The organism is Ruegeria sp. K11, assembly GCF_056531905.1.
On sequence record NZ_JBQFMP010000005.1, the window covers coordinates 166,717 to 223,413 of the forward strand.

53 protein-coding genes (2 of these 53 cut by a window edge) are annotated in these 56,697 nt (G+C 59.6%); 21 read left to right on the forward strand and 32 right to left on the reverse strand.

The window, feature by feature from the left end; translation table 11 throughout:
* The 3 genes from deoD to ACR0K4_RS09825 form a co-directional block, all read right to left on the reverse strand.
* A protein-coding gene (deoD, locus tag ACR0K4_RS09815; protein ID WP_480853816.1) for a purine-nucleoside phosphorylase crosses the window boundary here: on the reverse strand, positions 1–267 show its start. It extends 447 nt beyond the left edge of the window; only the first 267 of its 714 coding nucleotides appear in the window; the start codon lies at positions 265–267; the stop codon falls past the left edge of the window.
* 17 nt (positions 268–284) lie between these two features.
* Positions 285–602, reverse strand: coding sequence for an H-NS histone family protein (locus tag ACR0K4_RS09820; RefSeq protein WP_480853818.1), 318 nt, complete (start codon positions 600–602; stop codon positions 285–287).
* A 118-nt stretch (positions 603–720) separates the two neighbouring features.
* The gene (locus tag ACR0K4_RS09825) at positions 721–2,688 is read right to left on the reverse strand and encodes a methylmalonyl-CoA mutase family protein (RefSeq protein ID WP_480853819.1); all 1,968 of its coding nucleotides are present in this window, start codon (positions 2,686–2,688) and stop codon (positions 721–723) included.
* Positions 2,689–2,831: 143 nt separating this feature from the next.
* Here ACR0K4_RS09825 and ACR0K4_RS09830 point away from each other — a divergent pair, with 143 nt between their 5' ends.
* The 5 genes from ACR0K4_RS09830 to ACR0K4_RS09850 all read left to right on the forward strand — a co-directional run bounded on the left by ACR0K4_RS09830 (position 2,832) and on the right by ACR0K4_RS09850 (position 9,017).
* On the forward strand, positions 2,832–4,196 hold the full coding sequence (locus ACR0K4_RS09830) for a 1-acyl-sn-glycerol-3-phosphate acyltransferase (protein WP_480853820.1): 1,365 nt from the start codon (positions 2,832–2,834) through the stop codon (positions 4,194–4,196).
* 136 nt (positions 4,197–4,332) lie between these two features.
* Complete coding sequence (gene ccrA / locus ACR0K4_RS09835) at positions 4,333–5,619, forward strand: crotonyl-CoA carboxylase/reductase (RefSeq protein ID WP_480518317.1); 1,287 nt, start codon at positions 4,333–4,335, stop codon at positions 5,617–5,619.
* Positions 5,620–5,982: 363 nt separating this feature from the next.
* Positions 5,983–6,702, forward strand: a complete 720-nt coding sequence (locus ACR0K4_RS09840) for a helix-turn-helix transcriptional regulator (RefSeq protein WP_480853821.1) — start codon at positions 5,983–5,985, stop codon at positions 6,700–6,702.
* 83 nt (positions 6,703–6,785) lie between these two features.
* The gene (locus tag ACR0K4_RS09845) at positions 6,786–7,424 is read left to right on the forward strand and encodes an acyl-homoserine-lactone synthase (protein WP_480518321.1); all 639 of its coding nucleotides are present in this window, start codon (positions 6,786–6,788) and stop codon (positions 7,422–7,424) included.
* 60 nt (positions 7,425–7,484) lie between these two features.
* The gene (locus ACR0K4_RS09850) at positions 7,485–9,017 is read left to right on the forward strand and encodes an ATP-dependent DNA helicase (RefSeq protein WP_480518323.1); all 1,533 of its coding nucleotides are present in this window, start codon (positions 7,485–7,487) and stop codon (positions 9,015–9,017) included.
* 48 nt (positions 9,018–9,065) lie between these two features.
* Here the strand turns inward: ACR0K4_RS09850 and ACR0K4_RS09855 are convergent, their stop codons facing one another.
* The 13 genes from ACR0K4_RS09855 to trpS form a co-directional block, all read right to left on the reverse strand.
* Entirely contained in the window at positions 9,066–9,830 is a 765-nt protein-coding gene (locus ACR0K4_RS09855) for a TIGR02186 family protein (RefSeq protein WP_480518325.1), read from the reverse strand.
* A 1-nt stretch (position 9,831) separates the two neighbouring features.
* Positions 9,832–10,749 carry a sulfite exporter TauE/SafE family protein gene (locus tag ACR0K4_RS09860; RefSeq protein ID WP_480853823.1) on the reverse strand — a complete coding sequence of 306 codons (918 nt, stop codon included), beginning with the start codon at positions 10,747–10,749 and terminating at the stop codon, positions 9,832–9,834.
* 245 nt (positions 10,750–10,994) lie between these two features.
* Positions 10,995–12,005: an ABC transporter permease gene (locus tag ACR0K4_RS09865; protein ID WP_480518329.1), complete on the reverse strand. Its 1,011-nt coding sequence runs from the start codon at positions 12,003–12,005 to the stop codon at positions 10,995–10,997.
* On the reverse strand, positions 12,005–13,099 hold the full coding sequence (locus ACR0K4_RS09870; RefSeq protein WP_480518331.1) for an ABC transporter permease: 1,095 nt from the start codon (positions 13,097–13,099) through the stop codon (positions 12,005–12,007). The genes ACR0K4_RS09865 and ACR0K4_RS09870 overlap by 1 nt, the downstream gene beginning before the upstream one ends.
* Before the next feature lie 3 nt (positions 13,100–13,102).
* Positions 13,103–14,632, reverse strand: a complete 1,530-nt coding sequence (locus ACR0K4_RS09875; protein ID WP_480853824.1) for an ABC transporter ATP-binding protein — start codon at positions 14,630–14,632, stop codon at positions 13,103–13,105.
* Between the two features lie 81 nt (positions 14,633–14,713).
* Positions 14,714–15,712, reverse strand: a complete 999-nt coding sequence (locus ACR0K4_RS09880; protein ID WP_480853825.1) for a BMP family lipoprotein — start codon at positions 15,710–15,712, stop codon at positions 14,714–14,716.
* Between the two features lie 155 nt (positions 15,713–15,867).
* A complete protein-coding gene (locus tag ACR0K4_RS09885; RefSeq protein ID WP_480853826.1) occupies positions 15,868–16,266 on the reverse strand; it encodes a GNAT family N-acetyltransferase in 399 nt (132 codons plus the stop codon).
* Between the two features lie 11 nt (positions 16,267–16,277).
* On the reverse strand, positions 16,278–16,868 hold the full coding sequence (tsaB, locus tag ACR0K4_RS09890) for a tRNA (adenosine(37)-N6)-threonylcarbamoyltransferase complex dimerization subunit type 1 TsaB (protein WP_480853827.1): 591 nt from the start codon (positions 16,866–16,868) through the stop codon (positions 16,278–16,280).
* Positions 16,858–17,421, reverse strand: coding sequence for a NifU family protein (locus ACR0K4_RS09895; RefSeq protein ID WP_480518341.1), 564 nt, complete (start codon positions 17,419–17,421; stop codon positions 16,858–16,860). Before ACR0K4_RS09895 ends, tsaB begins: the two co-directional genes overlap by 11 nt.
* Before the next feature lie 70 nt (positions 17,422–17,491).
* Positions 17,492–18,085: a DsbA family protein gene (locus ACR0K4_RS09900; RefSeq protein WP_480853828.1), complete on the reverse strand. Its 594-nt coding sequence runs from the start codon at positions 18,083–18,085 to the stop codon at positions 17,492–17,494.
* Between the two features lie 9 nt (positions 18,086–18,094).
* Positions 18,095–18,550: a universal stress protein gene (locus tag ACR0K4_RS09905; RefSeq protein WP_480518345.1), complete on the reverse strand. Its 456-nt coding sequence runs from the start codon at positions 18,548–18,550 to the stop codon at positions 18,095–18,097.
* Between the two features lie 64 nt (positions 18,551–18,614).
* Positions 18,615–19,478 carry a branched-chain amino acid aminotransferase gene (locus ACR0K4_RS09910; RefSeq protein ID WP_480853829.1) on the reverse strand — a complete coding sequence of 288 codons (864 nt, stop codon included), beginning with the start codon at positions 19,476–19,478 and terminating at the stop codon, positions 18,615–18,617.
* A gap of 59 nt (positions 19,479–19,537) precedes the next feature.
* The gene (gene trpS / locus ACR0K4_RS09915; RefSeq protein ID WP_480518349.1) at positions 19,538–20,566 is read right to left on the reverse strand and encodes a tryptophan--tRNA ligase; all 1,029 of its coding nucleotides are present in this window, start codon (positions 20,564–20,566) and stop codon (positions 19,538–19,540) included.
* An 86-nt stretch (positions 20,567–20,652) separates the two neighbouring features.
* On the opposite strand from trpS, the gene ACR0K4_RS09920 reads away from it, so the two are divergent.
* Positions 20,653–21,339 carry a rhomboid family intramembrane serine protease gene (locus tag ACR0K4_RS09920; RefSeq protein ID WP_480518351.1) on the forward strand — a complete coding sequence of 229 codons (687 nt, stop codon included), beginning with the start codon at positions 20,653–20,655 and terminating at the stop codon, positions 21,337–21,339.
* Between the two features lies 1 nt (position 21,340).
* On the opposite strand, the gene murJ is transcribed toward ACR0K4_RS09920, so the two are convergent.
* Genes murJ through ACR0K4_RS09935 form a run of 3 tightly spaced genes read right to left on the reverse strand, consistent with a single transcriptional unit; the run spans position 21,341 to position 26,830 of the window.
* Positions 21,341–22,882, reverse strand: coding sequence for a murein biosynthesis integral membrane protein MurJ (gene murJ, locus ACR0K4_RS09925; RefSeq protein ID WP_480853830.1), 1,542 nt, complete (start codon positions 22,880–22,882; stop codon positions 21,341–21,343).
* Positions 22,879–25,698: a [protein-PII] uridylyltransferase gene (locus ACR0K4_RS09930; protein ID WP_480853831.1), complete on the reverse strand. Its 2,820-nt coding sequence runs from the start codon at positions 25,696–25,698 to the stop codon at positions 22,879–22,881. The genes murJ and ACR0K4_RS09930 overlap by 4 nt, the downstream gene beginning before the upstream one ends.
* Positions 25,658–26,830 (reverse strand): penicillin-binding protein activator, encoded by a 1,173-nt coding sequence (locus ACR0K4_RS09935; protein ID WP_480853833.1) that lies wholly within the window; start codon positions 26,828–26,830, stop codon positions 25,658–25,660. Before ACR0K4_RS09935 ends, ACR0K4_RS09930 begins: the two co-directional genes overlap by 41 nt.
* 88 nt (positions 26,831–26,918) lie before the next feature.
* Here ACR0K4_RS09935 and rsmI point away from each other — a divergent pair, with 88 nt between their 5' ends.
* The 3 genes from rsmI (at position 26,919) to gshB (ending at position 29,143) form a co-directional block, all read left to right on the forward strand.
* On the forward strand, positions 26,919–27,776 hold the full coding sequence (gene rsmI / locus ACR0K4_RS09940; RefSeq protein ID WP_480853834.1) for a 16S rRNA (cytidine(1402)-2'-O)-methyltransferase: 858 nt from the start codon (positions 26,919–26,921) through the stop codon (positions 27,774–27,776).
* A gap of 1 nt (position 27,777) precedes the next feature.
* On the forward strand, positions 27,778–28,149 hold the full coding sequence (locus ACR0K4_RS09945) for a YraN family protein (protein WP_480853836.1): 372 nt from the start codon (positions 27,778–27,780) through the stop codon (positions 28,147–28,149).
* Between the two features lie 61 nt (positions 28,150–28,210).
* Entirely contained in the window at positions 28,211–29,143 is a 933-nt protein-coding gene (gshB, locus tag ACR0K4_RS09950) for a glutathione synthase (protein WP_480853837.1), read from the forward strand.
* On the opposite strand, the gene ACR0K4_RS09955 is transcribed toward gshB, so the two are convergent.
* Genes ACR0K4_RS09955 through cobU form a run of 4 tightly spaced genes read right to left on the reverse strand, consistent with a single transcriptional unit; the run spans position 29,140 to position 32,738 of the window.
* On the reverse strand, positions 29,140–30,654 hold the full coding sequence (locus ACR0K4_RS09955; RefSeq protein ID WP_480853838.1) for a YifB family Mg chelatase-like AAA ATPase: 1,515 nt from the start codon (positions 30,652–30,654) through the stop codon (positions 29,140–29,142). The two genes, gshB and ACR0K4_RS09955, sit on opposite strands and share 4 nt — an antisense overlap.
* 47 nt (positions 30,655–30,701) lie before the next feature.
* Positions 30,702–31,583, reverse strand: coding sequence for a glutathione S-transferase (locus ACR0K4_RS09960; protein ID WP_480853839.1), 882 nt, complete (start codon positions 31,581–31,583; stop codon positions 30,702–30,704).
* 58 nt (positions 31,584–31,641) lie between these two features.
* Complete coding sequence (locus ACR0K4_RS09965) at positions 31,642–32,220, reverse strand: histidine phosphatase family protein (protein ID WP_480853841.1); 579 nt, start codon at positions 32,218–32,220, stop codon at positions 31,642–31,644.
* On the reverse strand, positions 32,217–32,738 hold the full coding sequence (gene cobU / locus ACR0K4_RS09970) for a bifunctional adenosylcobinamide kinase/adenosylcobinamide-phosphate guanylyltransferase (RefSeq protein WP_480853842.1): 522 nt from the start codon (positions 32,736–32,738) through the stop codon (positions 32,217–32,219). Before cobU ends, ACR0K4_RS09965 begins: the two co-directional genes overlap by 4 nt.
* A 101-nt stretch (positions 32,739–32,839) precedes the next feature.
* Here cobU and ACR0K4_RS09975 point away from each other — a divergent pair, with 101 nt between their 5' ends.
* From ACR0K4_RS09975 to ACR0K4_RS10000, 6 genes are all read left to right on the forward strand, one after another.
* Complete coding sequence (locus ACR0K4_RS09975; protein WP_480518374.1) at positions 32,840–33,718, forward strand: RNA polymerase factor sigma-32; 879 nt, start codon at positions 32,840–32,842, stop codon at positions 33,716–33,718.
* Positions 33,715–34,536: a ChaN family lipoprotein gene (locus ACR0K4_RS09980; protein WP_480853843.1), complete on the forward strand. Its 822-nt coding sequence runs from the start codon at positions 33,715–33,717 to the stop codon at positions 34,534–34,536. The genes ACR0K4_RS09975 and ACR0K4_RS09980 overlap by 4 nt, the downstream gene beginning before the upstream one ends.
* A gap of 63 nt (positions 34,537–34,599) precedes the next feature.
* Positions 34,600–35,796 carry a bifunctional phosphopantothenoylcysteine decarboxylase/phosphopantothenate--cysteine ligase CoaBC gene (gene coaBC / locus ACR0K4_RS09985; RefSeq protein WP_480853844.1) on the forward strand — a complete coding sequence of 399 codons (1,197 nt, stop codon included), beginning with the start codon at positions 34,600–34,602 and terminating at the stop codon, positions 35,794–35,796.
* 17 nt (positions 35,797–35,813) lie between these two features.
* Positions 35,814–36,269: a dUTP diphosphatase gene (gene dut, locus ACR0K4_RS09990; RefSeq protein ID WP_480853845.1), complete on the forward strand. Its 456-nt coding sequence runs from the start codon at positions 35,814–35,816 to the stop codon at positions 36,267–36,269.
* Positions 36,270–37,313 (forward strand): HesA/MoeB/ThiF family protein, encoded by a 1,044-nt coding sequence (locus ACR0K4_RS09995; RefSeq protein WP_480853846.1) that lies wholly within the window; start codon positions 36,270–36,272, stop codon positions 37,311–37,313.
* Positions 37,314–37,371: 58 nt separating this feature from the next.
* Positions 37,372–39,387: a M3 family metallopeptidase gene (locus tag ACR0K4_RS10000; RefSeq protein WP_480853847.1), complete on the forward strand. Its 2,016-nt coding sequence runs from the start codon at positions 37,372–37,374 to the stop codon at positions 39,385–39,387.
* On the opposite strand, the gene ACR0K4_RS10005 is transcribed toward ACR0K4_RS10000, so the two are convergent.
* From ACR0K4_RS10005 to ACR0K4_RS10030, 6 genes are read right to left on the reverse strand one after another with little or no spacing between them, the layout of a single operon-like run.
* The gene (locus ACR0K4_RS10005) at positions 39,384–40,316 is read right to left on the reverse strand and encodes a 2-hydroxyacid dehydrogenase (RefSeq protein ID WP_480853849.1); all 933 of its coding nucleotides are present in this window, start codon (positions 40,314–40,316) and stop codon (positions 39,384–39,386) included. The genes ACR0K4_RS10000 and ACR0K4_RS10005 overlap by 4 nt on opposite strands.
* Before the next feature lie 15 nt (positions 40,317–40,331).
* Positions 40,332–41,471: a rod shape-determining protein RodA gene (rodA, locus tag ACR0K4_RS10010; RefSeq protein ID WP_480518388.1), complete on the reverse strand. Its 1,140-nt coding sequence runs from the start codon at positions 41,469–41,471 to the stop codon at positions 40,332–40,334.
* Positions 41,468–43,417, reverse strand: coding sequence for a penicillin-binding protein 2 (gene mrdA / locus ACR0K4_RS10015; RefSeq protein ID WP_480853850.1), 1,950 nt, complete (start codon positions 43,415–43,417; stop codon positions 41,468–41,470). Before mrdA ends, rodA begins: the two co-directional genes overlap by 4 nt.
* Complete coding sequence (locus ACR0K4_RS10020; RefSeq protein ID WP_480518392.1) at positions 43,414–43,950, reverse strand: rod shape-determining protein MreD; 537 nt, start codon at positions 43,948–43,950, stop codon at positions 43,414–43,416. The genes mrdA and ACR0K4_RS10020 overlap by 4 nt, the downstream gene beginning before the upstream one ends.
* A complete protein-coding gene (gene mreC, locus ACR0K4_RS10025) occupies positions 43,943–44,845 on the reverse strand; it encodes a rod shape-determining protein MreC (protein WP_480518394.1) in 903 nt (300 codons plus the stop codon). The genes ACR0K4_RS10020 and mreC overlap by 8 nt, the downstream gene beginning before the upstream one ends.
* A 56-nt stretch (positions 44,846–44,901) precedes the next feature.
* Positions 44,902–45,948 carry a rod shape-determining protein gene (locus ACR0K4_RS10030; protein WP_039523195.1) on the reverse strand — a complete coding sequence of 349 codons (1,047 nt, stop codon included), beginning with the start codon at positions 45,946–45,948 and terminating at the stop codon, positions 44,902–44,904.
* A gap of 155 nt (positions 45,949–46,103) precedes the next feature.
* Here ACR0K4_RS10030 and rlmJ point away from each other — a divergent pair, with 155 nt between their 5' ends.
* Complete coding sequence (gene rlmJ / locus ACR0K4_RS10035; protein ID WP_480518396.1) at positions 46,104–46,889, forward strand: 23S rRNA (adenine(2030)-N(6))-methyltransferase RlmJ; 786 nt, start codon at positions 46,104–46,106, stop codon at positions 46,887–46,889.
* A gap of 151 nt (positions 46,890–47,040) precedes the next feature.
* Here the strand turns inward: rlmJ and ACR0K4_RS10040 are convergent, their stop codons facing one another.
* Positions 47,041–48,609: a 2-isopropylmalate synthase gene (locus ACR0K4_RS10040; RefSeq protein WP_480518398.1), complete on the reverse strand. Its 1,569-nt coding sequence runs from the start codon at positions 48,607–48,609 to the stop codon at positions 47,041–47,043.
* A 278-nt stretch (positions 48,610–48,887) separates the two neighbouring features.
* On the opposite strand from ACR0K4_RS10040, the gene ACR0K4_RS10045 reads away from it, so the two are divergent.
* A complete protein-coding gene (locus tag ACR0K4_RS10045) occupies positions 48,888–49,553 on the forward strand; it encodes an SDR family NAD(P)-dependent oxidoreductase (protein ID WP_480853851.1) in 666 nt (221 codons plus the stop codon).
* A gap of 8 nt (positions 49,554–49,561) precedes the next feature.
* Here ACR0K4_RS10045 and ACR0K4_RS10050 read toward each other — a convergent pair whose 3' ends face one another.
* On the reverse strand, positions 49,562–51,016 hold the full coding sequence (locus ACR0K4_RS10050; RefSeq protein WP_480853852.1) for an MORN repeat-containing protein: 1,455 nt from the start codon (positions 51,014–51,016) through the stop codon (positions 49,562–49,564).
* Positions 51,017–51,168: 152 nt separating this feature from the next.
* On the opposite strand from ACR0K4_RS10050, the gene ACR0K4_RS10055 reads away from it, so the two are divergent.
* From ACR0K4_RS10055 to ACR0K4_RS10065, 3 genes are all read left to right on the forward strand, one after another.
* On the forward strand, positions 51,169–52,827 hold the full coding sequence (locus ACR0K4_RS10055; RefSeq protein ID WP_480518404.1) for an NAD+ synthase: 1,659 nt from the start codon (positions 51,169–51,171) through the stop codon (positions 52,825–52,827).
* Between the two features lie 310 nt (positions 52,828–53,137).
* Positions 53,138–53,404: a hypothetical protein gene (locus tag ACR0K4_RS10060; protein ID WP_480518406.1), complete on the forward strand. Its 267-nt coding sequence runs from the start codon at positions 53,138–53,140 to the stop codon at positions 53,402–53,404.
* A 159-nt stretch (positions 53,405–53,563) separates the two neighbouring features.
* The gene (locus tag ACR0K4_RS10065; protein WP_480853853.1) at positions 53,564–54,895 is read left to right on the forward strand and encodes an NAD(P)/FAD-dependent oxidoreductase; all 1,332 of its coding nucleotides are present in this window, start codon (positions 53,564–53,566) and stop codon (positions 54,893–54,895) included.
* Between the two features lie 3 nt (positions 54,896–54,898).
* Here the strand turns inward: ACR0K4_RS10065 and ACR0K4_RS10070 are convergent, their stop codons facing one another.
* Positions 54,899–55,831 (reverse strand): MBL fold metallo-hydrolase, encoded by a 933-nt coding sequence (locus tag ACR0K4_RS10070; protein WP_480518410.1) that lies wholly within the window; start codon positions 55,829–55,831, stop codon positions 54,899–54,901.
* 308 nt (positions 55,832–56,139) lie between these two features.
* Here ACR0K4_RS10070 and gltX point away from each other — a divergent pair, with 308 nt between their 5' ends.
* Positions 56,140–56,697 carry the 5' portion of a glutamate--tRNA ligase gene (gene gltX, locus ACR0K4_RS10075; protein ID WP_480518412.1) on the forward strand. 768 nt of this gene lie beyond the right edge of the window, so the window shows 558 of its 1,326 coding nt (coding positions 1–558); the start codon lies at positions 56,140–56,142; the stop codon falls past the right edge of the window.

Below are 56,697 nucleotides of genomic sequence, written 5' to 3' on the forward strand. Positions count from 1 at the left end.
CCCGATGCGGATCAGGGTCTTGGCCCCATAATCGCGGATCAGTTCGTTGACGTAAATGGACAGGGACGGCATTCCCATTCCGCTACCCTGAATAGTGACCGGATTCCCCTGCCAGTTTCCAGTGAATCCAAGCATACCGCGCACGTTATTGATTTGCCGGACGTCCTGTAAAAACGTGTCCGCAGCCCATTTCGCGCGATACGGATCACCGGGCAAAAGAACGGTTTCGGCTATTTCACCTTTTTCGGCACCAATATGGATTGTCATTTTGAGACTATTTCCATTCAGATTTCCAATTCAGAAATATCGGCGCCCGATTTCAAGGCGTCGTGAACCCACTGCGGTTTGCGCCCACGGCCTGTCCAGGTTTGGGCTTCATTCGCAGGATTGCGGTATTTTGCATTCGATTTTGGGCCTTTAACGGCGCGCGGCGCATCGCTGGCCAAATCCGAAAGGGAAAAACCGAACTCGGCCGCGGCCTTTTCGGCAGCTTTCAAGGCTTCCTGTCTTTCGCGTTTTTCAGCGCGCTTTAAGGCTTTTTCAATTTGCCCGCGCAATTCCAGCAATTCTTTGCGCGACATGTTCTCAAGATTGATCCCCATCATTCTCCTCCAAAAACGGTTACGACTGGATGTAATTTCGCACCGTAATTCTAAAAGGTGAAATGATCTATCCCCTTTCCAAAAGAGATAATTCTGAAAATCCGGAACAATGCGCCGTTTATTCGGCAGCCATGTTTTTTGGATCAACGATTGTAACGATATCGCCCATGATCGTGTTTAGTTCGAAATTCTTGGGTGTATAAACTTTCGAAACACCCATGGCCTTCAATCTTGATGCGTCATCGTCGGGAATGATGCCGCCCACAATGACCGGAACGTCATGCAACCCCGCCTCGTTCAGGCGCGTCATGACATCCTGCACCAGAGGAATGTGACTGCCAGACAGAATCGATAGCCCGATCACATGGGCCTTGTCTTCCACCGCGGCGCTGACGATTTCTTCCGGTGTCAGACGGATACCTTCATAGCTGATATCCATACCGCAATCGCGGGCCCGGAAGGCGATCTGCTCGGCACCGTTGGAGTGCCCATCGAGACCCGGCTTGCCAACAAGGAACTTCAGGCGGCGGCCCAGCTTGTCGCTGACCGCATCCACAGCGGCCCGCAAATCGTCCAGCCCTTCGGTTTTGTTTGAGACAGAGCCCGAAACGCCGGTCGGGCCGCGATATGTGCCATATACTTTGCGCATCACCTCGGCCCATTCCCCGGTGGTGACACCGGCCTTGGCGGCTGCAATCGAAGGTTCCATCACATTCGCACCGCTCTGTGCGGCGTCACGCAATGCGGCCAGTGCGGTTTCGACCGCCGCATCGTCCCGCTCAGCCCGCCAATTGTTCAGACGGTCGATTTGCTCTTGTTCAACCGCCGGATCGACGACCATGATGCCGCCATCTTCGGTCTGAAGAGGTGAAGGCTCGCCTTCTGTCCATTTGTTCACGCCGACAACAACGGTCTCGTTCCGTTCGATCCTGTTCAGTCTGTCCGCATTGGAATCGACCAGACGGGATTTCATATATTCGATCGAGGCAACCGCACCGCCCATCGACTCCAGGTTGGCCAATTCGGCCCGGGCGCCCGTCTTCAACTCTTCGACCTTGCGGTCCACGGCGGGATTGCCGTCAAACAAGTCTTCATATTCCAGCAGGTCAGTCTCGTACGCCAGAATTTGCTGCATCCGCATGGACCATTGTTGATCCCATGGGCGCGGCAGCCCCAGCGCCTCGTTCCAAGCGGGCAGTTGAACGGCACGGGCGCGGGCCTTTTTTGACAGGGTCACAGCCAGCATCTCGATCAGAATGCGGTAGACGTTGTTTTCGGGCTGCTGTTCGGTCAGCCCCAATGAATTCACCTGAACGCCATAACGGAATCGGCGGAATTTAGGGTTCTCGACATCATAGCGTTGTTGCAGGATTTCATCCCAAAGATCCACAAAGGCGCGCATTTTGCACATTTCAGTGACAAAGCGAATTCCCGCATTCACGAAGAACGAGATGCGCCCGCACAGCGCCGGAAAATCCTCGGCCGGGACGCGGGGGCGCAGTTCATCCAGAACTGCGATGGCTGTGGCCAACGCATAGGCCAGTTCCTGTTCGGGCGTCGCACCAGCCTCTTGCAGGTGATACGAACACACGTTCATCGGGTTCCATTTTGGTACGTTGGTATAGCAATACTCGGCCACATCCGCGATCATCTTGAGTGACGGTTTCGGCGGGCAGACATAAGTTCCGCGGCTCAGATATTCCTTGATCAGATCGTTCTGAACCGTGCCCTGCAACGCGGCCACATCGGCGCCTTGCTCTTCCGCGACGGCAATATAAAGGGCCAGCAACCACGGTGCCGTGGCATTGATCGTCATCGAGGTGTTCATCTGCTCCAGCGGAATCTGATCGAACAGCACCCGCATATCGCCCAGATGGCTGATCGGTACGCCGACTTTACCAACTTCTCCGCGCGCCAGCGTATGGTCGCTGTCATAGCCGGTCTGTGTTGGCAAATCGAATGCCACGGACAGACCCGTCTGCCCTTTGGCCAGATTGCCCCGATATAGTGCGTTCGATGCATGTGCCGTCGAATGACCAGCGTAGGTACGGATAAGCCAGGGGCGATCTTTCTGCGTCTGCGTCATAGCGGGCCTCATATCGAGCTTGAGTAAGAATATTTCGTCAAGAAGTTCTAAAGCGCAATTTTTGGGATATGTCAATTCGCTGCGTCGCGGCATTTAGTGTTCTTCTGATTGTAGGAGGTCGCGTTTGCTGGCAGGGTGCCGGAATGACTCAAACCGTGGAGCTTCCGCTTTGGCTGTTTTTGCTGATCCTGGTGTTTGCCGCGGTCACTCTGGCCTCGCATTTCCTGTTTCCATCGGTGCGTTGGTTCTTTCGCCGCAGACTTGAGCGTGCGGTCAAGCGGCTGAACACGCGGCTGCAGCGCCCGATCCAGCCGTTCAAACTGGCCCGGCGACACGATATGATCCAACGGTTGATCTACGACCCTCAGGTGGGGCGGGCCGTGCAGAACACGGCGCGAGAAGAGCAGGTGCCCGAAGCGGTCGCGTTCGAATCCGCCCGCCGTTATGCACGCGAGATTGTTCCGTCGTTTTCTGCGGTGGCGTATTTCAGCATTGCCATCCGTCTGGCCCGAATGCTGAGCAACGCCTTTTATGATGTGCGCCTCAGCTATCGTGATGAAGAGGCTTTGAAAAACATAGACCCTGACGCGACCGTCGTTTTCGTGATGAACCACCGCAGCAATATGGACTACGTGCTGGTGACCTATCTGGCCGCGCAGCAATCTGCGCTGTCATATGCGGTGGGAGAATGGGCGCGGGTCTGGCCGCTCAGCCGTTTGATCCGGGCCATGGGGGCCTATTTCATTCGGCGAAGATCGGGCAATGAACTGTACCGTCAGGTGCTGTCTTGCTATGTGCGGCATGCGACCGAGGCCGGGGTCACCCAGGCCATGTTCCCGGAAGGTGGCCTAAGCCTGAGCGGCGCACTGGGACGGCCCAAGCTTGGGCTTCTTAAATATATCATCGATGGTACTGAACCCGAGGGGAAGGATGTGGTGTTTGTTCCTGTCGCCCTCAATTACGACAGGGTGTTGGAAGACACGATTCTGACCAAGGCTGCACTGGGCAATGACCGGAGATTCCGGGCCAGGATCGGCGTGATCACGATATGGATACTGAAACAGATCGGGCGTCGCCTGATCGGACGGTACCAGCGTTTTGGGCTCGCTTCGGTCCGATATGGCGCGCCGATTTCGCTGAAGTCTTTTCGTGCGAGGCATAAGCGGGACGTTATGACCGATCTGGCGCGATCGTTGATGTCCCGCATCCGGGACGCAATTCCGCTAGTACCCGTTCCGGCGATTTGCTGGCTGATTCAGAACCATGGGGAATTGCTGGAAGATGAAGTCCGCAGGATGGTCGCTGAAATGATGCGGCGCGATGGGCTCGCGGCTGAACCCGATGACAAGGCTATCACCGACGCCCTGGATCAACTGGTGCAGCGGGGGATTCTCAAACAGGTCGACGGAGTAATATCTCAATCGGGTCAGAGGGTTGATCTGCTGGCCTTTTACGCGGCTTCAGCGCCATTGAGCGCTGGTCAGGCAGATGCTGCGGTGGCGAAGTAAATTTCTGCAACTGCTGGGTCATAAAATTACAAAATAGCATCAAAATATATTGCATTATTTCTTCAGGCCCAATATCTCATCCTGTAAGGCAAGCGATTCTGCATCGCGGCGAACGATTGGAGCAAAGGAGGCCAATATGGCTCTGGACACCGAAAGCGGTATCGCGTCTTACGACGCGCCGGAAAAAGACCTCTATGAGATGGGTGAAATTCCTCCGATGGGGTATGTGCCCAAGAAAATGTACGCGTGGGCGATCCGCAAAGAACGCCATGGCGAGCCGAACACTGCCATGCAGCTGGAAGTGGTCGATGTGCCCAAGCTGGACAGTCACGAGGTGCTCGTTCTGGTGATGGCCGCGGGCGTAAATTACAACGGCGTCTGGGCGTCGTTGGGCAAGCCGATCAGCCCGTTTGACGGCCATGGTCAGCCTTTCCACATTGCGGGGTCGGACGCGTCGGGCATCGTCTGGGCCGTGGGCGACAAGGTGCGCCGCTGGAAGGTTGGCGACGAGGTTGTGATCCACTGCAACCAGGACGACGGCGACGATGAGGCCTGCAATGGTGGCGACCCGATGTATTCCGACAGCCAACGGATCTGGGGCTATGAAACGCCGGATGGGTCCTTCGCGCAGTTCACCAACGTACAGGCGCAGCAGCTGATGCCACGCCCCAAGCATCTGTCCTGGGAGGAAAGCGCTTGTTACACGCTGACGCTGGCCACCGCATACCGGATGCTGTTCGGACATGAACCGCATGATTTGAAACCCGGCCAGAATGTTCTGGTCTGGGGGGCTTCGGGGGGTCTGGGCTCTTATGCGATCCAGCTGATCAACACCGCAGGCGCGAACGCGATTGGCGTGATCTCGGACGAAAGCAAGCGCGACTTTGTCATGGGGCTGGGCGCAAAGGGCGTTCTGAACCGCAAGGACTTCAACTGCTGGGGTCAATTGCCCACAGTGAACACCCCTGAATACGCCGAATGGTTCAAAGAGGCCCGTAAATTCGGCAAGGCCATCTGGGACATCACCGGCAAGGGCGTCAACGTCGATATGGTGTTTGAACATCCCGGCGAGAGCACCTTTCCGGTTTCGACCTTCGTGGTGAAAAAGGGCGGCATGGTTGTGATTTGCGCCGGGACCACCGGCTATAACCTGACCTTCGATGTGCGCTATATGTGGATGCATCAGAAACGCTTGCAGGGGTCGCATTTCGCCCATCTGAAACAGGCTTCGGCCGCGAACCAGTTGATGGTCGAGCGTCGGCTTGATCCCTGCATGTCCGAGGTCTTCACTTGGAAAGACTTGCCTGAGGCGCATATGAAAATGATGCGGAACGAGCATAAGCCCGGCAACATGTCGGTTCTGGTTCAGGCCCCGCGCACCGGTATGCGGACTTTGGAAGAAGTTCTGGACGCAGGCCAGTAACGTAAGGTTGATTTCAACAATGGCACCCGCAGACATGACATTGTCGGCGGGTGTTTTGGCATTCGCGATTCAAGTTGTTTGATTACAAGATCTTACATATTTTTGACCCGCTATTTTTGGGGAGTAGAAAGCAGCGAATATGCCACAATAGTATATACATGTTATGGTTGTGTTAACCCTTCGTTAACTATTTCGGGGACACCCTGATGGCGCAAAATGAGTGGATTTTGGACGTTTTGTCAGACCTCAAGGCGTTTGCTGCGGCGAACGGGTTGGGTGCCCTTGCCGAACAGTTGGATGATACCCGGCTGATCGCAGCGGCCGAGATCGCGTCCACGCAGAATGAGGCACGCGCGCCTGCGAATGGGACTAAAATACAACCTGGAACAAATCCTCGGGGATTTGGAAAGCACCACCACGCTTGACGAACTGACCAGGGTTGCGCTTCGTCTGCGTGACCTTCTGGACATTGACCACATCATCTATCACTGGGTGGAAAGCGCGGGCGAGCATTACGGCTTTACCACTTATCCTGATCATTGGGTCGAACGCTATCAGGAGCGTAACTACCACAGGATTGATCCGGTCATTCTGGGCTGCTTCCAGCGATATCATCCCGTTGATTGGAAACAGCTGAACTGGTCGGGGAAAGCCGTCAAAGCGTTCTTGCAGGATGCTCAGGACCACGGGGTCGGCAATCAGGGCTATTCGATCCCGTTGCGCGGCCCAAGCGGTCAGTTTGCACTTTTTACTATAAACCACACCTGTGATGATGACGCCTGGTGTCATTTTATTTCCTCTTGCAACCGCGATCTGATCCTGATTGCCCATTACACCAACCGAAAGGCCCTGGAATTTGCCCGCGACCGCCAGCCGGAAACCGGACGTGCCCTGTCCCCGCGCGAGATTGACGTGATGACGCTGTTGGCGCTGGGCTATAGCCGCGCACAGGTCGCGCACTCCCTGTCGATCTCGGAACACACGCTGCGGGCCTATATCGAAAGCGCGCGGTCCAAGCTTGGTGCGCTTAATACGACTCATGCCATCGCTACGGCACTCAGCCGAGGTTTAATAGTAGTTTAACGACCGCACGGTGGTCTCACCGATAATTAACCACGTCTTTGTACCCCCTTTGTTCCAGATATGGACGACAAGGGGACGAAGACATGTTGCGTTATCTTTACGCTGATGAGTTGCACAATTTTCCAACTCTGGCCGAGGGGATGTTTCACGACCGGGCGGATCAGTTTAAAACCCGACTTGGTTGGGATGTTCATGTGAACGCCAAGGGGGAAGAGAGAGATCAGTATGACGAACTGAACCCTCTTTATGTGATCTGGGAAGAAGCGGATGGCAGCCATGGTGGCTCGATGCGGGTTTTGCCGACGACTGGGCCGGTCATGGTGAATGATATCTTTGGTCATTTGACTGGCGGTCAGCCGATTTGCAGCCCGTTGATTTGGGAAGTGACACGCTTTTGCCTTTCTCGGACCGCGAGCCCGCACACCGCTGGCGCAATCATGTTGAGCGCCGGTGAGATGATGGAGGGATTTGGTCTGACCCACATCGCGGGTGTGTTTGATGCGCGTATGATCCGGATCTACCGTCTGATCGGGTCTTCTCCGGTTGTCCTGGGTTCGGAAGGCACTGGGCGGGATCAGATCTCGGTTGGGTTGTGGCCCTATTCTGCCGACGATTGCACCCGAGTGGCAGAGCGCGCTGGTATTCCGCGCCACCTGTCCCGTTTGTGGTTTACCACCGCTTTCGGGGCAACCCGACAACATCGGTTCGCATTGTCCGCCTGAGAGCCGGGAAAACGAATTCGGCATCTGGTGGCCGCTGGCGCGTCCCTGTAGGGTCGCGCCATGTCGTTGCCCCAAATTACTTTCTCGGAAGATCAGGCCGCCGCTTTCGACAGTATCGCCGAGATGCTGCGCAGCGCCGGTGTTGACCTTGAAGACGATGCCCTGCTGAAATTGCCCGGCAATGGGCAATCGGGTGTCATGGCCGTGATCGGCAAGGCGGGGTCGGGCAAAACGCTTTTGTTGGCCGAGCTTTACAAGGCCCTGGCCGAGACCGGCGTGAACCTGATTTCTGGTGATTTCGAAAGCCGAAAGTCGCGAGACAAACGCAGTCTTGCCATCCTGGCACCAACGAACAAGGCGGCAAGCGTCCTGCGTCTGCGCGGCGTACCGGCGACGACGATCCACCGCATCCTTTATACCCCGGTCTACGATCCGGAGTATGAGCGGATCGCGGAGTGGCTTGCGGGTAATGATGAGCGCCCCGAGATTGAGGGGCTGACGGATGAGGCGCTGGATCGCGCCGCCGCGTTTTATGCCAACAACAAATCAATTCCGGGTGCTTTGGCTGCTGCGGGCCTGCGTGGCTCGGATTTCATCACGGGCTGGAAGCGGCGGGAAGAGCCATTGGATATTGGCTTTGTCGATGAAGCCTCGATGCTGGATGATCGCCAATATGAAGACCTTAAAGAGATTTTCCCGACTCTGCTGCTGTTTGGCGACCCGGCTCAGTTGGCGCCGGTCAACCAGTCCGGGTCGATGGTATTTGACAGCCTGCCCGAACCGCGCAAGCTGATCCTGCATCGCGTCCATCGTCAGACAGCAGACAATCCCATTCTGGATCTGGCCCATGCGTTGTCCGACCCGGCCATGGGCTTTGAGGATTTTGAACGGCTGGTCGAAGACACAGCGCGTCGCGATGACCGTGTTGTCTGGGGTCAGCGGGTCGAGGTCGACCTGATGGCCCGTAGCCCCGTTCTGGTTTGGCGCAATGCCACGCGCATTCGCCTGATTCAGGCCTTTCGGAATGTCCACAACGCCCCCGATACCGAGTTGCTGGAAGGCGAGCCGTTGATTTGCGACGGGATCGAACTGCCGCTCAAACACCGCAAAAAACGTCTGGACCTTGAGGCGCGCGGGCTGATCAAAGGCGCGCAGGTGGTCTATCTTGGGCCGGGTCGCAAGCCGGGGTTCTCAAGACTGCATGTCATGGGGGCCGAGGACCCCCAGGTCAGTGCGGCCTCTATCGTTCAGATCGAAAAGCCCGACGAAGAAGAACCGTTTATCCCCTATGCGGCCCGTATGGGGGCCACGTTTCTGCATGGCGCGGCGGTGACGATACACAAGGCGCAGGGGTCACAATGGGACACGGTACAGGTGTTTGCGCCAGACATTTACGCCGCTGCCCGAATGGGCCGGACCGAGGCCGGGCAGCCGCTGTGGAAACGTCTGGCCTATGTCGCCATCACCCGCGCACAGGAGCGTTTGATCTGGGTCGTGCGCAACCGGTTGTCCAAGCCAAGCCATCCGTTGCGCGTGGATGATCTGAAAGCGGTGGCTGCGCCGTCTTTGACGCTGGAAGCCGAACAGAATTAGACCCGATTGAACCAGACCGAGGCGGTCTTCACCGCGACGCGGGTCCGTTCAGTTCTCGCGCAGCAGGCGGAAGGCTGTCGATGCGCCCCAACCGGCGGCAACTGCGATGACCAGCGACATCAGGCCGTACCAGACAGGTTGCTGACGCGACATGTTGTACAGGAAACGCTCTAACCCGACTTTGCGTACATCTATGGTGGTTTCGAACTGCGAGACCACCAGACCGCCCCGGGTCAGGAAAATCCGGGCCGAATAATCGCCTTCGGTCAGATCCGCGGGCATGTCGATCGAGGTGCGGAACAGGGTTTGTTCATCGACGGCCACGGTGTTTTCGCGCACCGAATACAGCCCTTCGGCCTCGCGAATGCGCACCACCGCCTTGGCGAAGTCCTGAGCGTCCCGCACGTTCATGTCGGCACCGACCAGGCGAACTGCCTGATCGATTGATACGCTGTGGCGCAGATCTTCGGTGTTGGTCAGAACGTCGTCCCAGGGCGCACTTGTCGCTACCGCGTAGAAGCTGGGGGCAAGATCAACCAGAATGCTGTCGGTGTTGACCCAGATGCCAAATCGACGCTCTTTGCGGCGGACTGTCACCGGCTCGGACGGGCCCACAACCGAGACGATCACCTCAAGCGGGGGACCTTCGGGGATCGGAGCCTCGCGTTTGACCGCGCCGAAGATCAAAATCTCGGACCCGTCAAAGTTTGCGGTGATAGATACTCGGTCCTGGCTGAGGCCCAGCACAACCTGCTCGTCCGCTGCAAAGGCGGGCAGGGTCAAAAGGCAAAAAGCGGCGATCAGGCGCAGCATTCTAGTGCCCCCCCGCGTCGCCAAGTGAATAGAGTTCGCTGGGTTGCAGCAAAAGGTCCAGACCCAGCTTGCCGCATACCACCAGCACCAGCGCAGCCAGCAGAACGCGCAGCTGCTCGGCCGGCATGCGCGCACCGATTACGGTGCCGATCTGTGCGCCGACAACGCCGCCCACCAGCAGAAGAACGGCGAGCACCACGTCGACCGTATAGTTCGTGGTGGCGTGCAGCATTGTTGTGAAAGCGGTCACGAAAATGATCTGGAACAGTGAGGTGCCAACCACCACCTTGGTTGGCATGCCCAGCAGATAGATCATCGCGGGCACCATGATGAACCCGCCGCCCACGCCCATGATGGCGGACAAAATGCCGACCAACAGCCCGACCACCAGCGGAGGGATGACCGAGATATAAAGGCCCGAGGTTCGGAACCGCATTTTGAACGGCATCGAATGAACCCAGGTGCGCTGACGGCGTTTGGCGGGTGTCGTTCCCTTGCGGGACTTGCGCAGTGCATTGACGCTTTCGACGAACATCAGGCTGCCGATGACGCCCAAAAACACGACATAACAAAGTTTTACCAGCAGATCGACCTGCCCAAGGCTTTTGAGGTAGTTGAACACAACCACACCCAACGCCGCCCCGGCCAGACCTCCGATCAGTAGCACCGTCCCCATTTTCAGATCCACCGTTCGGCGCCGGAAATGCGCCAGCACTCCGGAAAAGGATGAGGCCACGATCTGGTTGGCTTCGGTTGCAACGGCGACAGCTGGCGGAATTCCGATGAAGAACAGCAGTGGCGTCATCAGAAACCCGCCACCGACGCCGAACATCCCGGACAAAATACCGACCATGCCCCCCAGCCCAAACAACAGAAAGGCGTTCACAGAGACTTCGGCAATCGGGAGGTATATCTGCATGGCTTCTTCTAGACGGGGCAGGGCCTGCCGCGCGACGCGGCCCTGGCCCGGGTAACGGATAACTCAACAGAAGGAGCGCGCGGTACAGATCCGATCCTGCGCAGTCGGACAGGGAGGGAAATCAGACCTGCAGACCTGAGGCGGGACACTTCCATACCTCTTTAGAGCGCTTGCGGCAGACAAAATCAACTCTCTATGCCGCTTTGCAGCGAACAGGACCGAAATCCTGTTTCAAACTGGCCTTATCAGCGCTCTTTCACATAGGGTTCGCCGCCTGCACGCGGCGGTACGGCCTTGCCCACAAACCCGGCCAGAATCACAACGGTCAGGATGTAGGGAAGGGCGTCCATGACTTGAACAGGAATCACCACTCCGCCCAGATCGATATTCTGGAACCGCAATGCCACAGCCTGCAACAGCCCGAACAGCAGGCATGCACCCATTGCGTGCCAGGGCCGCCATTTGGCGAAGATCAACGCGGCCAGCGCGATGAAACCGCGTCCGGCTGTCATCTCTTTGACGAACCCCGCCTGCAACGCGGTTGCCAGATATGCCCCGGCGATGCCGCACAAAACGCCGCAGATAGCGACAGCTGCAAAGCGGAGGCCGACAACCGAAACACCTGCCGTGTCAACCGCTTCCGGGTTTTCACCCACCGCCCGCAGGCGCAGGCCGAATCGTGTGCGATACAAAATCCACCAAGTTGCCGGAACCATCAGGAACGCCACGTAGACCAGTATGGAATGCCCCGACAAAAGCTCTGAATATATCAGTTCGAAGACGTTTGCCTCTGACATCAGCTCCGAGACCGATTGCCCTGTCTGCTCGGCATCATCGGGGCCAATCGCGAACGGAAACTCAAGCGGTTCAAAGCGTCCGCCGCCGAACAGAGAGGGCGTTCTGCCACCCTGTTGGAACCAACTTTGGGCCACAAGAACGGTCATCCCTGCCGCAAGGAAATTGATTGCGACGCCCGAGATCAGCTGATTGCCCCGGAACGTGATCGAAGCCAACCCATGTAGCCCGGACAAGACCAGCGATGCTGCGGTGCCCGCAAGAAGGCCCAGCCAGACGGACCCCGAAACCGCAGCCACCGCAGCCGAGAAAAAGGCCGCCATCAACATCTTGCCTTCCAGCCCGATGTCGAAAATGCCCGCGCGTTCGGAATACAGACCGGCAAGACAGGCCAGCAAAAGCGGAGTTGCCAGGCGAATGGTGGAGTCGAGCACCTGAATGAGTGTGACAAAGGCTTCCATCACCGGGCTCCCTTCCGCAGGCTCAGGAACAGTTTTTCAAGCGGCATCCGCACCATGTTGTCCAGCGCGCCGGTAAACAGGATGACCAGCGCCTGAATCACCACGATCAGTTCGCGCGGGATCGATGTCCACAAGGCCAATTCTGCGCCGCCCTGATACAGAAAACCGAATAGAAGTGCGGCCAGGAATACGCCAAAGGGATGAGATCGTCCCATCAGCGCCACGGCAATTCCGATAAAGCCCGCGCCTTCGGTCGAATTCAGCACCAGCCGCTCGGCCTCGCCCATGACATTGTTGATCGCCATCAGCCCGGCCAGCGCGCCCGAGATCAGCATCGCGATGATGGTAATCCGCACGGGCGAGATACCGGCATAGACAGCGGCTGTTTCCGAGTGCCCATAAGCGCGGATCTCATAACCCAGACGGGTGCGCCAGATCAGCGCCCAAACGGCGAAACAGGCAAGGATGGCCACAAAGAACGAGATATTGGCCGGAGCACCCCGGAACATCACGTTCTCGGCGGTCGAGAACATCGACTGGAATGTCGGCAGATGCACCGCGTCGGGGAACCGCGCAGTTGCTGGATCCTGCGAACCCTGCGGGCGCATGACGTTGACCAGCATGTAGTTCAGGAAGGCGGCCGCGATAAAGTTGAACATGATCGTGGTGATCACGATGTGGCTGCCACGCTTGGCCTGCAAATAAGCCGGAATGGCCGCCCACGCCGCACCGAAGACCATCGAGGCCACGCAGGCCGCCAGCAGGGCAATGCTCCAATGCGGCCATGGGACGTACAGGCAGACGATGGCAACACCCAACCCGCCCAGCATCGCCTGGCCTTCGCCGCCGATATTGAACATGCGCGCGTGAAAGGCGACCGCAACCGCCAGTCCGGTGAACATAAAGTTGGTCGCATAATAGAGGGTGTATCCCCAGCCATATGTCGACCCCAGCGCACCGGTGATCATCAGGTTCACGGCCTCAATCGGATTTTCCCCGATCGCGAGGATGACCAGAACCGATAGAATTGTGGCCAACATCAGGCTGATCAGCGGAATCAGAACGACATCAGCCCATTTGGGCATTTTTTCCATGGCTCAGGCGGCCTCTCCTGCAACACCGGCCATCAGCAGGCCCAGCTCTTTTTCATCGGTTTCATGTGGCAGGCGTTCGCCCATGATATGTCCGTCAAACATCACCGCGATCCGGTCTGACAACGAAAAGATCTCTTCCAGTTCAACCGAAACCAGCAGAATGGCTTTGCCCTGATCGCGCAGGGCGACGATCTGTTTGTGAATGAACTCGATGGCCCCGATATCCACGCCGCGCGTGGGTTGGCCCACCAGCAGCAGATCGGGGTTGCGTTCAATCTCACGCGCCACGACGATCTTTTGTTGGTTGCCGCCGGAAAAGCTCTTGGCGGACAGCCAGCCGTTGGGCGGGCGGACATCGAACTTCTCGATCTTGGCCTCGGTATCGGCCCGCAGGGCGGTGTTATCCATGAACATCCCCCGCTGATATGCCGGGTCGCGATGATAGCCGAAAGCCACATTTTCCCACGCATGGAAGTCCATGATCAGACCTTCGCGCTGCCGGTCCTCGGGTACATGCGCAATGCCCTGCGCGCGCCGGGCCTGCCCATCAGAGCCTGATCCGCTCAGCGCCAGAGGTGCACCGTTCAGCCTGATCTCCCCCTGCCCGGGGCGCATTCCGCCCAGAACCTCAAGCAGTTCGGATTGTCCGTTGCCCGCCACGCCGGCGATGCCCACAATCTCACCGGCGCGCACGGTCAGATTGATGCCCTTGACGCGCTCGACCCCGGCGGAATCGGTGACGCTGAGGTTTTCGATCTCCAGCACCGGCTCGCCCGGCTGTGCGGGCACCTTGTCCACCTGCAGCAGCACCTTGCGACCCACCATCAGCTCGGCCAGTTCCTGCGGGTTGGTGTCTGCTGTTTTGACAGTTGCCGTCATCTCTCCGCGCCGCATCACCGAAACCGTATCGGTGTTCTCCATGATCTCGCGCAGTTTGTGAGTGATCACGATAATGGTTTTCCCCTCGGACCGCAGCCGGTCGAGGATGCGGAACAGCTGATCCGCCTCGGCGGGGGTCAGAACACCGGTGGGTTCGTCGAGGATCAGAATCTCAGCCTTGCGGTAGAGCGCCTTGAGAATCTCGACCCGCTGCTGCATGCCAACGCCGATCTCGTCGATGCGCTTGTCGGGATCGACGAACAGCTCGTATTCTTCTTCCAGCGCTTTCAGTTCTTTACGCGCCTTGGCCAGCGAGGGGGCCAGCAACCCGCCATCTTCGGCACCCAGAACGATGTTTTCCAGAACGGTGAAATTCTCGACCAGTTTGAAATGCTGAAACACCATCCCGATGCCCGAGGCGATGGCTGCCTGGCTGTCCGGGATGTCGGTCTTTGATCCGTTGATCCAGATCTCACCCTTGTCGGCCTTGTAGAAGCCGTAGAGGATGCTCATCAGTGTGGATTTGCCCGCGCCGTTTTCGCCGATGATCCCGTGGATCGTGCCGGGGGCGACGCTGATCGAAATGTCCTTGTTGGCCTGAACCGGCCCAAAGGCTTTGGAAATCCCTTTGAGCTCAATGGCGGGGACGGTCATGTCTTGTCCTTGGGTTGCCGAAAGGGCCGCATGCGGCAGAGTGGAGACGGGGCGAAGGTCATGCCCCCGCCCCGCGTGATATCAGAACTGCAGCGCCGGGCAGCTGTCGTTCTCATAGTAGCTGACGACGTTCAGATTCCCGTCGATGATGTCCTGACGGGCCTTGTCGACCGACGCCTTCATTTCGTCTGAGACCAAGGCCGCGTTATGTTCATCAAGCGAGTATCCGACCCCGTCTTCAGCCAGACCCATCGTGAACACCCCGGTTTCGACGTTTTCACCAGCCTTCATCGCTTCATATACGGCCACATCCACTCGTTTCAGCATCGAGGTGAGTACTTGTCCCGGATGAAGGTGGTTCTGGTTTTTGTCGACGCCGATGGACAGGATGCCTTCGTCAGCGGCAGTTTGCAGAACACCGATACCGGTACCGCCTGCCGCGGCATAGACCACGTCAGCACCCTGGCTGACCTGCGCCTTGGTCAGTTCCGAGCCCTTCACCGGGTCATTCCAGGCTGCGGGGGTGGTGCCGGTCATGTTGGCAACCACTTTGATATCCGGGTTCACCGCCTTGGCACCTTGCGCATAGCCGCAGCCAAAGTGACGGATCAGCGGAACATCCATGCCGCCGATGAACCCAACGGTGCCCGATTTGGAGGCCATCGCGGCCATCATACCAACCAGATACGATCCCTCATGCTCGGCAAAGCCCACCTGACGGACATTCGGCGCATCCAGCCATGTCACATCGACCACAACAAAAGTCGTGTCGGGATAGTCGGATGCCACAGCGCTGAGCGGATCGGCCATGCCAAATCCCATGGTGATGATCGGATTCGATCCCGCTTCGGCAAAGCGGCGCAAAGCCTGCTCGCGCTGGGCTTCGGACTGCATTTCGATCTCGCGGTAGGTGCCGCCGGTTTCCTCGGCCCAGCGAGATGCGCCGGTGTGTGCGGCTTCGTTAAAGGACTTGTCGAACTTGCCGCCCAGATCGAAGATCAGGGCCGGTTCGGCCAATGCGGCACCAGCTGTCAGCGCAACCGCAGCTGTGGCACCCATCAAGGATTTCATAAGGGTCATGTGTTACTCCCGTTGGCTATTATTGGTCCGGGGTCAAAGCGCCCCGCCACCCACTCAGAGCGAGCATATCTGTTGTGATGGCGGGAATTAAGGACGTTTGCAACACTCATGGTCAACTGATTTTTGACCAATTGGTCGACAAAGCGCATCTGCTGTCAGGGTAACGCGCGTTCCATAACGATTGCATCCGCAGATTCGCTACCTTTGCGTCGATAATAGCCCCTGCGTTCACCGCATGGTTGATACCCGCAGCTCAGATACAGGTGACGAGCCGGATCGTTATCGGATGCCACGTCCAGAAACGCGCGATGTGCGCCTAATTGTAGCGCCTGTTGCTGCCATGCAACCATGCACGACCGTGCTAGCCCCTGTCGCTGGAAGGTGGGGTGAGTCGCCAGCGTCAACAGCTCCGCCTCGTCGGCGATCACCTGAAACAGGGCAAAGCACTGCGGGGTTCCGATGAAGTGGGTGAAGCGGTTGCTGAGCAGATCGGCAAACTCGTCCGCTGACCATGGCCGCGCCTGCGTGAAGGCTGCGGCATGAGTGGCTGCCATGTCCCTTGGTGTCATCCGTCCAGCAACCGGGGCGGTACATCGCGCGAGGGCGCCGCATCTGCCGGACGAACATAAAGCGGGGCCGGAGGGCTTTTGACGCCACTCAACCGCCGCGCGGTCACGGTGGCAATCGCACATGCCAGGTCTTTGGGTTGGGTGCAGAAAAACAATGTGCCGAGCTTTTCGGCCGCGTCCCTTGGAAGAAGTTGCGGCGGTGCGTCGGCGACCTGCACGAAAACCTGATCGCGCGGCGCAGGGACCGCCGGAATATGGTTGGGCGGTGCAAGCATGGTAAGCGCATCAAAACCGGAAACGCCGATCGCCGGAGCCGTCAGCCCCAGCGCCAGCCCCCGTGCGGCCGAGACCGAGATTCGGATACCAGTGAAATTCCCCGGCCCGGTTCCGACGCCAATTGCATCCAGATCGCTCCAACGGGTGTCGTGGTCGGCCAGAAGTTCGGTCAGAAAGGGCATCAGCCGCTCCGCCTGACCGCGCGTCATTGCCTCGGCCTGTGCGTCGAGGATGTCGCCACCCCGCAACAAAGCGGCCGCGCAATGCGCGGCCGATGTGTCAAATGCCAGAATGGTGGGTTCAGACCGCAACAGGGCGAACCTCGGTCACTTCGGGGATGTAGTGACGCAGCAGATTTTCAATGCCCATTTTCAGGGTCAGCGTCGAGGATGGGCACCCTGCGCAGGCCCCTTGCATGTGCAGGTAGACAACGCCCCGGTCAAACCCGTGGAAGGTAATGTCGCCACCATCCTGCGCTACCGCCGGGCGCACGCGGCTATCCAGCAGGTCTTTGATCTGGTTGACAACTTCGGCATCCTCGCCGGTATGCTCGGCATGTCCTGACGCCGCCTGCGCATCTGCGCCCATGACCGGTTGGCCGGATTGATAGTGCTCCATCACCGCGCCTAGAATTGCGGGTTTGATGTGATCCCACTGGACCTCTTCCGCCTTGGTCACGGTGACAAAGTCGTTGCCGAAAAATACGCCGGTCACGCCCGCCACGTCAAAGATACGCTTGGCCAAAGGAGACTTTTCCGCAGCATCTGCGGTTGGGAAATCCGCCGTACCGGCATCCAGAACCGTCTGGCCGGGCAGGAATTTCAATGTGGCCGGGTTTGGGGTGGATTCTGTCTGGATAAACATGGCGCGGCTCCGTTTTGGGGTGCATCTGATATGCGCGCCCGGGCCGGGGAAGTCAAGATTTGGAACCATTCTAAATTGATGCGGCGTGAGAAATCGCCTCATCCAGCCGGTCGTCGCCCCAAAACAACTCGTCACCTGCGACTAAGCTGGGTGCGCCAAAAATGTTCAGGTCTTTGGCTCGGGTTACCTGCGCGAACAAACTTGCTTTGATGTCCGGATCTGTGGTGCGCTGGACCTGCTCTTTGGGTATGCCTGCGGCACCAAGGCACCCGATCAGCACCTGGCTCTCGGAAATGTCCTGGCCGGATGCGAACTGGGCCGCAAACACGGCGCGGGTGAACATCGCGCGTTGATCTTCAGCCTCGATGGCCAGCGCAAGACGCGCGGCGTTCAAACTGTTCTGCGGGAACTGAGTGGGGCGCTGAAACGGCAGGTTCCGCGCCGCGCAGATACGCTCCATGTCCCGCCACATATATTGCCCTTTGGCCGGGTAGAGGTTGAAGGGCGAGTTGTTCCAGCCCTGTTCGGCAAAGATTGGGCCCAGCAGGAAGGGGCACCATTCGACCGACACGCCCTGCGCTTCGGCGTCCTGTTCGATGCGCATCGCGCTCAGGTAGGAATAGGTCGAGGCAAAATCGAACCAGAATTGCAGCTTGGCACCCATGGTGTGGCCTCAGGTAATGGCTTCGAGTTTTTCCTTGCTCAGATCGCCGGGAACAATGGTAATCGGAATCGGCAGGCTGCCCGAGTTCTTCGTCAGTTGAGTCACCAGCGGGCCCGGGCCTTTCTTGTCCGTGCCCGCCCCCAGAACCAGCACACCGATTTCCGCGTCCGATTGCACATGTTCGATGATCTGGGTGACCGGGTCGCCCTCACGAATGGCCAGCTCGGGCTCGACCCCTTGCTTATCGCGCATCCATTTCGCAAAAACCTCGTAATGGGCGTGAATACGCTCGCGGGCCTCTTCGCGCATGACCTCGGCCACACCGATCCAGTGGTTGAACTCATCCGGCGGAATGACCGAAAGAATCGTGACGCCGCCCCCGGTATGGGCCGCCCGCATCGCTGCAAAACGCATCGCGTTCAGGCATTCGCGGCTGTCATCCAGAACGACCAGGAATTTGCGCATGGGAGTCCTCGTGTCTTTCCGGCGATCATGCCTGAGCTGATGCGCGCTGGCAACTGTCTGAGATTCAAGGGTTGCTGGCGGCCCAGTCCCAATACAGCGCCCGTGCACGGCGGGCAATCGGGCCGATCTGGTACTGAGTATCCTCGAACGCGGTGACTGGTGTGATCTTGCTCATGTTGCCGGTCATGAACACTTCGTCGGCTTTGTGAAAGTCTTCAAAACTGAGAATGCTTTCATGCACGGTCACACCATCGGCGCGCAGATTCTTGATGTGGCGCGCGCGGGTGATTCCCGCCAGAAATGTTCCGTTCGGGGTTGGGGTAAAAACCTCTCCATCGCGGACCATGAAAATATTGGCGGTGGCTGTTTCGGCCACATGACCCAGCGCGTCAGCCACCAGCGCGTTCGAGAACCCGTTCGAACGAACCTCGCGCAACATCCGTGCATTGTTGGGGTACAGACACCCAGCCTTGGCATTGACCACCGCCGATTCCAATACCGGGCGACGGAATCGCGTTAATCCCAGTGTGGCCGAGGCTGTTTCGGGGGCCATTGGGATTTCTTCGAGGCAAATCGCGAAACCGGTGCTGTTCTCTTTGGGGATAATGGCTGTCGCATCGCCGTCAATGCCCCAGTACATCGGACGAATATAGACGGCTGCATCCGGGGCGTAAGCTTGCAATCCCTCGCGGATGATTTCGACCATTTGTCTGGTTGTGACCGTGGGATCCAGCATCAGCGCCTCGGCCGAGCGGTTTACGCGCGCGCAATGCGCGTCGAGGTCGGGGGCGAGACCGTTGAAATACCGTGCACCATCGAAGACCGACGAGCCCAGCCATGCGCCATGATCCGCAGCCCGCATGATCGGGGCGTCTCCGTCATGCCATTGACCTTCGAAATAGGTTCGGATGTTCTTGCCGACTGCCATAGCGCCCTCCCAAGCTTTGCGGCAAACCTAGGAAGGCGATGCGGTAACGTCCAGAGCAATCAGACCTGTTTCGCGCCAACCATGCCCACAATATCGTAGGTCTGTTGCAGGATCGGGGCCGCAATCGCCCGTGCCCTTTCGGCACCACGAGCAAGGATACGGTCGATTTCGCTTTGATCGCCCATCAAACGCGACATCTCGGACGAGATTGGGGCCAGCTTGGACACGGCAAGGTCCGCAAGCATGGGCTTGAACTCTCCAAACTGCTTTCCACCAACCTCTGCAAGAACGTCTTCCACGGTCTGGTCACTGAGGGCCGCGTAAATCGAAACGAGGTTGCGCGCCTCGGGGCGGTCCTCAAGCCCATCAACCTCGGATGGCAGCGCATCCGGATCCGTTTTGGCCTTTCGAATCTTCTTGGCAATCGTGTCCGCATCATCGGTCATGTTGATGCGGCTCATGTCCGACGGGTCCGATTTGGACATCTTCTTGGCCCCGTCGCGCAGGCTCATGACACGGGTCGCGGCACCCTTGATCACCGGCTCGGTCAACGGAAAGAAATCAACGCCGAAATCATGGTTGAACTTGGTCGCAATGTCGCGCGTCAGTTCCAGATGCTGTTTCTGGTCATCGCCCACTGGGACGTGGGTCGCGTGATAAACCAGGATATCGGCGGCCATCAGGGCCGGATAAGCAAACAAACCCAACGATGCGTTTTGCGCGTTCTTTCCAGCCTTGTCCTTGAACTGTGTCATCCGTTGCATCCAGCCCAGACGCGCGACGCAATTGAAGACCCAGGCCAGTTGCGCGTGTTCCGGCACCTGGCTTTGGTTGAACAGGATCGACTTTTCGGGATCGAGCCCCGACGCGATATAGCCTGCGCACAGTTCACGCGTGGCATGTTGCAATTCTTTTGGGTCCTGCCAGACGGTGATCGCGTGCAGATCGACCATGCAATAGATCGTCTCGTAATCCGAGCCCTGCATCCGCACCCAGTTCCGCAGAGCACCCAGATAGTTGCCAAGGTGCAGATTGCCGGATGGCTGCGCGCCGGAGAACACGCGCGGTGTGAACTGGGTTTCGGTCATCGAAGGGAACTCCCGTCTGGAAAAATCAGCCCCCGTCGCTTACCCATGAGGCCAAGGGACGTCAACAGCCGCGAAAGGCCAGCCCAATGAGCAGCGAGCATTATACCCCCGCCGTGAACCCCTTGCCGCCTGTTGTGGTGGCGTTGGTTTTGTTCATCATGGGCATCGAACTGGCCTTTACCTTTGGCGCGCGCGGTCTGGTGGGCGGGCCTGCGGCGGTCGGATGGCGGTTGGATGCGTTACAGCACTATGCGTTTTCACCCGATATCTTTGATTGGATGATAGAAAACGGGCGCTGGCCGTTTGAACATCTGATCCGCTTTGTGACATATCCGTTCGTGTCGGCCAACTTCACGCAGGCCATTTTTGTCTGTGTATTTGTTCTGGCCATGGGCAAGTTGGTGGCCGAAGTGTTCGGCAGCCTTCAGATGTTGGTGGTTTTTGTCTTGTCCGGCATCGGTGGCGCGCTGGTTTATGCCCTGTTGCTTGATCCGCGCTATCCGCTGGTGGGGGGGTTCCCTCCGGTCTATGGCCTGATCGGCGCGTTCACTTGGATATTGTGGCGCAAGCTGTCACTGGTGGGCGAAAACCAGTCGCGCGCGTTCAGCCTGATTGCTGTTCTGATGGGTATCCAGCTTGTATTCGGCCTGCTGTTTGGCGGCACCAAGGACTGGGTTGCCGATCTGGGCGGCTTTGCCACGGGCTTTGCGTTGTCCTTCTTGATGGCTCCGGGCGGGTGGGCGCGGATCGTCGGACGCATACGCCGCGACTGATTTATGACCTGCGCAGGGCCTTCTTGAACTCTGACACTTCGAAGGCGCGCAGCAGGTGCCCCAGCCCGAAATAGGTGATCGCTGCACCGACAATCAGGAACAGCAGCGCAAGATAGCGCCAGCCGGGCACCTGGAACGTCCAGCCGAACAAGTGCAATGCCGCGTAAAGAACAATCCCCATTCCCGCTGAGGCCACCACGATGCGCCAGGCCCGGCGCTTGAACCTGTCGTCGAACCGGGCCTCTTCGCCCATGCGGCGCCCGCCCAGGATCAACAGCCCGACCATGGCCCAGCCTGCCACCGAGGCCGCGATTGCGGGCGCAATCCACCCGACAATCGGGAACAGTCCAAATGCAAGCCCGGCGTTCACGACCATTGCGACAACCGCATAGTGAAAGGGCGAGCGTGTATTTTCACGGGCGAAAAACAGCGGTTGCAGCAATTTCTGAAGCATGAACGCGGGCAGACCCATACCATAGATCGCCACGGCAAGGGCCGTGGCCGCCGTGTCTTCTGCGCTGAACTGGCCACGCTCGAACAGGACCGACACCAGTGGGGTCGGGATGATCACAAAAGCAACGGTCGAGGGGATGGTCAGCAGCAGCGTAAATTCACCTGCCCGGGAAAATGCATTGCGGGCACCATCTTTGTCGTCGGCGCGCAAACGGCGCGACAAGTCAGGCAGCAGGACGATGCCAACCGCGATGCCAACCACACCCAGAGGCAGTTGATACAACCGATCAGCTGCGAACAGCCAGCTGACAGCGTTTTCGGTTTTCGACGCCACCAGTTGCCCAACGACCAGATTGACCTGCGTCACTCCCATGGCCAGCCCTGCAGGCACTGCGACGCGCACCATATGCCGCATCTCGGGGCTGAGCCTGGGCAGGCCCGGACGAATATGGATGCCTGCCCGCTCGGTCGCGATCCAGACAAGAGCCAATTGCGCAATCCCTGCCAGTGGGATAACGGCGATCAGCCAGCGGATCACCTCACCACCCGAAAGCGCCCCGGCAATCAGAGCGGTGCAGGCAAAAATGTTCAGCAAAACCGGTGCAGCGGCGGCAGCGGCGAACCGCCCTGTTGCGTTCAGTACACCGGAAAACAGGGCCGCCAGCGACATGAACAGGATGTAGGGAAAGACGACATAGCCATAATCGACGGCCAGATCAAAGCGCGCATCGCCATAGAATCCCTCGGCCGTGATCCAGACCAGCGCGGGCATGAACACCATTGCCAACCCGACCAGAGCCAGCACGGCCACGGCCAGAAGGTTGAACGCATCCTGAGCAAAGCCCTGGGCGTTCTCATCGCCCTCCAGCCGTTTTGAGAACATCGGTACAAAGGCTGCGTTGAAGGCACCTTCGGCAAAGAAGCGGCGGAACATGTTGGGCAGACGGAAGGCGGCGACAAACGCGTCCATGACAGGCCCCGGTCCGATATAAGCGGTCAGCAGTATCTCGCGCAGGAACCCCAGAATACGACTGGCCAGGGTCCAGAACCCGACGGTGAAAAGGCCCGAGAACAGCCGGATCTGCTTCATGAGGCTGCGCGCTGGGCGCCTTCCGTGATGGCTTTTCTCAACTTGGCCTCGAGCGTGCGTTGTTTGCTGTCCGAGTGGTATTTCAGCCCGAACATGTCCTTGACATAGAAGGTGTCGACAACCTGTTCTCCGTAGGTGGCGATCACCGCATTGGCGATATAGACATTTGCCGCCGCCATCGTGCGGGCCAGATCGTAAAGCAGGCCGGGTCGGTCGCGGGTATCGACCTCGATGATCGTGTATATCTCGGACCCGTCATTATCGAAAATGATATGGGTTGGCACGTTGAAGGCGCGTTCGCGTTTCTTGATCTTGTCGCGCGATTTCAAAGCGTCGCGGGCGACGACTTCGCCTTTCAATGTCTTGTGGATCATCTGGGTCAGCCGTGGCAAGCGGCTGGATTCGAACGGGTGCCCTTCGGCGTCCTGAATCCAGAACGCATCGGTCACGTACCCGTCCTTGGTTGTGTAACTGCGCGCATCCACAACGTTGGCCCCGACCAACGCCAAAGCCCCTGCAATCCGCGCGAAAATCCCCGGATGGTCTGCCATGGCAAAACAGGCGCGGGTGGCGTCGCGATCTTCATCGGGGTGCAGACGGATTTCCATCGCGCCATGATCACCGCTGGTGTCCAGCGCCTTCAGCATCTCGGCGAATTCGACATGGGTCGACAGGTTTAGGCCCTGCCAATACGGATCGTAGTGACGGCCTGTTTCAGTTTTCAGGTCGGCTTTGGACCATTCCGCCAGTTCGGCGCGCAGGGCTTTTTTGGCTCCGGCCCCCCGGTTGGCACGGTTGAGGTCTTCCATCCCTGTCTCCAGCGCCCGCTTGGTTTCGGCGTGCAGGGCGCGCAGCAACGTGGCCTTCCAGTTGTTCCAGGTGTCGGGCCCCACGCCGCGAATGTCACACACGGTCAGTACCGTCAGCAGATCCAGCCGCTTGACCGTCTTCACCGCCTTGGCAAAGTCACGCACCGTACGCGGGTCCGAGATATCGCGTTTCTGCGCCATGTCCGACATCAGCAGGTGATAGCGCACCAGCCACTCGACCGTTTCGGCATCCTTCTTGTTCAACCCCAGCCGTGGCGCGATCTTGCGGGCGATCTGAGCGCCAAGGATCGAGTGATCCTCGGGCCGTCCCTTGGCAATGTCGTGGATCAGCAACGCCACATACAGAACTTTGCGATTGACGCCGCCTTTCAGGATCGACGAGGCGAGAGGCAGCGATTCCACCAATTCTCCGCGTTCAATCTGGGCCAGATTGACGATGCACTGGATTGTATGCTCGTCCACCGTATAGCTGTGATACATGTTGAACTGCATCATGGCCACGATGTGCTCGAACTCGGGCAGGAAGGCTGACAGGACGCCAAGCTCGTTCATGCGCCGCAGGGCGCGTTCGGGATTTCCATGTTTCAGCAGCAGATCAAGAAAGATGCGTTGCGCTTCCTTGTTCTCGCGCATGTCTTCGTCGATCAGGTCCAGATGCGCGCTGACCAGCCGCATGGCGTCCGGGTGAATCAGCATTCCGGTGCGCAGACCCTCTTCGAACAGCCGCAACATGTTTAGCTTGTCAGACAGGAATTTGTCGGCGTCGGCAATGTCGAGACGGCCATGAACCACCTTGTACCCGGCTTTGACACGGGGGCGGCGACGAAAGATGCGCTCCAGCAAAGGTGCGCCTTTCATATGCGTGGCTTCCAGCTTGGTCAGAAAGATGCGGGTCAGCTCGCCCACGCGGGTCGCTTCGCGGAAATACCGCTGCATAAAGACTTCGACGGCGCGGCGTCCGGCGCGGTCTTCATAACCCATGCGTTCGGCCACCTCGACCTGCAGATCAAAGGTCAGCTGCTCGGTCGCCCGGCCTGTGACCAGATGCAAATGCGAGCGCACGGCCCACAGGAATTCTTCGGCCTGCGCAAAGGTCTGGAATTCGTCCGCCGTGATCAGTCCCAATGGCACAAGATCCGCCACATCCTGAACGTCATAGATATACTTGGCGATCCAGTACAGTGATTGCAGATCACGCAGCCCGCCCTTGCCCTCCTTGACGTTGGGCTCGACCATATAGCGCTGACCCTGCTTGATATGGCGGTCATCGCGTTCCTGCAGCTTGGCCTCGATGAACTGGCGCTCGCTACCCTTGAACAACTCGTCCCGCAAACGCTTTTTCAGCTCGTCCCCCAACGCGGCTTCACCGGCAAGATAGCGCTGTTCCAGCATCGCGGTTCGAATGGTGAAATCGTCCGCTCCAAGGCGCAGGCAGTCTTTGATGGTGCGCGAGGAATGACCAACCTTCAGCCGCAAATCCCATAGGATATAGAGCATGGATTCGATCACGCTCTCGGCCCAGGCGGTGATTTTGTAAGGGGTCAGAAACAGCAGATCGACGTCGGATGAAGGGGCCATCTCGCCACGCCCATAGCCGCCGACCGCGATAACAGCGATCCTTTCACCCTGCGTGGGCGTGGCCAGAGGATGCAGGACCTTGCTCGCCACATGCATCGCCGTACAGACCAGCCCATCGGTCAGGTAAGTATAGGAATGGGTCAGCGGACGTGCGTCGAAGGGGCGCTGCGCAAAGGCATCCGCGATTGACTGACGCCCCGCCTTTTGCGCATTGCGCAGGATACGCACGGTTTCACTGCGCCGTGCGGTGTTGTCGGATGTGTTTTCAAAGGCCTCCGACAGCTGCTCCATGACGGTGGCGCTGTCGAATATATCTTCGGCCGGGCAAATCAACGCACCCTTGGGGGTGAGCGTCAACGCCGGTCGATCAGAAACCGGCGCCAGAGAAGCTTTGTGGGGCAGGGTCAATCACTACTACCTGTTTATTCTGGATCGTGGCCACGGCCAGACCGCGTTCATTGGTGCCGTCCGAGCGCAGACGGAATATCCCGCCGACACCCTGGAACCCGGCATTTTGCGTCAGGGCTGCAGCGGTCAGCGCGTTTGACTTGCCCTGGCTGACCAGAGCACCGATTGCAGCGATGCCGTCATAGGCCAGCCCACTGATCGGATGCGGAGCCTCGCCGTATGTGTTGTTATACCGCTGACGATAGGCTTGGGCCTTGGCCGGATCCGGCAGGGCGAACCATCCGCCCTGAACTCCGGGCAGCTCCAGTGTTTGTGCCGGAATGTCCCAGCGGGTCAGGCCGATATACTGTGTTGTTGCGGGCGAGACACCAGCCTCGGGCAACAACTGCGAGAACAGCGGTAACGCGCCTGCAGTCGTTGCTGTCAGAAAGATGCTGTCAGCGGCCGTGGAATCCACGGTTGCCTTGATCGTGGGAACCGAGTTGATCACGCCCTGCTGCGAACGCTCATATCCCACGGTTCCCGAATTGGCGACGCGGCCAGAGCTCAGCGCGGTTGCGATTGCCGTTTGCCCAAGCTGCCCCGCCGGATCGTTGCTGTGAACGATGACCATCCCGGTTTTGCCCTGCGTACCCGCAAATTTGACAAGGCGGTTGGCCGTATTGTCAAAGGTGGGGCCAAGAACAAACACATTGCCGCCCGCGATGCTGGTGTTGTTCGAGAAGGACAGAACATTGACGTTGTTGTTCAACACAGCCAGTCCGGCGGAATTGGCGGCTTGTGCATAAACCGGGCCAAGAATGATCTTGGCACCGTCGGCAACAGCCTGTTGGGCCACGGTAGACGCGGTGCCCGCATTGCCCGCAGTGTCATAGACCCGCAGGTCGATCTTTACATTCTGCAGGTCGGCCATGGCAAGACGGGCGGCATTTTCCAGACTGCGGGCCAGTGTTGCATCGCCGGATTGTGGCGAACCGCTTGGGATCAGCAATGCCACCGGAACCGGGTCGGATGTGTCGATCGACGGGCCTCCGCCCAGGCCACCGGGCTCGCAGGCAGCAAGAAATGCTGCGGCGGCAAGGACAGCAGCGGAATTAGCGAACTTGCGAACGGACTTGCAAACGGTAAACATCTAAATGAAAACTCCCTGTCCCGGCGGCTTTAGATGCCGCCAATCTGTTATGCCGCGATAATAAACGTCACGCTGTGAGGGTCCAGCTTTGAATTTCCAAAAAACCAGATTGGGCGCTGGCCTGTATTTTGTCGCCACTCCGATTGGCGCGGCGCGCGACATTACGCTCAGAGCATTGGATATATTGGCCTCGGCAGATGTGATTGCCGCCGAGGACACAAGAAGCCTGCGCAGGTTGATGGAGATCCACGGCGTGCCCCTGCAAGGTCGCCGCATTCTGGCCTATCACGACCACAGCGGCCCGGCGGCGCGCGGCAAGCTTTTGGATGCGCTGGCCGGGGGAAAGTCGGTCGCCTACGCGTCCGAAGCCGGAATGCCGCTGATTGCCGATCCCGGCTATGATCTGGGGCGACACGCGGCAGAGGCAGGATTCATGGTGACCTGCGCACCTGGCCCGTCGGCGGCGGTCATGGCCCTGACGCTGGCCGGGCTTCCGACGGATGCGTTCTTTTTTGCAGGCTTCCTGCCCAACGCAACCAATGCGCGGCGCGCCCGAATCGAAGCGCTGCGCGATGTCCCGGGGACATTGATCTTCTACGAGTCTCCCAAGCGCGTTACCGCCTGCCTTTCTGATCTGGCCGACATGCTGGGTCCGGAGCGCCAGGCAGCCATGTGTCGGGAACTGACGAAGAAATTCGAAGAAGTGCGACGTGGCACGTTGAAAGAGCTGGCCACCGATCTGGAGGGCGAAACTGTGAGAGGGGAAATTGTTCTGCTGGTGGATCGAGGTCTTTCGGAGACTGTTAACGAATCTGACGTAGAAGAAGCGCTGAGGCGTGCTCTGGAAACTCATTCGGTTCGGGATGCGGCGGATCTGGTCTCAGACATGTTCAAACTGCCGCGCCGTCCGATCTATCAAAAGGCGCTGAAACTCGGAAAGGGATAACATGAGCGCGCGATCTATCCGCAGTTCCACGTCATACCATGCCGGCCAAGCCGCAGAACAAAGTGTCGCGGCAGAATATGAACGGCGCGGATTTGTCATCGCACATCGCCGCTGGCGCGGTGCTGCGGGGGAAATCGACCTGATCGCGCGTGATGCAGACGGTCTGGTGTTTGTCGAAGTCAAGAAAAGCCGCACATTCGAAGGGGCCGCCGCACGGATCAATCGCCGTCAGATGAACCGTATCTGCGCATCGGCCTCGCAGTTTCTGGAAAGCGAACCGGGCGGGCAACTGACCAATACGCGCTTTGATGCGGCTTTGGTGGATGGTTCGGGCGTTGTTCAAATCATTGAAAACGCCTTTGGTCAGGCCTGACACCCATTGAACCCCTCGCCCCGCTGGGCCATGTATCTGGCGTGAAACTGAGGGACACGCCATGAAAATCGCCTTTCAGATGGACCCGATCGGGGCCGTGGACATAAATGCCGACAGCTCATTCAGGCTGGCCGAGGAAGCACAGGCCAGAGGGCATGATCTGTTTTTCTATGGGCCTGATCAACTGGCCTATCAGGAAGGGCGGATCACGGCCATTGGTCAGGACATGACGGTGCAGCGGGTTCCCGGCGAGCCGGCCATTCTGGGCCCGGAGCGTGAGGCGGACCTGAGCGATTTTGATGTGGTCTGGCTGCGGCAAGACCCGCCATTCGATATGCACTATATCACGTCGACCCATTTGCTGGATCGTCTGAAAGGCCTGACACTGGTGGTCAACGATCCATTCTGGGTCCGGAATTACCCCGAGAAACTGCTGGTTCTGGAGTTCCCCGACCTGACGCCGCCCACCACCATCGCGCGTGATCTGCGCACGATCAAAACCTTTAAGGAAAAGCACGGCGATATCATCCTCAAGCCTCTGTATGGCAATGGCGGCGCCGGAGTTTTCCGGCTGGACGTCAATGATCGCAACCTGACCTCGCTGCACGAACTGTTCACTGGTTTCTCGCGTGAGCCGTTGATTGTTCAAAAATTCCTGCCTGACGTCAGCAATGGCGACAAGCGCGTCATTCTGGTCGACGGCGAAGTTGTGGGGGCGATCAACAGGGTTCCGGCGCAGGGCGAGACACGCTCGAACATGCATGTCGGCGGACGGCCTGAAAAGGTAGACCTGACGGATCGGGATCTCGAGATTTGCGCGGCGATCGGGCCTTTGCTGAAAGAAAAGGGGCAGATTTTCGTGGGTATAGATGTCATCGGCGATTACCTGACCGAAATCAACGTCACCTCGCCAACCGGCATTCAGGAACTGGAAAGGTTTGACGGGATCAACATTGCCGAGAAAATTTGGCAAGCGATCGAGGCCAAGGTTTAAGACGCAGTTCTTGCGCTGATCCTGAAGCTCAGCGCCTCTGCCACATGCGGGCGGCTCACATCCTGCGCGCCGTCCAGATCGGCAATTGTGCGCGCAACACGCAGGATGCGATGAAAGGCGCGCGCGGACAGACCAAATCGTTCGGCGGCCTTGAGCAACAGGTCCTTGCCCTCGCGATCTGGGCTGGCCACCTCCTCCAGCTGCTGGCCTTGGATGTCAGCATTCTGGTGCGTCGCAGGGCTGTCGCGGAAACGTTCCGTCTGAATGCTGCGCGCCTGTGCCACACGGGCAGCGACGATCTCGGAGCTGTCGCCTGACGGCGGCAATTCAAGATCGGTGAACGCTACGGGCGGAACTTCGATACGCAGATCAAAGCGGTCCATCAGGGGCCCGGATATGCGCCCCAAATAGTCTTCGCCGCAAACGGGCGCGCGGGAACAGGCGCGCGCGGGGTCGGTCAGGTAGCCGCATTTGCAGGGGTTGGCTGCGCCGACCAGCATGAACCGGCACGGATATTTCACATGCGCATTGGCGCGGGCGACCATAACCTCGCCGGTCTCGACAGGTTGGCGCAACGTCTCCAGAACGGTGCGCGGGAATTCGGGGAATTCGTCCATGAACAGAACGCCGTTATGTGCCAGCGAAATTTCTCCCGGTTTCGCCCCCTTCCCGCCGCCGACAATTGCGGCCATTGAGGCGGTGTGGTGTGGTTCGCGAAAAGGGCGGGTGCGGCTGATCCCGCCCTCGTCCAGCAACCCGCATAGCGACTGTATCATCGAGGTTTCCAGCGCTTCGGCAGGGGTCAGCGGTGGTAAAATACCCGGCAATCGCGCGGCAAGCATGGATTTTCCGGAACCGGGCGTGCCGATCATGATCAGGTGATGTCGCCCGGCGGCTGCGATTTCCAGCGCCCGTTTGGCCCGTTCCTGCCCTTTTACATCACGCAGATCCCGCGCGCTGGCCCGCAAGCTAACCTCGCCGGGTTGCGCCGTCGGCAAGGGTGATTGGCCCGAGAAATGGCGAACCACATCCCCCAGTGAAGCAGCCCCGATCACCTGGGTTGCGTCAACCCATGCGGCCTCGGCGCTGGAGGCGCGCGGGCAAAGCAGCGTGCGATCCTCGGCTGCGGCGGTCATGGCGGCGGGCAGCGCACCGACAACCGGCACCAACGATCCGTCCAGCGATAGCTCTCCCAACGACAACGCCCCTTCGGCGGCGTCCTGGGGAATGATATCCAGCGCAGCGAGCAGGGCGACCGCGATGGGCAGGTCGAAATGGCTGCCTTCCTTGGGCAGGTCTGCGGGCGACAGGTTGATCGTAATCCGTTTCGAAGGCAAAGCGATGGCCATCGCACTCAGAGCACTGCGGACCCGGTCCCGCGCCTCGGACACCGCCTTGTCCGGCAGTCCGACGATCGAAAAAGCAGGCAGACCAGGTGTTACGGCGCACTGCACCTCGACCGGGCGGGCATCGACCCCCTGAAAGGCAACAGTATGGGAACGGGCGACCATGGCAGACCTGTCTTTGGTTAACAGGACGTTGCTGCCATGGCGGCGGTTTAGGAAACGTTAACGCTGTTCACCATTTCGCCAAATTTGGGCCATGCGCCGGGGTCTGCGACCGTTTTGTCGCGGCAGAACGGGTTGCAGAAGCCCCACCGCTGACCGTCCAGCTCCAAAAAGTCGGTGACCGGCTTGCCGGAATATGGACAGTTTGAGTTGATCGAGGAGCCGTCGGCGACCGCAATCGCGTGCTGGTCGCCAATGGGCCAACGGGTAGACGGCAGGTCTTGGGGATATGGAAACGGGTCATAGCGCACGGTCAGACCCATGGCGCGCCATTGACGCACGGCTGTGTCGGTCAGTAGGCCCATGCAATAGCCCATGTTATCCCGTGACACCGGTAGGCCGTATCCAACGATCCGGGCAGCGACCGGAGTGTAGAACACGTCAGCCAGTGAATAGGCACCGAACAGCGGGCCGGAGACCGCACCAGATACCTCGCGCGCATGGGCCCAGAGGGTTTCGATCCGCGCCAGATCCGCTTGCGTTTCTGCGGAAGGACGGAACCCGTTCCAGCACTGCAGCAGCTGCATCGGGCATTCCCCGCGCAGCGCAGCGAAGCCGGCCACCATCTCGGCGCACAGCCAACGTGCGGTGGCGCGCGCGGCTGGGTCTGCGGGCCAAAGACCGGCATCGGGATGACGCTCGGCCAGGGTTTCCGCCATCGCGAGGCTTTCGCCTACGACCGTACCATCGGGCAAGCGCAGGGCAGGGACCAGGCGGGCCGGGGCCAGGGGTTTCATATCTGCGGCCATGGTCCCGGAATACAGGCCGATCATATGGCTGCGATAGGGCAGGCCGAATTTTTCCAGCATCAGCCAGCCGCGCATGGACCAGCTGGAAAACAGGCGGTCGCCGATAAACAGATCATAAGTCATGGCTATACCCTGTCGGACCTTGGCCTGACCGTAAATCAGAGAATTGTGCGCCTCCCGATCACGGAAGATGATTGATCCGCCCGACGGACCAGCAACCATCACGATATGCGATATCGGTGACCGAGAGGTTGTCGATCCGATGCCCAAATGCCTCTTGTGCCGAGGCGTTCAACGCGCGTTGAACCTGGGTCAGGATTACGCCGAAATGTGCCACGACGATCAGCTCGTGACCCGGATGTACAGCCATCAGCGCATCGATCGCCGCATCGACGCGGCCTCTTACGTCGTTCCAGCTTTCCCCTCCCGGAGGGCGCACATCGCCGGGATTGTCCCAATAGGAAAAAGCCAGCTCGGGGTCTTCCGACTCGATCTCGCGGAAGCCGCGCAGTTCCCAGCTGCCAAAGTTGATCTCGCGCAGCGCGGGCTGATGGGGCAGGCGCAAGCGCTGCCCCTGAATCGCCGTGGCCGTATCAGCTGCGCGTGACAGGTCCGAAGACACGACGACCGCGTCAGTCGGTAAATGTTTCAACAATCGGGCAATCGCGGCGGTATCGCTCAGGTCAGCGGGAATGTCGGACCAGCCGACCATGGTTCTGGCATGGGTCGGACCGTGGCGCACCAGATGCAGACGCGTCACGGAAGTTGCCCCTTCAGAACCCGGGGCAATCCGGCGGTCACCTGCACCACCAGATCCGCCTGTGCTGCAAGAGCAATATTTAGGCGTCCCTGAGCCTCGCGAAATTGCCGCGCCAGCGCGTTGTCGGGCACAATGCCGTGGCCAACCTCATTTGATACAAGCACAATCTGGGCTGCGCAGTTGCTGAGAGCTGCCAGCAGTTCGGTCTGTGCCCGTTCAAGATCGGCCTCGGCCAAAAGCTGGTTGGTCAGCCACATGGTGGCGCAGTCAATCAGGCAGATCTGGTCGTTGGTCAACTTTGCCAGTACGGGACCTAAACTCAAAGGTTCCTCGATCGTGGTCCAGCCGCTGCCTCGTTGGGCAATATGCTTGGTCACCTTCTGGCGCATCTCGTCATCAAACACTTGTGATGTCGCTAGATACACCCGGTTTTTTTCCGTAGAAACAACGAACTGTTCGGCGAAAAGCGACTTACCGGATGCTGCGCCGCCCAGGACAAAGGTTAAAATGGGGCGCACTTTAATTACCTTTCAAGTGATCCATCCGGTTTTGCCCTGCGTATCGACCATAGGTCGGCAAAGCAAGTCCGGCTTGTCGCCTGTGAAAAGGGGAGGTTTTCATGGCACTGGACAATGCGAACGAATTTTCAATGTCCCGCAAGGCCATGAAGGCCGAGTTGCTGGACGCCGAGACCGAATTGAAACTTGCTTATGCCTGGCGCGATGAGCGGGACGAGCAGGCGTTGCACCGTCTGATCACGGCTTACATGCGGCTGGCGATTTCCATGGCGGCCAAATTCAAGCGCTATGGCGCGCCGATGAACGATCTGATCCAGGAGGCCGGGCTGGGCCTGATGAAGGCCGCCGACAAGTTCGATCCTGATCGTGGCGTTCGATTTTCGACCTATGCGGTCTGGTGGATCAAGGCCAGTATCCAGGATTACGTGATGCGGAACTGGTCTATGGTGCGCACCGGCTCGACTTCGTCCCAGAAATCGCTGTTCTTTAACATGCGTCGTGTTCAGGCCCGGCTGGAGCGTGAAGCCGCCACCGACGGGATGGAGCTGGATCGTCATCAGTTGCATCAGATGATCGCGACCGAGATCGGCGTGCCCCTGCGTGATGTCGAGATGATGGAAGGACGCCTGTCGGGTTCTGATTTCTCGCTGAACGCGGTGCAATCGGCCGACGAGGAAGGGCGCGAGTGGATTGATGCGCTGGAAGATGACAGCGAACAAGCTGCGGAAACGGTTGAAAACCGGCATGACACCGAGCAGTTGCGCGACTGGCTGGTGACCGCGATGCAGGCGCTCAATGACCGCGAGCGCTTTATCGTGCGTGAACGCAAGCTGCGTGAACCGGCGCGGACGTTGGAGAGCCTTGGCAAGGAATTGGGCCTGTCGAAAGAGCGTGTCCGCCAACTGGAAGCGGCAGCTTTCGTGAAGATGCGCAAGAACCTTGAAGCGCAATCGCGCGAGGTGCAACACTTCTTCGCATGAGACAATTTGCGATTCTTGCGGCCCTTTTGGCGGTCGCGATCTCGGCGTCAGCGGTGCGGGCGGGCGATCTGATACCACAGGACGTTCTGGACGACATGCGCGCGGCAGATGTTGTTCTTCTGGGTGAGATTCATGACAACCCCAATCATCACAAGGTACAGACCGAGGCGATAGGTGCTATCGGACCCTCGGCGGTTGTCTGGGAAATGGTGACCGAAGAAGGGGCGCAACGGCTGGCGCAGAAAGCGGCGAACAACCCCGAGGAGTTGTCCAGAATCCTGCGCTGGGCGGAATCCGGCTGGCCGCCGCTCAGTATGTATTATCCGGTGTTTCAGGCCTCGAATGCGCCGGTTTACGGGGCCATGGTGCCCCGTGCCGCTGCACGTGCCGCGATGGAGCGTGGCGCGGCCACTGCTTTGGGCGCAGATGCGGCGCGCTATGGGCTGACCGTGCCCTTGTCGGATGAGGATCAGGCCGCGCGCGAGGCGGATCAACTGGCGGCGCATTGCGATGCCTTGCCCGCCGAAGCTTTGCCCCAAATGGTTGCGATTCAGCGTCTCAGGGATGCGGTGTTGACCCGCGCCATCCTGCGCGCAACGGACGAAACCGGAGGCCCCGTGGCCGTCATTACGGGCAATGGTCATGCACGCAAGGACCGTGGCATACCCACATTCCTGTCCCGGATGCGTCCGGGGTTGAAGGTTTTTGTGCTCGGTCAGTCCGAAGATGGTGCAATATCCGGCGAATTTGACGCTGTGGTCGACAGCCCGTCAGTCGATCGCGAGGACCCCTGCAAAGCATTCGAGACGCAGAATTAACGGCTGGAACTGTCTGGCAGCCTTGCCTAATGTCAGGGCCGACCGGGACGGGAAGGGCATAACATGCTGGCATCGAAACGTATCCTGCTGATCATCGGCGGAGGGATCGCGGCCTATAAGTCGCTGGACCTGATCCGCCGTCTGCGCGAACGCGGCGCTGCGGTGACACCGGTTCTGACCCGCGCTGCGGAAGAATTCGTTACCCCCTTGTCGGTATCTGCGCTGGCTGGTGAGAAAGCCTATCGCGATCTCTTTGATCTGACGGACGAGGCCGAGATGGGCCATATCCAATTGTCCCGCTCTGCCGACCTGGTCGTTGTTGCCCCTGCAACTGCCGACCTGATGGGCAAGATGGCGGGAGGGCTGGCCAATGATCTGGCATCGACCCTGTTGATGGCCACCGATACTCCGGTTCTGTGTGCGCCTGCGATGAATGTACGGATGTGGAATCACCCTGCGACGCAGCGCAACCTGAAACAGCTTCAATCCGATGGTGTCCGGTTCGTGGGACCGAACGAAGGCGACATGGCCTGCGGCGAATTTGGCCCGGGCCGAATGTCCGAACCTTTGGAGATCGTTGCCGCGATCGAGGCGGGTCTGACCGCAGGCCCGCTCGCAGGCAAACGCATTCTCGTCACGTCTGGTCCAACCCACGAACCCATCGATCCGGTGCGCTATATCGCTAACCGATCATCAGGGGCGCAGGGCGCGGCTGTTGCCCGAGCTCTGGTCGCGCTTGGGGCCGAAGTTGTATTTGTGACCGGCCCTGCCGAGGTGGCCCCGCCCGACGGCGTGCAGGTCATCACGGTGGAAACCGCGCAACAGATGTCGGACGCCGTAGATGCGGCCTTACCGGTCGATGCCGGAGTGTTTGCTGCGGCTGTTGCGGATTGGCGTGTGGCCAGCGCCTCGGACCGGAAGCTGAAGAAAACCCGGGACGGCCTGCCCACGCTGGAATTCGCAGAAAATCCCGACATTCTGAAACGGGTCGCACATATGTCCGAAGGCCGGCCGTCTTTGGTAGTGGGCTTCGCGGCCGAAACCGACAATGTGGTGGATCACGCCACCGCCAAACGGGCGCGCAAAGGGTGTGACTGGATCGTCGCCAACGATGTCAGCCCCGCGACCGGGATCATGGGCGGGTCCGAAAATGCCGTCATCCTGATCTCGGATACCGGGGCCGAGGAATGGCCGCGCATGGGTAAAGATGCGGTAGCGGAGCGTCTGGCCACGCGGATCGCCGACGCACTGGCCGGTTAGGCAAAAAAGGAGCAGTCATGGTTGCAATCCGCGTCATTCGCGAGGCCGGGTCCGATCCTTCGATCCCGTTACCCTCTTACGAAACACCCGGCGCGGCTGGGGCCGATATACGCGCGAATCTTCCGGACAAAGCGCCTGTTGCGCTTGCGCCCGGTCAGCGCGCGCTGGTGCCCACGGGATTGCGCGTCGAAATCCCCAGCGGCTATGAAATACAGGTTCGCCCACGCTCGGGTCTGGCCTTGAAACATGGCATTACCTTGCCAAATACGCCGGGCACGATCGACAGTGATTATCGCGGCCCGCTGGGGGTGATCGTGTTGAACGCCGGACATGAGATGTTCGAGATCACCCACGGCGAACGCATCGCCCAACTGGTGGTCGCCCCTGTGGTTCAAGCGACGTTCGAGGCGGCAGACGCGCTGAGCGAGACAGATCGCGGCAAGGGCGGGTTCGGCTCGACCGGGCGCGGCTAGATGCTGCTGGTACTTCTTCTAGCGGCGGCATTGTGGGCCATTGGATATGTGGCTGGCGTGTCCCGAATGGCCCGAATGGTTTCAGTCGGGGTGCTGTTGCTGGGCGTGATCGTTGCGCAGCTGATTTTGCCCGATGGTCATCCGTTGCGCGAGGCGACTGGCGGCTCTGCGGCGATGTGGCTGATATTGGGTGGTTTCGCCATTCTGGTTCTGGTTTATGGAAGGGTGCTGAACGCGCTGCGCAACCGGGCAGCGCCCGCCGTGCCCAAGGAGCCTGCCATGCCATCCGACCAATTCTCCGAGACCGAGCTTGAACGCTATGCCCGCCATATCGTTCTGCGCGAGCTGGGTGGGCCGGGGCAGAAGAAGATGAAACGGGCGCGCGTGTTGGTGATCGGCGCCGGAGGATTGGGCGCGCCAGCCCTGCAATATCTGGCCGCAGCTGGCGTCGGCACTATCGGTGTCATCGATGATGACGTGGTCGAGAACGCCAACCTGCAGCGGCAGGTGATCCACCGGGATGCGGATATCGGGATGCCCAAGGTGTTTTCGGCCCAACAGGCGATGCAGGCACAGAACCCCAACGTCGTTGCCCTGCCGTATCACCGCCGCCTGACGGATGACATCGCACCGGATCAGTTCTCGGACTTTGACCTGATCCTTGACGGTACAGACAATTTCGAAACGCGCTATCTGGCCAACCGCACGGCGGTCGCGCTGGGCAAACCCCTGATCTCGGGGGCGCTGTCCCAGTGGGAAGGGCAGCTCAGCGTGTTCGATCCGGCCAGCGATGCGCCCTGCTATCAATGTATTTTCCCCGAAGCCCCGGCCCCCGGACTGGCCCCCTCCTGCGCCGAGGCGGGGGTGATCGGGCCTTTGCCCGGGGTGGTCGGGTCAATGATGGCGGTCGAGGCGATCAAGGTGATCACCGGCGCAGGACAGACCCTGCGCGGCGAGATGCTGATCTATGACGCGCTTTATGGGGAAAGCCGCAAGATCAGCCTGTCGCGCCGCACGGATTGTCCGGTTTGCGGCGCTCAATAAGCGTCCGGACTGGATCATTCGCATCCCCGCTCCTAGGTAGGATGCAAAGGAGAGTTCCATGACCAACCCGATCCTGTCCGACTGGACCACCCCGTTTGAAATCGCTCCGTTCGAAAAGATTTCGGATACGGATTTTGCCCCCGCTCTGGACGCGGCCATGCAGGCCCATTCGGCACAGATCGAAACGATTGCAAACAACCCGGATGCGCCGAGTTTTGCAAACACCATCGAGGCGCTGGAAGCGGCCGGGGAACAGATGGACAAGGTCCTGTCGGTCTTTTTCACCGTTGCCGGTGCCGACAGCAATCCGGCGCGCGAAGCCTTGCAGCGGGAGTTCTCACCCAAACTGGCGGCGCATTTCTCGGCTATTTCGTCGAACAAGGCTCTGTTTCAACGTTTGTCCGACCTGTGGGCGCGCAAGGATGCGCTGAACCTGACCGAAGAACAGGCCCGTGTGCTGATGCTGACCCATCGCGGGTTTGTCCGATCCGGTGCAGCGCTGACTGGCGAAAGCGATGCCCGCATGCAGGAGATCAAGGCGCGGCTGGCCTCTTTGGGTACGTCCTTCACACAGAATCTGCTTGCGGATGAGCGGGACTGGTTCATGGAGCTGTCCGAGGATGATCTGCAAGGATTGCCCGATTTCGTGGTGGCTTCGGCCCGGGCCGCCGGGCAGGAAAAGGGCGCGGATGGGCCTGTTGTGACCTTGTCGCGATCTCTGATCGTACCCTTTCTGCAATTCTCTCCGCGTCGGGACCTGCGCGAGACAGCCTATCGTGCATGGGCCGCGCGCGGTGCAAATGGAGGCGAGACAGACAATCGTGAAATCGCAGCGGAAATTCTGGCACTGCGCGCGGAACGGGCCAATCTGCTGGGTTATGACAGTTTCGCCGCCTACAAGCTGGAAACCGAGATGGCCCGTACACCTGACCGTGTGCGCGACTTGCTGATGCAGGTCTGGGAACCGGCCAGGGCGCGCGCAGAGGCGGACGCAGATATCCTGACCCGGATGATGCAGACGGACGGCGTCAATGGCCCGCTGGCCGCGTGGGACTGGCGCTACTATGCCGAGAAGCGCCGCAAGGCCGAGCATGATCTGGATGAGGCGGCACTGAAACCCTACCTGCAACTGGATCGGATGATCGAGGCGGCATTTGCCTGCGCCAATCGCCTGTTCGGTCTGGAGTTCGCAGCGCTGGACATCCCGCTGTATCACCCTGACTGCCGGGCGTGGGAAGTGACGCGAAACGGCCAGCATGTGGCGGTGTTCATCGGAGATTACTTCGCAAGGGGTTCGAAACGGTCGGGTGCCTGGTGCAGTGCCATGCGATCTCAGGCCAGACATCCGAAGGTTCAGACCCCGATCGTCATCAACGTGTGCAACTTTGCCGAGGGCGACCCGGCGCTGCTATCCTATGACGACGCGCGGACCCTGTTTCACGAATTCGGCCATGCCCTGCATCAGATGCTGTCGGATGTGACCTATGAAAGCGTCTCGGGCACCTCGGTTGCGCGTGATTTCGTGGAACTGCCCAGTCAGCTTTACGAGCATTGGCTGGAAGTGCCCGAAGTTCTGGCTGAATTTGCAACTCATGCTGATACCGGCGCGGCAATGCCACAGGAGATGTTGGAGAAAGTGCTGCAAGCCGCCAATTTCGATCAGGGGTTCCAGACGGTCGAATATGTGGCCTCGGCGCTGGTCGATCTGGCCTTTCACGATGGGGCCGCCCCCGCTGACCCGATGGCCAGACAGGCCGAAGTTCTGGCCGATCTGGGGATGCCCTCGGCTATTGGAATGCGCCATGCCACACCGCACTTCGCCCATGTGTTTGCGGGTGACGGCTATAGCTCGGGCTATTACAGCTATATGTGGTCCGAGGTCATGGATGCGGATGCGTTTGCAGCGTTCGAGGAAGCAGGCGGTGCGTTTGACCCCGAACGCGCCAAGGCGTTGGAGGACAACATTCTGTCTACCGGCGGTTCACGCGAGGCCGAAGATCTGTACCTGGCGTTCCGGGGCCGCTTGCCTGGGGTTGAGGCGCTGTTAAAAGGGCGCGGCCTTATCGCGGCCTAATAACCCAGATCGCGGTCAACAAGGTGCAGGAAAGGCTCACCGGCCTCGCCGCGCCGTATGTTCTCTAGGATCACCTGCGCGGCCGTCGCCGGGCGGGTTTCCGAAGCGATATGGGGTGTAACCGTCACATTGGGATGTGCCCAATACGGATGATCAGCAGGCAATGGCTCGGTGCGGAAGACATCCAGCGTGGCGTGACCCACTTGCCCAGAATTCAAAGCATCCAGCAAAGCGTCATCATCGATAAGGGGACCGCGCCCGGGGTTGATGATGCACGCCCCCTTCGGCAGCATCGCAAGTGTTTCCGCGTTCAGGGCATTTTCGGTCGCCGGCGTATCGGGCAGCAACAAGACAACGATCTCGGCCCGGGACAGGGCCTTACGTAATCCGCCGGTACCGTACAGACATGCCACTGAGGGGATGTCTTTGGCAGTGCGGCTCCACCCTGAAACCTGAAAATTCAACCCACTCAGCGCTCGGGCGGCGGCTTCGCCCAGTGCGCCGAGACCCAGAATGCAGACATGACGTTCCGACGCCAGCGGCGGAGGGGCCGGGATCCAGACGCCGTCCTGCACTGTAATGTGCCTGTCCATTCCAAGGTGATACCGCAGCACATGGCCAACCACCCATTCCGTCATGCCCTGCGTCAGGCCGCCGTCCACCATTCGCGCCAGCGGGACAGCCAGGGTTTCGTTGTCCGAGATCGTCTCGACCCCGGCCCAGAGGCTCAGAACGGCCTTGAGGCGGGAATAGGGCGTGAAATCGCGTAGTCCTCCATTGGGGGCATAGACAACGTAGTCAACCTGATCGGGGGCCATTTCAGTGGCCAAACTGAACTCCAGCCCGGCATCGGTCAGCCCTTGGGACAACAGAGGGTGATACACGGGCCAAAGCTCGGCGCGCGCGGAAAACAGGACGTTCACGGGCATCTGTAGCCTTTCAGCTTATCGGGGACGATGGATATGGGCGCTTTGAACGATGCCAAAGGCGGCCATCAGAACCAGCATCGCCGATCCGCCGTAGCTGACCATCGGCAACGGCACACCCACGACGGGAGCCAGCCCCATGACCATCGACATGTTGACGGCAAAGAACAGGAAAAAGTTCAAAGCGATGCCCAATGTCACCAGAGACGAAAACCTGTCCTTTGTAGACAGTGCTGTGACCGTGCAGAAGATCAGGATCATCGCATAGAGGATCAGCAGCGTTATACCTCCCACAAAGCCGAACTCTTCAGCCAGTGTGGTGAAGATGAAATCGGTGTGTTTTTCGGGCAGGAAGTTCAGCCGTGACTGAGTGCCCTGCATAAAGCCGCGCCCGTTCCACCCGCCGGACCCCAGCGCAATCTTGGACTGCGTGATGTGATAGCCTGCGCCCAGCGGATCGGTGGAGGGATCGAGAAAGGTATCGATGCGACGGAACTGGTAGTCCTTGAGCAACTGCCATTCCGTTCCCCGGCTGTTGAATACCGCAGCGACCAACCCCACGCCCGCAGCAATCACCGCTGCGAAATAGGCCCAGTGTACTCCGGCCAGAAACATCAGCCCGCCCCCGGCCGCCAGCAACAGGATCGAAGTGCCGAGGTCTGGCTGACGCAGCACCATAAAGGTCGGGATCAGGATCAGAAGGACCGGGATGATGACCCAGATCGGGCGCGATGTCTTATGCGCGGGCAGCCAGTCGTAATAGGCGGCCAGCACCATCACCAGCGCGACTTTCATGACCTCGGACGGCTGCAGCCGCATGAAACCAAGGTCTATCCAGCGCTGCGCGCCCATGCCGATCGTACCGAAAAGCTCGACCACGACCAGCAGCCCGATCGAGCCCAGATAGGCCACCACTGACATGTTCCGCCAGAACCAGATAGGCACAAGCGCGATGATGAACATCACCGTCAGGCCCAGCCCGAATCGCTCCATCTGAGGCTCGGCCCAGGGCCGCCATGATCCGCCTGCCACGGAAAACAGCATCAGGAACCCGGCACTTGCGACGCTGATCAAGAGCAGCGTCAGCGGCCAGTTCATATACAGGAACTTACGGAATCCCGATGGCGTGGATTTGACGGTATTTTCAAGATAACTCACGCGCGATCCTTCTCGGACGGGCGTGCTTTGGGACGGCGGTCGCCTTCCAGCCGTTTTTGCTGTTCCTTGATGCGATCGCGGTCCCCGGCGGGATAGGCCTCAAGCGGAGGAGTGCCGTCATAGAGCGCCTGCAACAGGATATCACGGGCCACCGGCGCCGCGGCTTTGGAGCCGCCGCCGCCGTGTTCCACCACCACCGCAATGGCGTATTTTGGATTGTCATAGGGCGCAAAGCTGACGAACAACGCGTGGTCGCGGCGTTCCCATGGCAAATCTTCATTTCGGATCACACCAGCGGCGCGCTCGGCCTTGGTGATGTTGCGTACCTGACTGGTGCCTGTCTTGCCCGCCATGCGATATTCATCGGCGATGATACGGCTGCGATAGGCTGTTCCGCCCCGGTCATTCGAGACCGAGAACATAGCCTTACGAACGTGCTCAAGGTTGTTGGGGTTGACGGCCAGCGGCTCTCCTGCGCCCGAGGGCTGCTCAACCCCGTTGATCGAGCGGACCAGCCGCGGTTTCACCGCCCGGCCTGTGGCAATGCGCGCCGTCATGACGGCAAGTTGCAGCGGAGACGCCAGCATAAAGCCCTGACCGATCGAAGCGTTGGCAGTGTCACCCACCAGCCAGCCTTCGCCGTGTACCCGTTCCTTCCACGCCTGATTGGGCGCAAGGCCAGCGGCGACGGCAGACATGGGGATATCGTGCTTGACGCCCAGACCGAAGGTGCGCGCCATATCCGAGATCTTGTCGATCCCGGTCCGCACGGCCACGTCATAGTAATACACGTCACAGCTGCGCTTGAGCGACAGGTTCAGGTCAATTGTCCCATGTCCGCCGCGTTTCCAACAGTGAAAGCGGCGGCTGCCGACCTTCAGGTGACCGGGACAATAAACCGTGTTCCCGGGTCCGATCACGCCAGCCTCAAGCGCGGCCATCGCGGTGATCATCTTGAAGGTCGAACCCGGCGGGTAGGTGCCCTGCACGGTCTTGTTGGCCAGCGGGCGGTAATTGTCATTGGTCAGCGTGCGATAGTCGGCCACCGAGATGCCGCGCACGAACAGGTTGGGGTCGAAACTGGGCGCGGAACTGATTGCCCGGATATCCCCCGTTTCGCAATCGATCACCACGGCGGCGGCGCTTTCCCCGGCCAGACGGGCCTGAGCGTATTGCTGCAGATCGGCATCGACCGACAATTGCAGGTCCGCCCCGGCGGTGCCTTCTTGCCGGTCCAGCTCGCGCATAACCCGACCGGTGGCGTTGACCTCGACCCGTTTGGCACCAGCCTTGCCGCGCAGGCTGATTTCCTGTTTCGCCTCCAGCCCGACCTTGCCGATCTGAAAGCGCGGAATGCGCAGCACCGGTTCGGGGTCTTCGATCTGACTGAGATCATAATCGCTGACCGGGCCGACATAGCCGACCACATGGGCAAAATCCTCGTACCGGGGATATTGCCGCGTCATACCCACTTCGGGCGTAACGCCGGGCAGGGCCGGGGCATTGATTGCGACCTTTGAAATGTCTTCCCAGGTCACCTGATCGGCCAGCGTGACCGGCAGGAACGGGGCCGAACGGCGCATCTCGGTCTTGGCACGCTCGATCTCATCCTCGGTCAGCGGGATCAGGTTGGACAGTTTCGCGATCACCTTGTCGATATCGCCCGCATCCTCGCGCACGATCACAATGCGGTAGGAAGGCGAGTTTTGCCCGATGATCTGCCCGTTGCGATCATAAATCCGGCCACGTGTCGGAGGGATCAGACGGATATTGATGCGGTTTTCTTCGGCCAGAAGGCGGTATTCATCCGCCTGATCGACCTGCATGAACCGCATCCGGGCCGCCAGCCCGCCGACAAACGCTGCCTGCAGCCCACCCAGCACCAGCGCCCGGCGGGGCAGGCGTTTATAGGCGAGGCCCTGGGATTTGGGTTTGCGCGGTTTCATGTGCGGGCCCCCAGTGTCGCAGGGTCCGCCACCGACATGCGCCGCACGCCAAAGACGCTCTGGCTCAGCAGAACGATCAGAGGATAGACCGCAATCGTCAGTATCACTTGCACCATCACCGGTCCCAAAGCCGCTTGTTGTACCGACAGAATAGCAAGAATCACACGGTTCAGAACAAAAACCGTCGTGATCACCATCGCTACCGCGGTCCATTCACTTGCAAAACCGCCGTCCCGCATTCCGGGTGCAGCAGAGCGCAGATATGATGCGCCCAGAACCACAAGTGCGGCCAGCAATCCCGGCGGGCGCTGCAGCAGCAAATCGGCCATCAGCAAAACAAAAGCGATCAGCACCGTGGGCACATATTCCGGACGTCTGAGGGTCCATGCAAAAGTCAGTGCGATCAGGACGTCCGGGAATGGCCAGCGATCCGGTTTGGTGTCCAGTGGCAGCAGGTGGAGGAACATCACCAATGTGGCCAGAACGAGGTACAGGATCCGTTTGGACCAAATATGAGAGGCCTGATTATCCATCACCGACCTCCGCCGGGGCCAGCGCGGCCTCGGGCCGTTTGGGGCCCACGATACCTCCGGGGTCCCGAATCGTCGGGGCCGACTGGTAGCGCAGGACGCGCAGGAATTCGAGCCGCTCAAAGTCAGCCGACAGGCGCACGCGTAATCGGCCGCCGGGATCGGCCGTGACCTGACCGATCAGTAAGCCGCCGGGAAACACGCCTCCGTCACCCGAGGTGACAACCCGGTCGCCGGGTCGGACAAGTTCGCGGTTTTCCAGAAATTGCACCAGCGGTGCCGCTGTATTGTCCCCCGCAACCAACGCCGTCTGACCCGAGGGTTGGATGGTTGCCGGAATGGCGCTGCTGGCATCTGTCATCAGGATAACCCGTGCCGTGTCCGGCCCTACGCCCGAGATACGCCCGACCACGCCGATCCCGTCCATCGTGGCCCAGCCGTCCATGATGCCGTCCCGGGCGCCCACGTTCAGCAGCACTGACTGCCGGAAGGGCGATCCGCTGTCGGCCATCACAACGCCGGTCACATAGGTCAGCCTCGGATCGAGCCGCACATTGTTGAGGTCCAGCAGGCGGGCGTTTTCCTGTTCCAACTGCAGCGCGGCCTCTTTCCAGGCGCGCATCAGACGTAATTCGCTGCGCAATTCCTGGTTTTGGGCGCTGAGCCGCTGATAGCTTTGGAAATCGCGCAAAAGGTTTACGGCGGCGGTCACCGGAACCATGGCCCATTCCATAGATGGGACGACCTTGTCGACCACCTGCGCGCGGAATCTTTCCACGCGCGGACTGTCAATGCGCCAGACCAGAAAGATCGCCAGCAGGCACAGAACGACTATCCCCAACAGCAGGCGGCGCAGAGGGGTTGTGTATTCGTCGCGCTGTGATCGGTCCTTTGCCACAGGTTACCTTCCCGTGCTGCTCGTGCCCGAGTTTTCACCCCGTAAGGGTGCGCGCCTTAGCTTTCGTAGTCAATCGCGTGGCGCAGTTGTTTTTCGTATTCCAGCGCTTTGCCGGTGCCCAAAGCCACACAATTCAGGCTTTCGTCAGCGATCGACACGGCCAGACCGGTCTGTTCGCGCAAGGCAAGGTCCAGATCGCCCAGCAGAGCGCCGCCGCCGGTCAGCATCACGCCCCGGTCAACAATGTCAGCCGCCAGATCGGGCGGCGTGGTCTCCAGCGCGGTCATCACTGCCTCGCAAATCTGCTGGACAGGTTCCGAAAGCGCCTCGGCCACCTGGGCCTGACTGATCTCAATCTCCTTCGGCACACCATTCAGCAAGTCGCGCCCACGAATATGCATCGACTGCCCGCGACCATCGTCGGGCATGCGGGCAGTGCCGATGGTGGTCTTGATCCGTTCAGCGGTGGATTCCCCGACCAGCAGGTTCTGCTGACGCCGCAGGTACGAGATGATGGCCTCATCCATCCGGTCTCCGCCGACGCGGACCGAGCGCGCGTAGACGATGTCGCCCAGCGACAGAACGGCCACCTCGGTGGTACCGCCGCCGATATCGACGACCATGTTGCCGGTCGGATCGGTGATCGGCATGCCAGCCCCAATTGCGGCCGCGATAGGCTCGGCAATCAGACCGGCCCGGCGGGCACCTGCTGACAGAACCGACTGGCGGATCGCGCGTTTTTCAACGGGCGTCGCGCCATGGGGGACACAGACGATGATCTTGGGCTTTGAGAAGGTTGAGCGTTTATGCACCTTGCGGATGAAGTGCTTGATCATTTCTTCGGCAGTGTCGAAATCGGCAATTACGCCTTCGCGCATCGGACGGATTGCTTCGATGGACCCGGGCGTGCGGCCCAGCATCAGCTTGGCGTCCTCGCCTACCGCCAGCACTTTCTTGACGCCATCCTTGACATGATACGCGACAACCGAGGGTTCAGACAGGATTACACCGCGCCCCTTGACATAAACCAGCGTGTTCGCCGTCCCAAGGTCAATCGCCATGTCCGCTGTGAACAGGCCGCCCAGATTGCCAAAGATTCCCATGTTTTCACTGATCCCGTTCGTCAGAATTTTCACTGCCCGCGACTCGACGGTTCCGGGACGGATGTCTTATAGGGTGCCATCTCGCCCGGTAAAAGGGCTGATTCCGCGACAATCAGCACCTTTCCGCCTTATTGATTGGGACTTTAGAAGGCAACATGCTCTCATATCAACATATTTACCACGCTGGAAATCTGGCTGATGTGCAAAAGCACGCTTTGTTGGCATGTGCGCTCGAATATCTGACCCGCAAGAATAAACCGATCACTTATCTGGAAACGCATTCGGGACGAGGATTATACCACCTGGATACTGCCGAAGCGGTACGTACCGGTGAGGCCTCAGCCGGGATCAAACGCGCGCAACGGGATGGGTGGTTCGGGGCAGGTCATGCCTTGTCAACCGCGCTGGCAAAGGTTCGGGCGCAATATGGGGCGCAGGCCTATGCAGGCTCGCCCCTGATCGCGGCCAATCTGTTAAGAGAACAGGATAATCTCCATTTCGCCGAACTACATCCGCAGGAATACGCCGCTCTGTCGCTGGCGTTGTCGCCCCATGGTGCCAGGGTTTACAAACAGGACGGGTATGCGCTGGCGCAATCGCTTCTACCCCCGATGCCGCGCCGGGGAATGATGCTGATTGACCCGAGCTACGAAATCAAATCGGAATATGACCGCCTGCCGGGGTTCATCGCAAAGGCGCATCGGAAATGGAATGTCGGGGTGATTGCCTTGTGGTACCCGATCCTGACGGATGGCCGGCATAAACCGATGATCGAGGCTTTGCGCAAACAAAACCTGCCCAAAGCCGAAGGGCACGAAGTCTGGTTCCCGCCTGCGCGCGACGGGCATGGAATGGTGGGATCGGGGATGTTCTTTGTGAATGCGCCGTTTGGCATTGGCGAAGAAATGGCGCGCTTGTCAGCCTTGTTTGAAGGGCTTTAGGAGGGCTCCCGCCCCGATTGCCAGCATCAAAGATGCCGCCAATCGAGTTGGGCCCGGCTGCGCGCTGCAGGCGCGCAGCCGGGCCCAAAGCCGCAAGGTGGTTCGGCGCAGCCGGACTGCCGCGGGTGCGGGAGCCCGCCTTACACGGTGATCAGGTCAGATCTTTGTAGCTGATCTCGCGCGCATCGCTGCCGGGGCCGGTTTTCTCGCGCCGAACGATCAGGCGGTTCAAAGCATGGATGTACGCTTTGGCCGAGGCCACCACCGTATCCGTATTCGCGGACTGGCCGGTTGCAATCATCCCGTCTTCTTCCAGCCGCACAGAAACCGTGGCCTGCGCGTCTGTCCCTTCGGTCACCGCATGAACCTGATAAAGCTGAAGATGGGCCTTGTTTGGATAGATCGCCCGGATCGCCTTGAAGGTTGCGTCAACCGGCCCATCGCCATGCTCGGTGGCTATGATGTCCTTGCCGTCCATCTCAAGCTCAACGGTCGATTCCGCCTGACCGCCGGTGCCGCAGGTAACTTTCATCGAGACCAGTTGCAGGTAATCATCCGCCTCATCCAGCGTCATCAAGGCGATCAGGTCGTCGTCGAACACCTCTTTCTTGCGGTCGGCCAGATCCTTGAACCGAACGAAGATGTCCTTGAGCTGGTTGTCGCCTACATCAAAGCCCAAAGTCTCGAGCTTGTCGCGCAGCGCGGCGCGACCCGAGTGTTTGCCCAAAGGCAGAGAGGTTCCGGACAGGCCGATATCCTCGGGGCGCATGATCTCGAAATTTTCCCGGTTCTTCAGCATCCCGTCCTGATGAATGCCGCTTTCATGGGCAAAGGCATTCTTGCCGACGATAGCTTTGTTGAACTGCACGTTGAAGCCCGACACCGTCGCCACGCGGCGCGAGATATGCATGATCTTGGTCGTGTCGATGCCCGTGTGCCACGGCATGATATCGTTGCGGGTGCGCAGGGCCATCACGACCTCTTCCAGCGCGGTGTTGCCTGCGCGTTCGCCCAGCCCGTTGATGGTGCATTCGATCTGACGCGCACCGCCCGCGACAGCGGCCAGCGAGTTCGCGGTCGCCATGCCGAGGTCGTTGTGGCAGTGGGTGGCGAAGATCACCTCATCCGCGCCCGGCACCGTCTCGATCAGGCGCTTGATCAGATCGGCGCTTTCGACCGGGGCGGTGTAGCCCACCGTATCGGGGATGTTGATCGTCGTCGCGCCCGCCTTGATCGCAATCTCGATCACGCGGCACAGATAGTCCCACTCGGTCCGCGTCGCGTCCATCGGCGACCACTGCACGTTTTCGCACAGGTTGCGCGCATGGCTGACCGTTTCGTGTATCTTGTCGGCCATCTCGTCCTGGGTCAGGTTCGGGATGGCGCGGTGCAGCGGAGAGGTGCCGATAAAGGTGTGAATCCGATTCTTCCCGGCGTGCTTCACCGCCTCCCAGCAGCGGTCGATATCGGCGAAATTGGCGCGCGCCAGACCGCAGATTCGGCTGTTTTTTGAACGCTGGGCGATCTCGGTTACGGCCTTGAAATCACCTTCAGAGGCGATGGGAAATCCGGCCTCGATGATGTCGACGCCCATTTCGTCCAGCAGCTCGGCAATCTCCAGCTTCTCGTTATGGGTCATGGTCGCTCCGGGGCTCTGCTCGCCGTCGCGCAAAGTGGTGTCGAAGATCAAGACGCGGTCTTGTTCGGTCACGTTTGTCATGGGGTACTCTTTCTTCTTCTGTCCTAAAGCCTATGGCGCGCGGGCGTCCTCCTCTGAGCGGGCGCGCCGGATGGCACGCTCAGAGGCGGATTAGGATCAGTAGGCCACGCAGCGACGCACCGCGAAGGGCGGTGTCGGCAAAGGGGATATCTGCGCGGTTGATCATGAGGTCAGGTTATACAATGCGGATTGGGAATGAAAAGAAAGAAAATGTCTGCATTATGTATTTATACCGGCAGAGCGTTGAACACGCACGGGAACCCGCTAGGTTTCCGCCCATGGCATCGGCACTGATCATCGGTTCAAGCGGCGGTATCGGACAGGCGCTTTCCCTGTGCCTGCGCGCGCAACAGGTCGCGGTCACTGGCCTGTCACGTACGCAAGACGGACTGGACTTAATGGACCCGGATGGTGCCGAACAAACCCTTTCCCGGCTGGAAGGGCCGTATGATCTGATCCTTGTGGCGAGCGGTGCCCTGGAGATCGACGGGGCCGCGCCGGAAAAGTCGATGCGGGCGGTTTCGGCGCGGGCCATGATGGATCAGTTTGCGCTGAATGCGGTTGGCCCGGCCTTGATCCTGAAACATGCTTTCCGATTGCTGCCACATGACCGGCGATCGGTAATGGGCATCTTATCTGCCCGAATAGGGTCTATCGGAGATAACCGGTTGGGAGGCTGGGTCAGTTATCGTGCCGCCAAGGCGGCCGTCAATCAGATCGTGCACACAGCTGCAATTGAACTTGCCCGTACGCATCCGCAGGCGGTTTGCGTGTCATTACATCCCGGTACGGTCAATACCGCATTCACCCAAAAATACCTGGGTCGCCATCCCTCGGTCGCGCCGGACGAGGCTGCACACAACCTGCTATCGGTGATCGCGGGCCTGACGCCAGAGGACACCGGTGGTTTCTTTGACTGGGCGGGTAAGTCCATCCCGTGGTGATCGGCGTTTTACCCGTCTGAGCTATCTGCGCCTGCCGGGACAGCTTCCGGGTCAGAAGGCGCCTCCGCGCCACCTTCGGATAAAGCACCGTTGTCCCAGACGCCGGTTTCGACCTCGCCATTGGCGTAGGTCATTGTCCCGGTGCCCTGACGTTTTGCATCAACGAAGTTGCCTTCGTAGACATCGCCGTTGGAATAAGTCGCCGTGCCCGAGCCGGTGATTTTCCCTTCGGTCCACTGGCCGGTGTATTTGAAGCCGTTGGCCATCACGATCTCACCTTGACCATGGCGTTGCCCCTGTTCGAAATCGCCGGTGTAAACCGTACCGTCAGCATAGGTCGCCGCGCCCTTGCCCTGACGGATGCCGTCGATCCAGTCGCCTTCGTAGCGGTACCCGTCCGCATAAGTCAGCACTCCGGTGCCGTGGTTGCGGGCGTTTTTGAACTGGCCTTTGTAAACAGTGCCGTTGGAATAAGTGGCGGTGCCTTCGCCATCGATCACCCCGGCAATCCAGTCGCCATCATAAGACGAGCCATCGGGATAGGTGATCCGGCCTTTGCCTTCGGCCAGATCGCCCTTGAAATCGCCGATATAGACCGAGCCGTCCGGATAGCTTGCCTCGCCCAACCCTTCAATCTGGCCCTTGGTCCATTCACCGGTGTAGACGAAGCCATCCGTGCCGGTAAATGTTCCCTGACCATGGCGCTGATCATCCACGAAATCCCCTTCGTAGACGTCGCCATTGGCGTAAGTGGCCTTGCCTTTGCCCTGCCTGCGGCCATCGATCAGATCGCCTTCGTAGACATCGCCATTCGCCTGAGTCAGCCGTCCGGTGCCGGTTATCCGATCCTCGGTCCACTGACCCGCATAGATCATCCCGTCGGGCATGGTCAGTTCGCCCTGCCCATGACGCTGACCGGCCAGAATCTCACCCGCATAGGTGCCGCCCCCGGCATAGGTAATCGTACCCGAGCCCTGTTTGACGCCATCGGCCCACTCTCCATCATAGGAATACCCGCCGGTATCCGAGATCACGCCTTTGCCATGATGCCGCGCATTTCTGAATCCACCCTCGTAGCGCATGCCATTGGCGTATTCGGCAACGCCGGTGCCGTTGATTGCACCCTCGGACCATTCCCCATCATAGCTGCCGCCATCCGAGAACTGGATCTTGCCCTGTCCATGCGGCTGGCCCTTCTCGAAGCTGCCTTCATAGATCGAGCCGTTGGCATAGCGTGCAATGCCTTGTCCCTGAATCTCGCCCGCGACCCATTCGCCGGAATACTCGAACCCGTCTGGCAGGCGATAGGTGCCGGTGCCATGTCGCAAACCATTTTCAAACGTGCCCTCATAGACCCCGCCCACATCGTCATCGGCGACAATGATCTGGCCGTCCTGCTGGGCGCTGGCCTGCGTGGCAAAGGCGAAGGCTGCAGCGGCGATGGATATGCGGATCGCGTTCATGATGATTTGGCCCTGCCTGATCGGTGGTGTCGGTTCTTTGGGCAAAACTAGGATACCGTCGGGGGCAGGGCAACGGCTTTTGCCGCATTTGCCTTTCACTTGCGGCATGATCTGCTAAATCCCTGAAAGACTGACGAAGGCAAGAGGGTAAAATGGCCGATCGTTTCCGCATCACGCTGGCGCAACTGAACCCCACCGTCGGGGATATTGAGGCAAACGCCGCCAAGGCTGCGGATGCGTGGCGGCAGGGCCGGGACGCAAATGCCGATCTGGTTGCCCTGCCCGAGATGTTCATCACCGGTTACAACACGCAGGATCTGGTGATGAAGCCTGTGTTTCACCGCGCCGCAATGGCTGCCGTCGAGGCTCTGGCCCGCGAATGTTCAGATGGGCCTGCCCTGGCTATCGGTGGCCCATGGGTAGAAGACGGCAAGCTGTTCAATGCGTACTTGATCCTGAAAGGGGGTCGCATCGCCAGCAAGGTGCTCAAACATCACTTGCCGAACGAGACCGTATTTGACGAGGTACGCTTGTATGACGTGGGCCCGATGGGCGGACCCTATGCGGTGGGCAACACCCGAATCGGCAGCCCGATCTGCGAGGATGGCTGGCACGAGGATGTCTCGGAAACGCTTGAGGAGACGGGGGCTGAGTTTCTGCTGATTCCCAACGGTTCGCCCTATTATCGCGACAAGTATGATGTGCGGCTGAACCACATGGTAGCGCGCGTCGTGGAAACGGGGCTGCCCGTCATCTATCTGAACATGGTGGGCGCGCAGGATGATCAGGTCTTTGACGGGGCCACGTTTGGTCTGAACCCCGGAGGAGAGCTGGCCTTTCGAATGCCCGTCTTTGACGAGGCCGTGTGCCACGTGGATTTGCTGCGCGGTGATCAAGGCTGGCGGATCAACCCCGCCGAGATTGTGCCGCAGCCGGACGCATGGGAGCAGGACTATCGCGCGATGGTGCAGTCTTTGCGCGACTACATGGGCAAGACCGGGTTCAAAAAGGCTGTTCTGGGACTTTCGGGCGGAGTCGATTCCGCCCTGGTGGCGACAATCGCCGTGGACGCGATCGGGGCGCAGAACGTGCGCTGCGTGATGCTGCCGTCGGAATACACCAGCCGGGCGTCGCTGGACGATGCCGAAGCCGTGGCCCGAGCATTGGGCGTGCATTACGACTATGTGCCGATTTCGGACAGCCGCGCCGCTGTCTCGGACACGCTGGCCCCCTTGTTCGCGGGGCGGGATGAGGACCTGACCGAAGAAAACATCCAATCCCGGTTGCGCGGGCTGCTGCTGATGGCGCTGTCGAACAAATTTGGCGAGATGCTGCTGACCACTGGCAATAAATCCGAAATCGCCGTCGGATATGCCACGATTTACGGTGACATGAACGGCGGCTACAACCCGATCAAGGACCTCTATAAAACCCGCGTGTTCGAGACCTGTCGCTGGCGCAATGCCAACCATCGCAACTGGATGATGGGCCCGGAAGGCGAGGTGATCCGCCCGTCCGTGATCGACAAGCCCCCAAGCGCAGAGCTGCGCGCAGACCAGAAAGACAGCGACAGCCTGCCGGATTACCCGGTTCTGGATGCCATTCTGGACATTCTGGTGGATCAGGATGGTTCCATCGCCGATTGCGTGGGGGCCGGGTATGACGAGACCGAGGTCAAGCGGGTCGAACATCTGATCTACATCAGCGAATACAAACGCTTTCAATCCGCCCCGGGCACACGGCTGACACCCCGTGCGTTCTGGCTGGATCGTCGCTATCCGATTGTGAATCGTTGGCGCGATCGCGGTTGAAACAGGCCTTAATTCGACTTTTCATGTCAGACTGCTCTGTCGAATTGTGGCGAATTTTACGCTGATTGGGCGACAATCCATCCTTCAGGTTTTTATTGTCTACGGTTGTGGGTGAAATCCCCATGCGCGCGCTGGTTGCACTTGCCTCACAGCCCTTCTTTTGCCACATTTGTGCCGGGGGTTTGCCTTAAGTTGGGCAAACGTGACGTAATCCGAACGGCGGCCCCAAGATCAGGGGTCGCCATGTCGGGTCAAGTTCTGGAAACCGCATCTGTGTGTTTGGATGCTTGTAAAGGTTATGGTGGTAAGAATGGCAAATGATTATGACACGCCGCTTCATGCTCCGCTGCAATGGAAGCAGATGGAATCGCAAGGCCGAGCGCTGGACGAAGCCAAGACAGATGCCGCAATCGCGGACCTGCTCAAAGCGGAAGATCCGGTTGTTTCAGAATCTGCCGAGGCGCACTCGGTCTTTCCTGACCTGATGCCGCAGGATCCGGCTGACCTGCGCGAGGAACACGCTGGTCTGGGCGCGGTGCTTCGTCAGAAGTGGATCGAGTTCTCGGGCGCCGCCTGATCATTCCGTGAAACTGGCCTTTCGTAGCTCGCCTTCCGGCGGGCTTTTGGCCGTTTGGCCACAGCTTCACGCAATTGCGCAAAGGTAAGGTAATAGCCGTTGCCTGCACTCTTGTGTTTCGGCTCCATTGCATCGCAAGGAAACTGACACGAGCGATTGATGCCCGGCCCAACTCCGACCCCTGTCGAATCTGATCTAGGTCTTCCCAAGCACGTTGAAGTGGTTGTCATCGGTGGCGGAATCATCGGGGTGTCCGCCGCGCTGGAACTGTCCGAGCGAGGTATTTCCGTACTGCTTTGTGAAAAGGGGCGGATCGGGGCAGAACAAAGCTCACGCAATTGGGGATGGGTCCGTCTGGGTATGCGGGATCCGCGCGAAATCCCTCTGATGCAGGTGGCCATCGATATCTGGCAAGGTCTGGATGCACGGATCGGGCGCCAAACGGGATATGTTCAGTCGGGCATCGTGTTTGACGCCGCGACCAGGCAAATGGCCAACAACCTGGAACGATGGATGCACCATGTCGAGGCCCTCGGGACCGGGGCCGCCATGATCCGCGGCGCGCAGCTGTCCGATTTGCTGCCCGGCAAGGCCGGTGAATCCGTTGGCGCTCTCTGTATGCCACAAGATGGGCGGGCTGAACCACAATGGGCGGCCCCGGCCATGGCCGAGGCCGCGCGCGACCGCGGCGCGGTGATCATGACCAATTGCGCCGTTCGCAGCATCGACATGCAAGCCGGTCAGGTTGCCGGTGTTGCAACGGAAAGGGGTCGTGTCTCCTGCAGTCAAGTCGTGTTGGCAGGTGGTGCGTGGTCCCGGCTCTTTGCCGGAAATGCAGGCATAGCGCTGCCGCAATTGAAAGTCCTGAATACGGTACTGCGCACGTCGCCCGCGCCGCAAGGACCAGAAGCGGCATTTTGGTCGGACGATTTTGCAATCCGCAAACGGGCCGACGGTGGGTACTCCATCGCCTCGGGCCATCAGAACACGGTGGACATTGTGCCCGACAGTTTTCGTCTGGCCCGGCAATTCCTGCCCGCCTTCCGGCAAGAGTGGAAGGCGCTTCGATTTCGACTGTCCCGTCGCTGGTCCATCGAAGCGCAGGAGGACCGAACATGGTTGCCCACCGATGTCACCCCTTTCGAAAAATGCCGGGTGCTTGACCCGGACCCGTCACCAAAGGCGCTGCGACATTCATGGGCAAACGCGCGGGCCACATTCCCGGCGCTGGAACAAGCGGAGATTGTTCAAAGCTGGGCAGGTATGATTGACGTAACACCGGACGCCATCCCGGTGATATCCCAAGTGCATGACGTGCCGGGGCTGCATATCGCGACCGGCTTTTCGGGTCATGGTTTCGGAATCGGTCCGGGCGCGGGGCGATTGATTGCGGACATGGTCACCGGTGCGACGCCCTGCGTCGATCCGACCGCCTTTCGCCTGTCCCGTTTCACGGATGGCTCAGTGGTGCGGCCGGATCCTGGCTATTAGAGCTTAGCCCATCATCTGATAGCTGACAGGCACAAAGCGGAACCCGTCCCCGCGCGGTTCCACATACCCCGCTGACGGGAACGGCATATGATACCCGATCATCGGAACCTTGTCGGCGGCCAGCATGCCCAGCACATTGCGGCGCGAGGCTGTTGCGGCGGGTTTGTCCATGTCAAACCGCACCTCCCACTCCGGATGCGCGAAGGACCAGATGTAGTGGTTCGCCAGATCCGCAGTCAGAACCAGCCGCTGACCGTTGCTTTCCAGATGATACACCGTGTGGCCGGGCGTGTGCCCATAGGCGGCAACAGCAGTAATGCCCGAGGCAACCTCGCCGCCGTCTTCGACAAAGGTCATCTTCTCAGCCAGCGGCGTAACCTTGGCTGCAACCAGATCGCCAACGCGATTGCCGGCTTCCTGCGCTGCCCAGAAATCGTACTCGGGCGATGCGGTGACATAGCGCGCATTGGTAAAGGTCGGAGCGTCATTGGTGGTCATGCCACCAATATGGTCGGGGTGCATATGGGTGATGACCACAACATCGATCTGATCAGGTGTTACGCCCGCATCCGCCAATGCAGCCTGAATGCCGCCCTGACCCAGGCCTGTGTCAAACAGCACCAGTTCCGATCCTGTGTTCACCAGAGTCGGAGTGAAATAGAAATGAGCCTTGTCGGCTGGAATGAAGTTTTCGGCTGAAACCTTCGCAAATTCCTCGTCCGTTGCACCACCGCCGAATATCTCCTTGGCGCCATCCCGCGGCAGACTGCCATCCAGCAAAGTTGTCACCGTAAAGTCGCCCAGATGAAAAGACTTCGCGATGGTCGAACTGGCCTTTGCCTCGCCTCCAGCTGCCAAAAGCGGAGTTGCCGCGGATGCAAATGGCAAAGTTGCGGCCGCGCCAAGGGCCGCCCGTCGTGTCATCTTGATGGTCATCTTTCTTCTCCCTGTCAGAGCATGATTGTGTGAAATAGATCAGTCAGGACCCGTCGCCACTGTATACGCCCATGATATACTCTGCGTGGTTGAACATTACGTGTTAATATTTGTTTAGGTCGCGAGCCCGGCCCTGCGGCCCGCGCTTTTGCCATTAGAAAAATCCAGATGCCGGGGCAGTGGGCACTCCTCGCTTCATCTTTTCCAAAATACTCTCGCCGAAGGCACGCGCCGCCCGGCGCGTTTTCCCTGTTTGGCTGGACAAAACCGCGTTCCTGTGACATGAGCCGCGCCAACAGGAGACACCCATGACAACGACCCGTTTCGCCCCGTCGCCCACCGGATACATCCATGTGGGCAACCTGCGCACCGCTCTGATGAATTACCTGATCGCACGCAAGGCAGGCGGCACATTCATCCTGCGTATCGATGACACCGACCCCGAGCGGTCGAAGGAAGAATATGTCGATGCGATCAAGCAGGATATGGAATGGCTGGGCCTGCACTGGGACCGCGTTGAACGCCAGTCCGAGCGGCTGGACCGCTATGCCGAGGCTGCGGATAAGCTGCGCGAGATGGGCCGGTTCTATGAGGCGTTCGAGACGCCGACCGAGCTGGATCTCAAGCGCAAGAAGCAACTGAACATGGGCAAACCGCCGGTCTACGACCGCGCAGCGCTGGCTTTGTCAGATGCCGAGAAAGATGCCCTGCGCGCCGAGCGTGGCAACGGGGTGTGGCGGTTCAAGCTGAACCATGAGCGGATCGAGTGGGCCGATGGAATTCTGGGCGATATCTCGATCGACGCGGCCTCGGTCTCTGATCCGGTACTGATCCGGGGCGACGGTCAGGTTCTCTATACCATTGCC

What these genes read in the sequence shown, in the direction of transcription:
- ACR0K4_RS09885 (WP_480853826.1), bottom strand. Translation starts at nt 16,266, where the DNA reads ATGGCAGCCACTCATGCCGCAGCCTTCACGCAGGCGCGGCCATGGTCA.
- ACR0K4_RS09825 (WP_480853819.1), bottom strand. Translation starts at nt 2,688, where the DNA reads ATGACGCAGACGCAGAAAGATCGCCCCTGGCTTATCCGTACCTACGCT.
- ACR0K4_RS09870 (WP_480518331.1), bottom strand. Translation starts at nt 13,099, where the DNA reads ATGGAAAAAATGCCCAAATGGGCTGATGTCGTTCTGATTCCGCTGATC.
- trpS (WP_480518349.1), bottom strand. Translation starts at nt 20,566, where the DNA reads ATGACCGAAACCCAGTTCACACCGCGCGTGTTCTCCGGCGCGCAGCCA.
- ACR0K4_RS09880 (WP_480853825.1), bottom strand. Translation starts at nt 15,712, where the DNA reads ATGACCCTTATGAAATCCTTGATGGGTGCCACAGCTGCGGTTGCGCTG.
- ACR0K4_RS09975 (WP_480518374.1), top strand. Translation starts at nt 32,840, where the DNA reads ATGGCACTGGACAATGCGAACGAATTTTCAATGTCCCGCAAGGCCATG.
- ACR0K4_RS09995 (WP_480853846.1), top strand. Translation starts at nt 36,270, where the DNA reads ATGCTGCTGGTACTTCTTCTAGCGGCGGCATTGTGGGCCATTGGATAT.
- ACR0K4_RS10000 (WP_480853847.1), top strand. Translation starts at nt 37,372, where the DNA reads ATGACCAACCCGATCCTGTCCGACTGGACCACCCCGTTTGAAATCGCT.
- ACR0K4_RS10055 (WP_480518404.1), top strand. Translation starts at nt 51,169, where the DNA reads ATGGCCGATCGTTTCCGCATCACGCTGGCGCAACTGAACCCCACCGTC.
- ACR0K4_RS09955 (WP_480853838.1), bottom strand. Translation starts at nt 30,654, where the DNA reads ATGGTCGCCCGTTCCCATACTGTTGCCTTTCAGGGGGTCGATGCCCGC.
- ACR0K4_RS09875 (WP_480853824.1), bottom strand. Translation starts at nt 14,632, where the DNA reads ATGACCGTCCCCGCCATTGAGCTCAAAGGGATTTCCAAAGCCTTTGGG.
- ACR0K4_RS09850 (WP_480518323.1), top strand. Translation starts at nt 7,485, where the DNA reads ATGTCGTTGCCCCAAATTACTTTCTCGGAAGATCAGGCCGCCGCTTTC.
- ACR0K4_RS10060 (WP_480518406.1), top strand. Translation starts at nt 53,138, where the DNA reads ATGGCAAATGATTATGACACGCCGCTTCATGCTCCGCTGCAATGGAAG.
- ACR0K4_RS09845 (WP_480518321.1), top strand. Translation starts at nt 6,786, where the DNA reads ATGTTGCGTTATCTTTACGCTGATGAGTTGCACAATTTTCCAACTCTG.
- ACR0K4_RS10070 (WP_480518410.1), bottom strand. Translation starts at nt 55,831, where the DNA reads ATGACCATCAAGATGACACGACGGGCGGCCCTTGGCGCGGCCGCAACT.
- ACR0K4_RS09910 (WP_480853829.1), bottom strand. Translation starts at nt 19,478, where the DNA reads ATGGCAGTCGGCAAGAACATCCGAACCTATTTCGAAGGTCAATGGCAT.
- ACR0K4_RS09865 (WP_480518329.1), bottom strand. Translation starts at nt 12,005, where the DNA reads ATGGAAGCCTTTGTCACACTCATTCAGGTGCTCGACTCCACCATTCGC.
- rlmJ (WP_480518396.1), top strand. Translation starts at nt 46,104, where the DNA reads ATGCTCTCATATCAACATATTTACCACGCTGGAAATCTGGCTGATGTG.
- ACR0K4_RS09830 (WP_480853820.1), top strand. Translation starts at nt 2,832, where the DNA reads ATGACTCAAACCGTGGAGCTTCCGCTTTGGCTGTTTTTGCTGATCCTG.
- ACR0K4_RS09905 (WP_480518345.1), bottom strand. Translation starts at nt 18,550, where the DNA reads ATGCGCAAATTCCTGGTCGTTCTGGATGACAGCCGCGAATGCCTGAAC.
- gshB (WP_480853837.1), top strand. Translation starts at nt 28,211, where the DNA reads ATGAAAATCGCCTTTCAGATGGACCCGATCGGGGCCGTGGACATAAAT.
- ACR0K4_RS09820 (WP_480853818.1), bottom strand. Translation starts at nt 602, where the DNA reads ATGGGGATCAATCTTGAGAACATGTCGCGCAAAGAATTGCTGGAATTG.
- ACR0K4_RS09960 (WP_480853839.1), bottom strand. Translation starts at nt 31,583, where the DNA reads ATGACTTATGATCTGTTTATCGGCGACCGCCTGTTTTCCAGCTGGTCC.
- ccrA (WP_480518317.1), top strand. Translation starts at nt 4,333, where the DNA reads ATGGCTCTGGACACCGAAAGCGGTATCGCGTCTTACGACGCGCCGGAA.
- ACR0K4_RS09860 (WP_480853823.1), bottom strand. Translation starts at nt 10,749, where the DNA reads ATGCAGATATACCTCCCGATTGCCGAAGTCTCTGTGAACGCCTTTCTG.
- coaBC (WP_480853844.1), top strand. Translation starts at nt 34,600, where the DNA reads ATGCTGGCATCGAAACGTATCCTGCTGATCATCGGCGGAGGGATCGCG.
- ACR0K4_RS09900 (WP_480853828.1), bottom strand. Translation starts at nt 18,085, where the DNA reads ATGGGTGCCAAGCTGCAATTCTGGTTCGATTTTGCCTCGACCTATTCC.
- ACR0K4_RS09895 (WP_480518341.1), bottom strand. Translation starts at nt 17,421, where the DNA reads ATGTTTATCCAGACAGAATCCACCCCAAACCCGGCCACATTGAAATTC.
- mrdA (WP_480853850.1), bottom strand. Translation starts at nt 43,417, where the DNA reads ATGAAACCGCGCAAACCCAAATCCCAGGGCCTCGCCTATAAACGCCTG.
- ACR0K4_RS09840 (WP_480853821.1), top strand. Translation starts at nt 5,983, where the DNA reads ATGGGACTAAAATACAACCTGGAACAAATCCTCGGGGATTTGGAAAGC.
- ACR0K4_RS09920 (WP_480518351.1), top strand. Translation starts at nt 20,653, where the DNA reads ATGAGCAGCGAGCATTATACCCCCGCCGTGAACCCCTTGCCGCCTGTT.
- murJ (WP_480853830.1), bottom strand. Translation starts at nt 22,882, where the DNA reads ATGAAGCAGATCCGGCTGTTCTCGGGCCTTTTCACCGTCGGGTTCTGG.
- ACR0K4_RS10065 (WP_480853853.1), top strand. Translation starts at nt 53,564, where the DNA reads ATGCCCGGCCCAACTCCGACCCCTGTCGAATCTGATCTAGGTCTTCCC.
- ACR0K4_RS10050 (WP_480853852.1), bottom strand. Translation starts at nt 51,016, where the DNA reads ATGAACGCGATCCGCATATCCATCGCCGCTGCAGCCTTCGCCTTTGCC.
- ACR0K4_RS09945 (WP_480853836.1), top strand. Translation starts at nt 27,778, where the DNA reads ATGAGCGCGCGATCTATCCGCAGTTCCACGTCATACCATGCCGGCCAA.
- ACR0K4_RS09855 (WP_480518325.1), bottom strand. Translation starts at nt 9,830, where the DNA reads ATGCTGCGCCTGATCGCCGCTTTTTGCCTTTTGACCCTGCCCGCCTTT.
- ACR0K4_RS10040 (WP_480518398.1), bottom strand. Translation starts at nt 48,609, where the DNA reads ATGACAAACGTGACCGAACAAGACCGCGTCTTGATCTTCGACACCACT.
- ACR0K4_RS10020 (WP_480518392.1), bottom strand. Translation starts at nt 43,950, where the DNA reads ATGGATAATCAGGCCTCTCATATTTGGTCCAAACGGATCCTGTACCTC.
- ACR0K4_RS09980 (WP_480853843.1), top strand. Translation starts at nt 33,715, where the DNA reads ATGAGACAATTTGCGATTCTTGCGGCCCTTTTGGCGGTCGCGATCTCG.
- ACR0K4_RS10005 (WP_480853849.1), bottom strand. Translation starts at nt 40,316, where the DNA reads ATGCCCGTGAACGTCCTGTTTTCCGCGCGCGCCGAGCTTTGGCCCGTG.
- ACR0K4_RS10045 (WP_480853851.1), top strand. Translation starts at nt 48,888, where the DNA reads ATGGCATCGGCACTGATCATCGGTTCAAGCGGCGGTATCGGACAGGCG.
- ACR0K4_RS09935 (WP_480853833.1), bottom strand. Translation starts at nt 26,830, where the DNA reads ATGTTTACCGTTTGCAAGTCCGTTCGCAAGTTCGCTAATTCCGCTGCT.
- dut (WP_480853845.1), top strand. Translation starts at nt 35,814, where the DNA reads ATGGTTGCAATCCGCGTCATTCGCGAGGCCGGGTCCGATCCTTCGATC.
- ACR0K4_RS10030 (WP_039523195.1), bottom strand. Translation starts at nt 45,948, where the DNA reads ATGGGAATCTTTGGCAATCTGGGCGGCCTGTTCACAGCGGACATGGCG.